Origin of the sequence: Frankia sp. QA3 (genome assembly GCF_000262465.1) — a bacterium.
GTDB lineage: Bacteria > Actinomycetota > Actinomycetes > Frankiales > Frankiaceae > Frankia.
Genome location: NZ_CM001489.1, coordinates 5,304,412 through 5,359,925, shown reverse-complemented (window position 1 = coordinate 5,359,925; position 55,514 = coordinate 5,304,412). Strand labels below are relative to the sequence as shown.

Annotated in this window: 50 protein-coding genes and 3 pseudogenes (1 of these 53 running past the window's edge); 29 read left to right on the top strand and 24 right to left on the bottom strand. The window is 71.2% G+C overall.

The features are described from left to right. Both FRAQA3DRAFT_RS21965 and FRAQA3DRAFT_RS21960 read left to right on the top strand, forming a co-directional pair. On the top strand, window positions 1-1,149 hold the 3' portion of the coding sequence (locus tag FRAQA3DRAFT_RS21965) for an acyl-CoA carboxylase subunit beta (RefSeq protein ID WP_009741251.1). It extends 426 nt beyond the left edge of the window; 1,149 of the gene's 1,575 nt are visible here — the last part of the coding sequence; the start codon falls outside the window, past its left edge; its stop codon occupies window positions 1,147-1,149. Window positions 1,150-1,198: 49 nt separating this feature from the next. Further along, on the top strand, window positions 1,199-1,417 hold the full coding sequence (locus FRAQA3DRAFT_RS21960) for an acyl-CoA carboxylase subunit epsilon (protein ID WP_035921309.1): 219 nt from the start codon (window positions 1,199-1,201) through the stop codon (window positions 1,415-1,417). A gap of 601 nt (window positions 1,418-2,018) precedes the next feature. Here the strand turns inward: FRAQA3DRAFT_RS21960 and FRAQA3DRAFT_RS21955 are convergent. After that, entirely contained in the window at window positions 2,019-2,612 is a 594-nt protein-coding gene (locus FRAQA3DRAFT_RS21955) for a TetR/AcrR family transcriptional regulator (RefSeq protein WP_009741249.1), read from the bottom strand. Between the two features lie 103 nt (window positions 2,613-2,715). On the opposite strand from FRAQA3DRAFT_RS21955, the gene FRAQA3DRAFT_RS21950 reads away from it, so the two are divergent. The 4 genes from FRAQA3DRAFT_RS21950 (at window position 2,716) to FRAQA3DRAFT_RS21935 (ending at window position 5,965) form a co-directional block, all read left to right on the top strand. Next, window positions 2,716-3,150: an ester cyclase gene (locus FRAQA3DRAFT_RS21950; RefSeq protein WP_009741248.1), complete on the top strand. Its 435-nt coding sequence runs from the start codon at window positions 2,716-2,718 to the stop codon at window positions 3,148-3,150. Continuing rightward, window positions 3,147-3,620 carry a hypothetical protein gene (locus FRAQA3DRAFT_RS21945; RefSeq protein ID WP_009741247.1) on the top strand — a complete coding sequence of 158 codons (474 nt, stop codon included), beginning with the start codon at window positions 3,147-3,149 and terminating at the stop codon, window positions 3,618-3,620. The genes FRAQA3DRAFT_RS21950 and FRAQA3DRAFT_RS21945 overlap by 4 nt, the downstream gene beginning before the upstream one ends. Then, a complete protein-coding gene (locus tag FRAQA3DRAFT_RS21940; protein ID WP_009741246.1) occupies window positions 3,617-4,654 on the top strand; it encodes an aldo/keto reductase in 1,038 nt (345 codons plus the stop codon). Before FRAQA3DRAFT_RS21945 ends, FRAQA3DRAFT_RS21940 begins: the two co-directional genes overlap by 4 nt. 147 nt (window positions 4,655-4,801) lie before the next feature. Further along, window positions 4,802-5,965, top strand: a complete 1,164-nt coding sequence (locus FRAQA3DRAFT_RS21935) for an NAD(P)/FAD-dependent oxidoreductase (protein ID WP_035921307.1) — start codon at window positions 4,802-4,804, stop codon at window positions 5,963-5,965. On the opposite strand, the gene FRAQA3DRAFT_RS38905 is transcribed toward FRAQA3DRAFT_RS21935, so the two are convergent. Next, entirely contained in the window at window positions 5,904-6,158 is a 255-nt protein-coding gene (locus FRAQA3DRAFT_RS38905; RefSeq protein ID WP_369809473.1) for a tetratricopeptide repeat protein, read from the bottom strand. The two genes, FRAQA3DRAFT_RS21935 and FRAQA3DRAFT_RS38905, sit on opposite strands and share 62 nt — an antisense overlap. Window positions 6,159-6,351: 193 nt before the next feature. Then, a pseudogene (gene tnpA / locus FRAQA3DRAFT_RS21930) lies at window positions 6,352-6,761 on the bottom strand (IS200/IS605 family transposase); the annotation flags it as partial. Window positions 6,762-6,783: 22 nt separating this feature from the next. Between tnpA and FRAQA3DRAFT_RS21925 the strand changes: the two are divergent. Together FRAQA3DRAFT_RS21925 and FRAQA3DRAFT_RS21920 are read left to right on the top strand one after the other, a co-directional pair. Beyond that, window positions 6,784-7,730 (top strand): annotated as a pseudogene (locus FRAQA3DRAFT_RS21925) (RNA-guided endonuclease InsQ/TnpB family protein). Between the two features lie 398 nt (window positions 7,731-8,128). Then, window positions 8,129-10,102 (top strand): serine/threonine protein kinase, encoded by a 1,974-nt coding sequence (locus FRAQA3DRAFT_RS21920; RefSeq protein WP_009741243.1) that lies wholly within the window; start codon window positions 8,129-8,131, stop codon window positions 10,100-10,102. 64 nt (window positions 10,103-10,166) lie between these two features. Here the strand turns inward: FRAQA3DRAFT_RS21920 and FRAQA3DRAFT_RS21915 are convergent, their stop codons facing one another. Together FRAQA3DRAFT_RS21915 and FRAQA3DRAFT_RS21910 are read right to left on the bottom strand one after the other, a co-directional pair. Continuing rightward, entirely contained in the window at window positions 10,167-12,137 is a 1,971-nt protein-coding gene (locus FRAQA3DRAFT_RS21915) for a PAS domain-containing sensor histidine kinase (protein ID WP_009741242.1), read from the bottom strand. A 131-nt stretch (window positions 12,138-12,268) separates the two neighbouring features. Further along, entirely contained in the window at window positions 12,269-13,576 is a 1,308-nt protein-coding gene (locus FRAQA3DRAFT_RS21910; RefSeq protein ID WP_009741241.1) for a carotenoid oxygenase family protein, read from the bottom strand. A 137-nt stretch (window positions 13,577-13,713) separates the two neighbouring features. On the opposite strand from FRAQA3DRAFT_RS21910, the gene FRAQA3DRAFT_RS21905 reads away from it, so the two are divergent. After that, complete coding sequence (locus FRAQA3DRAFT_RS21905; protein WP_009741240.1) at window positions 13,714-14,277, top strand: PadR family transcriptional regulator; 564 nt, start codon at window positions 13,714-13,716, stop codon at window positions 14,275-14,277. A gap of 354 nt (window positions 14,278-14,631) precedes the next feature. Then, window positions 14,632-14,820, top strand: coding sequence for a keywimysin-related RiPP (locus FRAQA3DRAFT_RS33490; RefSeq protein WP_009741239.1), 189 nt, complete (start codon window positions 14,632-14,634; stop codon window positions 14,818-14,820). Between the two features lie 161 nt (window positions 14,821-14,981). On the opposite strand, the gene FRAQA3DRAFT_RS35350 is transcribed toward FRAQA3DRAFT_RS33490, so the two are convergent. Further along, on the bottom strand, window positions 14,982-15,662 hold the full coding sequence (locus FRAQA3DRAFT_RS35350; RefSeq protein WP_157467577.1) for a hypothetical protein: 681 nt from the start codon (window positions 15,660-15,662) through the stop codon (window positions 14,982-14,984). Window positions 15,663-15,665: 3 nt separating this feature from the next. Between FRAQA3DRAFT_RS35350 and surE the strand changes: the two genes are divergently transcribed. From surE to FRAQA3DRAFT_RS21885, 3 genes are all read left to right on the top strand, one after another. Further along, window positions 15,666-16,643, top strand: coding sequence for a 5'/3'-nucleotidase SurE (gene surE / locus FRAQA3DRAFT_RS21895; RefSeq protein WP_009741238.1), 978 nt, complete (start codon window positions 15,666-15,668; stop codon window positions 16,641-16,643). Between the two features lie 123 nt (window positions 16,644-16,766). Then, on the top strand, window positions 16,767-18,185 hold the full coding sequence (locus tag FRAQA3DRAFT_RS21890) for a 3' terminal RNA ribose 2'-O-methyltransferase Hen1 (RefSeq protein WP_009741237.1): 1,419 nt from the start codon (window positions 16,767-16,769) through the stop codon (window positions 18,183-18,185). Next, a complete protein-coding gene (locus tag FRAQA3DRAFT_RS21885) occupies window positions 18,182-20,878 on the top strand; it encodes a polynucleotide kinase-phosphatase (RefSeq protein ID WP_009741236.1) in 2,697 nt (898 codons plus the stop codon). Before FRAQA3DRAFT_RS21890 ends, FRAQA3DRAFT_RS21885 begins: the two co-directional genes overlap by 4 nt. A gap of 42 nt (window positions 20,879-20,920) precedes the next feature. Here FRAQA3DRAFT_RS21885 and FRAQA3DRAFT_RS34235 read toward each other — a convergent pair whose 3' ends face one another. Beyond that, window positions 20,921-21,667 (bottom strand): DUF1772 domain-containing protein, encoded by a 747-nt coding sequence (locus FRAQA3DRAFT_RS34235; protein ID WP_009741235.1) that lies wholly within the window; start codon window positions 21,665-21,667, stop codon window positions 20,921-20,923. A 72-nt stretch (window positions 21,668-21,739) separates the two neighbouring features. Between FRAQA3DRAFT_RS34235 and FRAQA3DRAFT_RS21875 the strand changes: the two genes are divergently transcribed. Both FRAQA3DRAFT_RS21875 and FRAQA3DRAFT_RS21870 read left to right on the top strand, forming a co-directional pair. After that, complete coding sequence (locus FRAQA3DRAFT_RS21875) at window positions 21,740-22,423, top strand: TetR/AcrR family transcriptional regulator (RefSeq protein ID WP_009741234.1); 684 nt, start codon at window positions 21,740-21,742, stop codon at window positions 22,421-22,423. Between the two features lie 124 nt (window positions 22,424-22,547). Next, complete coding sequence (locus FRAQA3DRAFT_RS21870) at window positions 22,548-22,889, top strand: DUF1330 domain-containing protein (RefSeq protein ID WP_009741233.1); 342 nt, start codon at window positions 22,548-22,550, stop codon at window positions 22,887-22,889. A gap of 89 nt (window positions 22,890-22,978) precedes the next feature. Here FRAQA3DRAFT_RS21870 and FRAQA3DRAFT_RS21865 read toward each other — a convergent pair whose 3' ends face one another. Both FRAQA3DRAFT_RS21865 and thrS read right to left on the bottom strand, forming a co-directional pair. Continuing rightward, window positions 22,979-23,320 (bottom strand): VOC family protein, encoded by a 342-nt coding sequence (locus tag FRAQA3DRAFT_RS21865; RefSeq protein WP_009741232.1) that lies wholly within the window; start codon window positions 23,318-23,320, stop codon window positions 22,979-22,981. Between the two features lie 223 nt (window positions 23,321-23,543). Then, a complete protein-coding gene (gene thrS, locus FRAQA3DRAFT_RS21860) occupies window positions 23,544-25,586 on the bottom strand; it encodes a threonine--tRNA ligase (RefSeq protein WP_009741231.1) in 2,043 nt (680 codons plus the stop codon). A gap of 1,329 nt (window positions 25,587-26,915) precedes the next feature. Here thrS and FRAQA3DRAFT_RS21855 point away from each other — a divergent pair. From FRAQA3DRAFT_RS21855 to FRAQA3DRAFT_RS21840, 4 genes are read left to right on the top strand one after another with little or no spacing between them, the layout of a single operon-like run. After that, window positions 26,916-28,037 (top strand): SPASM domain-containing protein, encoded by a 1,122-nt coding sequence (locus tag FRAQA3DRAFT_RS21855; protein ID WP_232291698.1) that lies wholly within the window; start codon window positions 26,916-26,918, stop codon window positions 28,035-28,037. Then, window positions 28,034-29,200, top strand: coding sequence for an amidohydrolase family protein (locus FRAQA3DRAFT_RS21850; protein WP_009741228.1), 1,167 nt, complete (start codon window positions 28,034-28,036; stop codon window positions 29,198-29,200). Before FRAQA3DRAFT_RS21855 ends, FRAQA3DRAFT_RS21850 begins: the two co-directional genes overlap by 4 nt. Next, entirely contained in the window at window positions 29,197-30,042 is an 846-nt protein-coding gene (locus FRAQA3DRAFT_RS21845; protein WP_009741227.1) for a phytanoyl-CoA dioxygenase family protein, read from the top strand. The genes FRAQA3DRAFT_RS21850 and FRAQA3DRAFT_RS21845 overlap by 4 nt, the downstream gene beginning before the upstream one ends. Beyond that, a complete protein-coding gene (locus tag FRAQA3DRAFT_RS21840) occupies window positions 30,039-31,559 on the top strand; it encodes a radical SAM protein (RefSeq protein WP_157467575.1) in 1,521 nt (506 codons plus the stop codon). Before FRAQA3DRAFT_RS21845 ends, FRAQA3DRAFT_RS21840 begins: the two co-directional genes overlap by 4 nt. A 69-nt stretch (window positions 31,560-31,628) precedes the next feature. On the opposite strand, the gene FRAQA3DRAFT_RS21835 is transcribed toward FRAQA3DRAFT_RS21840, so the two are convergent. From FRAQA3DRAFT_RS21835 to FRAQA3DRAFT_RS21815, 5 genes and pseudogenes are all read right to left on the bottom strand, one after another. After that, a complete protein-coding gene (locus FRAQA3DRAFT_RS21835; protein ID WP_009741225.1) occupies window positions 31,629-32,948 on the bottom strand; it encodes an ATP-grasp domain-containing protein in 1,320 nt (439 codons plus the stop codon). Then, window positions 32,941-33,744, bottom strand: coding sequence for a methyltransferase domain-containing protein (locus FRAQA3DRAFT_RS21830; protein ID WP_009741224.1), 804 nt, complete (start codon window positions 33,742-33,744; stop codon window positions 32,941-32,943). Before FRAQA3DRAFT_RS21830 ends, FRAQA3DRAFT_RS21835 begins: the two co-directional genes overlap by 8 nt. 78 nt (window positions 33,745-33,822) lie before the next feature. Next, window positions 33,823-34,554, bottom strand: coding sequence for a peptidase (locus FRAQA3DRAFT_RS21825; protein WP_009741223.1), 732 nt, complete (start codon window positions 34,552-34,554; stop codon window positions 33,823-33,825). Window positions 34,555-34,708: 154 nt separating this feature from the next. Beyond that, window positions 34,709-35,222 (bottom strand): annotated as a pseudogene (locus tag FRAQA3DRAFT_RS37535) (NAD(P)/FAD-dependent oxidoreductase); the annotation flags it as partial. A gap of 67 nt (window positions 35,223-35,289) precedes the next feature. Next, entirely contained in the window at window positions 35,290-35,949 is a 660-nt protein-coding gene (locus tag FRAQA3DRAFT_RS21815) for a peroxiredoxin (RefSeq protein ID WP_009741222.1), read from the bottom strand. 333 nt (window positions 35,950-36,282) lie between these two features. On the opposite strand from FRAQA3DRAFT_RS21815, the gene FRAQA3DRAFT_RS21810 reads away from it, so the two are divergent. The 6 genes from FRAQA3DRAFT_RS21810 to FRAQA3DRAFT_RS21785 all read left to right on the top strand — a co-directional run bounded on the left by FRAQA3DRAFT_RS21810 (window position 36,283) and on the right by FRAQA3DRAFT_RS21785 (window position 43,298). Beyond that, window positions 36,283-37,203: an ABC transporter permease gene (locus FRAQA3DRAFT_RS21810; protein ID WP_009741221.1), complete on the top strand. Its 921-nt coding sequence runs from the start codon at window positions 36,283-36,285 to the stop codon at window positions 37,201-37,203. A gap of 2 nt (window positions 37,204-37,205) precedes the next feature. Further along, entirely contained in the window at window positions 37,206-37,937 is a 732-nt protein-coding gene (locus FRAQA3DRAFT_RS21805) for an ABC transporter ATP-binding protein (RefSeq protein ID WP_009741220.1), read from the top strand. Between the two features lie 38 nt (window positions 37,938-37,975). Then, window positions 37,976-39,076 (top strand): ABC transporter substrate-binding protein, encoded by a 1,101-nt coding sequence (locus FRAQA3DRAFT_RS21800; RefSeq protein WP_009741219.1) that lies wholly within the window; start codon window positions 37,976-37,978, stop codon window positions 39,074-39,076. 69 nt (window positions 39,077-39,145) lie between these two features. Further along, window positions 39,146-40,183 carry an LLM class flavin-dependent oxidoreductase gene (locus FRAQA3DRAFT_RS21795; protein WP_009741218.1) on the top strand — a complete coding sequence of 346 codons (1,038 nt, stop codon included), beginning with the start codon at window positions 39,146-39,148 and terminating at the stop codon, window positions 40,181-40,183. Between the two features lie 56 nt (window positions 40,184-40,239). After that, window positions 40,240-41,985, top strand: a complete 1,746-nt coding sequence (locus FRAQA3DRAFT_RS21790; protein ID WP_009741217.1) for a rhodanese-like domain-containing protein — start codon at window positions 40,240-40,242, stop codon at window positions 41,983-41,985. Beyond that, a complete protein-coding gene (locus tag FRAQA3DRAFT_RS21785) occupies window positions 41,982-43,298 on the top strand; it encodes an NtaA/DmoA family FMN-dependent monooxygenase (protein ID WP_009741216.1) in 1,317 nt (438 codons plus the stop codon). The genes FRAQA3DRAFT_RS21790 and FRAQA3DRAFT_RS21785 overlap by 4 nt, the downstream gene beginning before the upstream one ends. Here FRAQA3DRAFT_RS21785 and FRAQA3DRAFT_RS21780 read toward each other — a convergent pair. Beyond that, window positions 43,295-44,683, bottom strand: coding sequence for an acyl-CoA dehydrogenase family protein (locus tag FRAQA3DRAFT_RS21780; RefSeq protein WP_009741215.1), 1,389 nt, complete (start codon window positions 44,681-44,683; stop codon window positions 43,295-43,297). The two genes, FRAQA3DRAFT_RS21785 and FRAQA3DRAFT_RS21780, sit on opposite strands and share 4 nt — an antisense overlap. A gap of 139 nt (window positions 44,684-44,822) precedes the next feature. Here FRAQA3DRAFT_RS21780 and FRAQA3DRAFT_RS21775 point away from each other — a divergent pair, with 139 nt between their 5' ends. Further along, the gene (locus tag FRAQA3DRAFT_RS21775) at window positions 44,823-45,272 is read left to right on the top strand and encodes an Rrf2 family transcriptional regulator (protein WP_009741214.1); all 450 of its coding nucleotides are present in this window, start codon (window positions 44,823-44,825) and stop codon (window positions 45,270-45,272) included. Between the two features lie 72 nt (window positions 45,273-45,344). Here the strand turns inward: FRAQA3DRAFT_RS21775 and FRAQA3DRAFT_RS21770 are convergent, their stop codons facing one another. The 3 genes from FRAQA3DRAFT_RS21770 to FRAQA3DRAFT_RS21760 all read right to left on the bottom strand — a co-directional run bounded on the left by FRAQA3DRAFT_RS21770 (window position 45,345) and on the right by FRAQA3DRAFT_RS21760 (window position 48,276). After that, a complete protein-coding gene (locus FRAQA3DRAFT_RS21770; RefSeq protein WP_009741213.1) occupies window positions 45,345-46,145 on the bottom strand; it encodes a DUF1684 domain-containing protein in 801 nt (266 codons plus the stop codon). A 69-nt stretch (window positions 46,146-46,214) separates the two neighbouring features. Continuing rightward, window positions 46,215-47,027, bottom strand: coding sequence for an Fpg/Nei family DNA glycosylase (locus FRAQA3DRAFT_RS21765; RefSeq protein WP_009741212.1), 813 nt, complete (start codon window positions 47,025-47,027; stop codon window positions 46,215-46,217). Between the two features lie 136 nt (window positions 47,028-47,163). Then, window positions 47,164-48,276 carry a questin oxidase family protein gene (locus tag FRAQA3DRAFT_RS21760; RefSeq protein WP_035921299.1) on the bottom strand — a complete coding sequence of 371 codons (1,113 nt, stop codon included), beginning with the start codon at window positions 48,274-48,276 and terminating at the stop codon, window positions 47,164-47,166. A 92-nt stretch (window positions 48,277-48,368) separates the two neighbouring features. Between FRAQA3DRAFT_RS21760 and FRAQA3DRAFT_RS21755 the strand changes: the two genes are divergently transcribed. After that, complete coding sequence (locus FRAQA3DRAFT_RS21755) at window positions 48,369-48,878, top strand: MarR family winged helix-turn-helix transcriptional regulator (RefSeq protein WP_009741210.1); 510 nt, start codon at window positions 48,369-48,371, stop codon at window positions 48,876-48,878. 358 nt (window positions 48,879-49,236) lie between these two features. Here FRAQA3DRAFT_RS21755 and FRAQA3DRAFT_RS21750 read toward each other — a convergent pair whose 3' ends face one another. Further along, window positions 49,237-49,872 carry an NAD(P)-dependent oxidoreductase gene (locus FRAQA3DRAFT_RS21750; RefSeq protein ID WP_009741209.1) on the bottom strand — a complete coding sequence of 212 codons (636 nt, stop codon included), beginning with the start codon at window positions 49,870-49,872 and terminating at the stop codon, window positions 49,237-49,239. A 100-nt stretch (window positions 49,873-49,972) separates the two neighbouring features. On the opposite strand from FRAQA3DRAFT_RS21750, the gene FRAQA3DRAFT_RS21745 reads away from it, so the two are divergent. Further along, window positions 49,973-50,374, top strand: coding sequence for a helix-turn-helix domain-containing protein (locus tag FRAQA3DRAFT_RS21745; protein WP_009741208.1), 402 nt, complete (start codon window positions 49,973-49,975; stop codon window positions 50,372-50,374). Between the two features lie 20 nt (window positions 50,375-50,394). On the opposite strand, the gene FRAQA3DRAFT_RS21740 is transcribed toward FRAQA3DRAFT_RS21745, so the two are convergent. After that, a complete protein-coding gene (locus FRAQA3DRAFT_RS21740; RefSeq protein ID WP_009741207.1) occupies window positions 50,395-51,366 on the bottom strand; it encodes an alpha/beta hydrolase in 972 nt (323 codons plus the stop codon). A gap of 247 nt (window positions 51,367-51,613) precedes the next feature. Between FRAQA3DRAFT_RS21740 and FRAQA3DRAFT_RS21735 the strand changes: the two genes are divergently transcribed. Then, window positions 51,614-52,720, top strand: coding sequence for a helix-turn-helix domain-containing protein (locus FRAQA3DRAFT_RS21735; protein WP_009741206.1), 1,107 nt, complete (start codon window positions 51,614-51,616; stop codon window positions 52,718-52,720). 379 nt (window positions 52,721-53,099) lie between these two features. Here the strand turns inward: FRAQA3DRAFT_RS21735 and FRAQA3DRAFT_RS21730 are convergent, their stop codons facing one another. The 4 genes from FRAQA3DRAFT_RS21730 to FRAQA3DRAFT_RS36240 form a co-directional block, all read right to left on the bottom strand. Further along, entirely contained in the window at window positions 53,100-53,294 is a 195-nt protein-coding gene (locus tag FRAQA3DRAFT_RS21730; protein WP_035921296.1) for a ferredoxin, read from the bottom strand. Between the two features lie 185 nt (window positions 53,295-53,479). Then, a complete protein-coding gene (locus tag FRAQA3DRAFT_RS38155; protein WP_198286955.1) occupies window positions 53,480-53,866 on the bottom strand; it encodes a cytochrome P450 in 387 nt (128 codons plus the stop codon). Next, window positions 53,854-54,093 (bottom strand): hypothetical protein, encoded by a 240-nt coding sequence (locus FRAQA3DRAFT_RS38150; protein ID WP_255346968.1) that lies wholly within the window; start codon window positions 54,091-54,093, stop codon window positions 53,854-53,856. The genes FRAQA3DRAFT_RS38155 and FRAQA3DRAFT_RS38150 overlap by 13 nt, the downstream gene beginning before the upstream one ends. Before the next feature lie 102 nt (window positions 54,094-54,195). Next, window positions 54,196-54,735 carry a hypothetical protein gene (locus FRAQA3DRAFT_RS36240; RefSeq protein WP_198286954.1) on the bottom strand — a complete coding sequence of 180 codons (540 nt, stop codon included), beginning with the start codon at window positions 54,733-54,735 and terminating at the stop codon, window positions 54,196-54,198. Between the last annotated feature and the right edge of the window lie 779 nt (window positions 54,736-55,514).

Sequence of the window (55,514 nt, the reverse complement as noted above, 5' to 3'; positions counted from 1 at the left end):
ATCCAGGAGGGTGTCTGCGCGCTCGCCGGCTACGGCGGCATCTTCCGGCGCAACACCCGCGCCTCCGGCGTCATCCCGCAGATCAGCGTGATCCTCGGCCCGTGTGCCGGGGGCGCGGCCTACAGCCCGGCGTTGACGGACTTCGTGTTCATGGTCCGGGAGACCTCGCAGATGTTCATCACCGGACCCGACGTGGTGCAGGCCGTCACCCGGGAGAAGATCTCGCAGAACGGTCTGGGCGGCGCGGACGTGCACTCCGAGGTCTCCGGGGTCTCCCACTTCGCCTATGACGACGAGGAGAGCTGCCTCGACGACGTCCGGTACCTGTTGTCCATGCTGCCGCAGAACAACCGGGAGAATCCGCCGTCCACGGACTGCCACGACCCGGCGGACCGGCGCGGGGACGTCCTGCTCGACCTGGTGCCGGCCGACGGCAGCCAGATCTATGACATGCGCCGGGTCATCGAGGAGATCGTCGACGACGGCGACCTGCTGGAGATCCACGAGCGCTGGGCCACCAACATCATCGTCGGGCTGGCCCGGCTGGACGGCGAGGTGGTCGGCGTCATCGCCAACCAGCCGGCCAGCCTGGCCGGCGTCCTGGACATCGAGGCGTCGGAGAAGGGCGCCCGGTTCGTCCAGATGTGCGATGCGTTCAACATCCCACTGATCACGCTCCTGGACGTACCGGGCTTCCTGCCCGGCGTCGGCCAGGAGCACGGCGGCATCATCCGGCACGGGGCGAAACTGCTCTACGCGTACTGCAACGCCACCGTCCCCCGGGTCTCCGTCGTCCTGCGCAAGGCCTACGGCGGCGCGTACATCGTCATGGAGTCGCAGTCCATCGGCGCCGACCTCACGTACGCCTGGCCGACCAACGAGATCGCCGTGATGGGCGCCGAGGGAGCGGCCAACGTCATCTTCCGTCGGCGGATCGCCGAAGCCGACGACCCCGACGCCATGCGCGCCCGCATGGTCAAGGAGTACACGGCCGAGCTGATGCATCCCTACTACGCCGCCGAACGCGGCCTGGTGGACGACGTCATCGATCCCGCGCGGACCCGCCAGGTCCTCGTCCGCGCGCTGGCGATGCTGCGCTCGAAGCACGCCGACCTGCCCTCCCGCAAGCACGGCAACCCCCCGCAGTGACGCCACGACAACCCGACCGACGACCCCAGAGGAGGCTGACCTGACTTCCGTGACAGACCCCGCCGGAGAACCCTTGTTCCGCATCGAGAAGGGCCAGGCCGGGCCCGAGGAGCTGGCAGCCATCACCGCGGTACTGCTAGCCCGCGTCACCGCCGCCCGCACCGCCGGCGCCGGGGATGCCGGGACACCGGCTCGACCCGGTCAGGCCCGGTGGGCCCACCCGGAGCCGGGCCCGGATTTTCGCGCCGCGCACTCCTGGCGGCGCTGAGACCGTTGGCCACGCCGATCACGGCCCGAGCCCAATCCGCCGCCTGGTCATCGCGTGCGTGGCCACTGCGCACACCGACGGTCGGGGTGCTCGGCCGTGTATCGGTTCGGGACCGAGAGAGGTGAAGGTCACCGCGAGTCGCTCGCCCGCGGGCCGGTGGTGCCCCCACACCCCGGCGTTCCGGCCGTCACCTCTCGGCATCCCGGTGTCGCCGCATCTCCCGGTCTCTCGGTGTCGCCGTGTCCCTCGGTGTCGCCGTGTCCCTCGGTGTCGCCGTGTCCCTCGGTGTCGCCGTGTCCCTCGGTGTCCCCGTGTCTCCCGGTGTCGCCGCATCCCGGTGTCCCCGTGCCTCGGCCTCACGGCGCCTCGGCGCCCGGCATCACGGCGTCTCTCGGCTTACTCACGGTGCCCCGCGCCCCCGGTGCCCCGCGCCCCCGGGGTCCCCGCGCCCCGGGCCTGGACGCCGCCCGGTCACAGGTCCCGCGCAGGCGGGCGGGACCTGTGACCCGGGAATACCGAAAGCGAGAATACAGTAAGTGATCGGTTACTAGCTATTACGGGTAAAGGAAGGGACCCCGCCGGCTGCCAGGGTGACAGGACCTCAGGAACTGGCGTGGCTGGTTTCGTTCGTGATCTGTTGCACGCACAGCGCCAGGCGCTCTTGCTGGTGGGTCGGCCGCAGCCGCCCACTGTGGGTGAGTATCACCAGGCCGTGTAGGGAGGCCCAGAAAACCTCGGTCAGGGTGTCGAGATCACGCGAACCCACGACCGGGGAAAGACCCTCCCGCAGCTCGGCGAACGCGCTGATGAGCGGGCTCGGCGAATCGGGATGGCCGAAGAGCAGGTCGATGGACATCGTGAACATCGCTTCGTAGAGGCGCGGATTGGCCGCGGCGAAGTCCATGAACGCCTGGGCCAGCGCGCTCACCTTGGCTTCCGGGGCCAACGGTCTCTGTCGAACCTCGCGCAAGGCGAGCGTCAGCTCGCCGAAACCCTCCAGGGCGACAGCCTTGATGATCTCGTCCCGGCCATGAAAGTGCTGGTAGAGGACAGGCTGGCTGTACTCGATCTCGTCGGCGAGCCGGCGGGTGGTGACCGCGCTCCAACCCTCCGACTCGGCCAGTTTCCGGGTAGTGGAAATGATGATCCGCCGGCGCTGTGCCAGCTCGCGTTCTCGGCGCTGCTGTATTGACACTCCGTGAGTCTAGCAGAGACAGATATTTAGTCAACACTAGATCTCGATCCATTTTCACTGCTAGCGTTGGTAGCCCCGATCGACAAACGCTAGGAGAGGCCCGATGACCCAAGACAACATCAAACTCGCGCGCGACTTCGTGACCATGGTCAACGAGCGGGACGCCGACGCCGTGGACCGGCTGCTGACCAGCGACTACATCGATCACAACGTGATGATCGAGAATGGGCGGGAGGCCAATCGGGCCTTCTGGGTGGAATTCTTCACCGCCTTCCCCGACGTCACGGCCACCCTGGAGGACGTGGTGGCCTCGGGGGACCGGGTGGTCGGCCGCTACTCCTACACGGGCACGCACCAGGGCCCGTTCTTCGGGGTCGAGGCCACCGGCCGCCCGGTGCAGATGCGGACGATCGACATCTGGCGGGTGGAGGACGGCCGGTTCGCCGAGCACTGGGACGAGATCAACCTGTTGGACCTCCTGCAGCAGCTCGGCGTGATCCCGGCGTCCCCCGGCCCGGTCGCGGAGCCGGCGTCATGACCACCGCCGTCCAGATCCTCGCTGCCCTCGCCGTGGTGGCCAACGCCGCCGTCTTCGGCACCGACTTCTTCTCGGCCGTCGTCCTACGCCCGGCGCTGGCCCACGTGGACGACCGCACGCTGGTCCAGACGATGGGGAACGTCCACCGCTACGGCGACAAGCGCCTGGCCCTGCCCGGTACCCTCGGGCTCCTCGCGGCGATGGCCGGCACCGGCACCGCCGCCGCCGGCGGCGACACCACGGCCACCGTGGCCGGGGCCGTCGCCTGCGGCGCGCTCCTGGCCTGGCTGGTCGTCTTCAACCGGGTTCCGGCCCCGATCAACCGCCGGCTGACCGCCGCCGTCGTCGGCAACAGCGAGCTGCCCGACGCCCGATCTTTGCAGGGCCGGTCCGACGGCGTGCTCGGCGTGCTCGTCACCCTGCAGTGCCTCACCCTGATCGCGCTGTGCGTCATGGTTGCCCAGTCATGACCACGTCGACCAGCATCCCCGGGCCGGTGGGGACGCGGACGCTGCGGCCACGGCGGCTCGGCGACCAGGGGCTCGTGGTCTCCGAGCAGGGACTCGGGTGCATGGGCCTGACCTTCGCCTACGGTCGGACGGACGACGACGCGAGCCTGCGCACGCTGCACCGCGCGCTCGACCTCGGCGTGACCCTGCTGGACACCGCGGACATGTACGGCCCCCACACCAACGAACGGCTGCTCGCCCGGGCCGTCGCCGGACGCCGGGACAGCGTGGTCATCTCGTCGAAGGTCGGCGGCGAGATCGACGAGAACGGCGTGATCAACGGCCGGGTCAACGGTCGGCCCGACTACATCCGCCGGAGCATCGACGGAACCCTGCGGCGGCTGGAGAGTGACTGGCTCGATCTGTACTACCTGCACCGGGTGGACCCCGGGGTGCCGGTGGAGGAGTCGATGGGCGCGCTCGCCGAGCTCGTCGCCGCGGGCAAGGTGCGGTACCTCGGGATCTCCGAGGCGTCGGCGGGCAGCATTCGCCGCGCGCACGCCGTCCATCCGCTGAGCGCGGTGCAGACCGAGTACTCGATGTTCACCCGGGATGTCGAGACGAACGGAGTGCTCGACACCGTCCGGGAGCTGGGCATCGGATTCGTCGCCTACAGCCCGCTCGGGCGGGGTCTGCTGTCCGGGCGCATACACGGGGCGGAGAACTTCGACGAGACGGACTTCCGCCGCTTCAATCCCCGGTTCCAGGGCGAGAACCTCGACGCGAACCTCCTCGTCGTCGAGCGCCTGCGGGAGGTGGCCGACGCCAGGGGGATCACTCCGGCCCAGCTCGCGCTGGCCTGGGTGCTCGCCCAGGGCGATGACGTGGTGGCCATTCCCGGCACCAAGCGCATCGGTTACCTCGAGGAGAACATCGCCGCCTCCGCGGTCGAACTGACCACGGACGACCTGGCGTCCATAGCCGAGATCGTGGCGGACGGCGTCATCGCGGGTGAACGCTATCCCGCCGGCGCCATGACGTATCTCAACGGCTGACCCATCGGCATCAGGTGGGGGCGCCACGCCGCGAAGGCCGGTGCGCCACGAACGGCACGTGCACCACACCCGAACGGCCTCGGCGGCACGCCGTGCCGCCGAGGCCGGCTGGCAATGCCCTTCGATTTCAAGGTGAGTGAGACAAGAATGGCGAATATCACCATTGTGGGTGGTGGCCTGGCCGGTCTGACGGCGGCCATCTCCTGCGCGGAAAAAGGGGCGCGGGTCACCGTCCACGAGGCTCATTCGACGCTCGGCGGCCGGGCTCGCTCCACGCCGCCGCCCTACGTCACCAACGATGGCACGCACGTCTTCTACCGCAACGGCGAACCCTGGCGATGGCTGGTCGAGCGCGGCCTCGCCGGCTCCTACGTGCGGCTGACCTGGGGCGAGGTGATGCGGATGCGCTTTCGGCGCCGGGGTCGGCTGCGCAGCTCGCTGCCGGCCGGCTACCTGCGCATGACCCTGCTCGGCCGGCGCCGGGTCCCGCCGGACGACCGTTCCTTCCGCGACTGGGCCCTGGACCACTTCAGCGAGCAGGCGGTCAACGACTCGGTCGGCTTTCTCGGGCCGGTCCTCTACGACGCCGACCCGGCCCGGCTGTCGGCCTCCTTCGTCTTCGAGCGCCTGCTGCGGGTCGGCACGCCCCGATTCCCGCTGCCCACCGGCTACGTCCTCGGGGGCTGGGGGGCCGTCATCGACCGGATGGCGAGCCGGGCGCGGGAACTCGGAGTGACCATCGCGACCAACTCGCGGGTGACCGAGCTGCCCGAGGACGGCCCGGTGATCGTCGCCACCTCGCTGGACGCCGCGCGGGCCCTGCTCAAGGACCAGACCCTGCAGTGGGAGAGTGGCGTGTCCGCGCTGCTCGACGTGGTCCTGACGCCCTCCCAGCGGGATGGCAACGCCACATTCGACATGGACGAGGGCGGGTTCGTCGGGCACTACAGCGAACACGACCCCTCGCTGGTCCCCGAGGGCGAGACTCTCTGGCAGGGCCAGATGCCGATGCGGCCGGGCGAGTCGAAGGCGGCGGCCCTCACCCGGCTGGGCACGCTCTACGACCTGGCCGCGCCCGACTGGCGCGACCGCATCCGCTGGCAGCGTGACTACGTCTCGCGGGGGCGGACCGGAGCCCTCGACCTCCCCGGCTTCACGTGGCGGGACCGACCGGCGATCGACCGCGGCGACGGCGTCTTCCTCGTCGGGGACAGCGTCGCCGCCCCCGGCATCCTGGCCGAGGCGTCGATCAACAGCGGACGGACCGCCGCCAACCTCGCCGTCGAGCTGGTGCCCGCCGTGCGCGTCTAGGAGCCTCGCCCGGGTGCCCGCCCCGCCCCGCCGCCCACGTGTTGTGCGCCGGCCGATTCCTCGTGGATCCACCACTGGGGGGCTTCCTCGGTGCCGAGGGTGTCGGGTGGCGAGGGCCAAGGATCCGGCGGCGGCTGGCCAGGACGTCCTCGCCGAGGGCGCGGGCATCCTGGTAACGGCCGAGTCTGCCCAGATAGACGGCGAGGTCGTAGGCCGAGGTGAGGTCGAAACCTGCCGATCTACAAGCGGGAACGTGACGTTTTACCAGATGGCGTTACCAGCTCGCGTTTACGAGCTACCGATTTGCAGGCCAGTGCTCCGGCCTTCAGGCCGGGGGTGAAGGCCCGCGCGGGAAGGCCGCCTCGCGGCCTGAGTATGCTCTGAACCGGGCGTTCCTGCTGTTCGATGTGCTGGCGGAGCACTGTGAGCGGTGCGCCGCCGACGGAGCCGGCGAAGTAGGAGCCGGACCACGGCCGCTGGGCTCGCCAGCAGTGGCGGGCCAGTTCGGGGGACTCCTGCCGCATCCGCCGCGACGGCACGCCGCTGAGGCTGTCGACCAGCCGGGCGAGCGCGACCTTCGGCGGGAAGTCGACGAGCAGGTGGACGTGTTCGCCTTCGCCGTTGAACTCGACCAGTTCGACCTCGAAGTCGGCGCACACCGCCCGCATGATCTCTTCCGGCCGGGTCAGGTGCCGGTCCGTGAAGACGCAGTGCCGGTACTTGGTGACGAAAACCAGGTGGGCATGCAGGACGAAACAGAGTGCCTACCGGTGCGGATGCTCGGATCAATGGCCATAGACCAAATGCAGGATGGCCATGTGCAGCTTCGGTACAACTACCGCCTGGACCCGTCGCCGGGTCAGGTGGCGGCGTTGTCCCGGGCGTTCGGCTGCGCGCGGGTCGTGTTCAACGACGGGCTGAGGATGCGGCAGGAAGCTCGCGCGGCGGGACTGTCATACATCTCCGACGGGGAACTGTCGCGTCGGATCATCACCGAGGCGAAAAAGACGCCGGAACGGGCGTGGCTCGTCGGAGTTTCGGCCGTGCTGCTTCAGCAGGCGCTGGCGGACCTGAACACGGGGTACCGGAACTTCTTCTCGTCGGTGTCCGGGAAGCGGAAGGGCAGGCCGGTGGCGCCGCCCCGGTTCCGTTCGCGCAAGGACGACCGGCAGGCGATTCGGTTCACGAAGAACGCCCGGTTCGCCGTCACGGCGGGCCGGAAGTTGCGCCTGCAGAAGATCGGCGACGTCAAAGTGCGCTGGTCGCGGGAACTGCCCGCCGAACCGAGTTCGTTGACGGTGATCCGGGATGCGGCGGGCCGGTACTTCGCCTCGTTCGTCGTGCAGGTCGGCGACGAGCCGCTTCCCCCGGTCGAGGACGAGACGGGTATCGATCTCGGGTTGGAGTACTTCGCGGTGCTGTCCGACGGGACGAAGGTTGCGGCGCCGAAGTTCCTGCGCCGGGCGCATGCGCGGGTGGCCGACGACCGGAGGGACTGGCAGCACACGCTGTCCACGGCGATCGTCCGCGAGAACCAAGCGGTGTACGTCGAGGATCTGTGTGTGGCTGGGCCTGCCTGTCGTGCGGTGTCCACCACGACCGGGACGTCAACGCGGCCCGCAACATCCTGACCGAGGGACGAAGGGTCGCCGCCGGACAGGCGGAGACTGTAAACGCCCGTGGAGCGCGAGTCGGACCGGCACCTGTGCCGGCATCGCGCGGCGGAGCGGGAACCCGCCAGAAGCTCACGCCCACAGCGGCGTAGCAGGTTGGAATCCCCGTCCTTCAGGGTGGGGAGGAGGTCGAGAACCGGACGACTCATCGCTGACACCAGAGTGGAAATCAGCGGGGCAAGCTGCCCTCACATCATCTACGGCAACGTCAGGACGAGGTACGTCACCCCCTCTGATTCCCAGGTACAGGCCGCCTTCAGACCATTGATCAGCCCGTGATCGCAGGCAGGGCGCCGGGAGTGACCGACGCAGTGCCCGATCGCGGCGAGGTCGGCGTGCCGTTCTCGCCGCGGGGGTGGACCTCCACCACGGCCTGGTCGGATCCGACCGTGCACGTCCCTGGACGGAGTCGACCGGGTTGCATCATATGCCCGGTATGTCTGCGAGAATCGCGCCGCTGGGATGCTGGACGCAGGGAGGGCGGCGGGCGTTGGCGAGAAAGCTGGGAAGTTCCTACACCCTGGACACGGTGATCGGTCGGGGTGCGATGGGCGAGGTGTGGCGTGGCCGCGATGAAGACGGCGCGCCGCTCGCCTTCAAACTCCTGTTACCGGAGCTCATGGTGGACCCGGAGATCGTCGCCCGGTTCATGCGGGAACGCTCGGTGCTCCTCCGGGTCGACTCCCCCTTTGTCGTGCGGGTCCGGGATCTCGTCGCCGAACGCGGGGATCTGGCCATCGTCATGGACTTCATCGAGGGTTCCGACCTGCGTCGTGAACTGAGACGGCGCCGAACGGTCCCACCGGCGGAGGCGGTGGCGACGACCGTCGACATTCTGACCGGGCTCGGTGCCGCGCACGCGCTCGGCATCATTCACCGCGACCTCAAACCCGAGAACGTGCTGCTCGACCGGCATGACGGCGGATATCGCCCGAAGATCTCCGACTTCGGGATCGCCGGGCTGACGGACGCGTCGACGCGGCTGACCATGCAACCGGGCATCCTCGGTACTCCGCTCTACATGGCGCCCGAGATGATCGAGGGGGGCGTCGCCGGTCCGCCCGCGGACATCTATGCCGCGGGGCTCGTGCTGTACGAGCTGCTGTGCGGGGTCACGCCGTTCACCGGGCGAGCGCCGCTGGCGGTCCTGCGGGCGCACGTCGACCTCCTGCCCGGCCGCCCGCCGAACCTCAGCGACGAACTGTGGTCCGTCCTCGCCGCCATGCTCGCCAAGGACCCGGCCGCGCGGACCGGAGCCGATCAGTTACGGGCTCTCCTGCCGGACCTGCACGGGTTGCCCGCGAGCCCCCCGCTGGCCACCCCGCCGCCGGCCACTCCGCTGCCGGGCACTCTGCCGCCGGGCACTTCGCCGCCGGGCACTTCGCCGCCGGGCACTTCGCCGCCGGGCACTCTGCCGCCGGCCACTTCGCCGCCGGGCACTCTGCCGCCGGCCACTTCGCCGCCGGGCACCCCGCCGTCCCCGACCGCCCGGACGACCGGCAACGGCGTGCCTGCCGAGCGGGTGCCAACGCCGCCGTCGGCATCCGGATCGACCCCGCCGGGCGGCGCCGATGCGATCGGCTCCGACCCCGACCGACCTGGGGATTCCTCCGCCGAGCCGGGCGGACGTCGCCGACGTCGCCGACGTCGCCTCCTCGCCGTCGCTCTCGGCATCGTCGTCGTGATCGTGGCCACGGTTGCGGCCGTCGTGTCGACCACCGGCTCGCCGTCCGACCCGTCGAAGCGGCTCCTGATCCAGGCAGGGACCAAGGACCAGCAGGCGATGGCGGGGCACCCCGCCCCCACGGCCAGCCCGAGTCCCGGTGCTTCCGCTCGCGCCGACGGCGCCGGGTTACCGGCACCGACATCGATGCCGGCATCCGCATCGACACCGGCATCCGCATTCGCACCGGCACCGGCATCCGCCCTGGCACCGGCATCCGCACCGGTACCGGCAGCGGCGACCGCCGTGCGCGCGGCGAATCCGACGGTCCTGCCCCAGCCACGTCCGGCCGGTCCCGTCGCCGCGGCGCCGCCCGCCGCCGCGGCGCCGCCCGCCGCCGCGCCCGCGCAGGGCGGTCTCGGCAGGACCTTCACCGACATCGCGACCCATAGCTGCCTCGACAGCAATGCCCAGGGGCAGGTCTACACGCTGGGTTGCAATCAGGGCAACTACCAGCATTGGGTGTACACGGCCGGGAACGGCGGGGTGCGGCTCAGGAACGCCCAGACCAACAACTGCGTGGGCAGCAGGGCGAATCCCGCGCCGGACGGAACCAGGTACCAGGGCACGGTGTACGCCACCGGCTGCGACGGCGGGGCCGCGCAGCTCTGGACCACGTCCAGCGACAGTCTTGGAATGACCTTCCGAAACGCCGCCACCGGCGAATGCCTGGACAGCAACGCCGATGGACGCGTCTATACCCAGGGTTGCAACAACGGCGACTACCAGCGCTGGGGCTAGTGCGACTGTAGTACTGGTGCGGCTGTAGTACTGGTGCGGCTGTAGTACTGGTGCGGCTGTGGTGCTAGGCCGTGCCGGAGGTCAGCCGAGCGTCGAGGGTTTCGCGGATCTTCCGGGTGAGGGCGGCGGCGGTGAACGGTTTGTCGAGGAATGCCTTGGCGCTGTCGTGACCCTGCGCGGCGAGGATGCCGCGGGTGTGGGCGGAGGTGAACACGACGGGCAGGTCGGGCATGAGCGTGGTGAGCTGATCCGCCAGCTGCCGGCCGTTCATGCCGGGCATGATCACATCGGTGAGGAGCAGGTCGATGGTGGGGTGGCGCAGCGCCAGGGCGAGGGCTTGCCGGCCATCTGCGGCGACGAGCGTCCGGTATCCGGCGGAGTCCAGGATCCGTTCGGTCAGCTCACGTACCGCCGGGTCGTCCTCGACGAGCAGGATGGTCTCGGCGCCGTCGGCGAGTCGGTCGACGTGCGGGTCCGCCTGCTGTTGGACGGTAAGCGCCGCGACGGCCGGCAGGTAGACGCGGAATGTGCTGCCGGTGCCGGGTATCGAGTCGACCGTGATGTGGCCCTTGGCGTGTCGGATGATGCCGTAGACAGTGGACAGGCCCAGCCCGGTGCCCTTGCCCTGATCCTTGGTCGTGAAGAACGGTTCGAAGACGCGGGCCTGGACGTCGGGTGGCATGCCGCAGCCGGTGTCGGCTACGGTGAGTAGCCGGTGGCCTCCGGGTTCGAGGCCGAGCCGGCCGGCCTGGGCCGCGTCGAGGTCGACGTGCTTGACGGCGATCGTCAGGCGGCCGCCCTGCGGCATCGCGTCGCGGCTGTTGACGGCCAGGTTGACGATGACCTGCTCGAGCTGCCCCTGGTCGGCCCAGACGACGGTGGGCGCGGCGGCGACGCGGACGACCAGCTCCACGTCCTCGCGGATGAGCCGGCGCAGCATGTCCTCGACGCCGAGAACCAGTTTGTTGAGATCGATCGCCTGCGGCTGTGCCACCTGGGTGCGGGAGAACGCCAGGAGCTGGCGGGTCAGGGCGGCGGCCCGGGCCGCGGCGTCACGAATCGCGGTCAGGTCCGCCCGTGCCGGGCTGTCGACCTGGTTGAGCAGCATCGCCGCGTAGCCGTCGATGACGGTCAACAGGTTGTTGAAGTCGTGCGCGACACCACCGGCGAGCTGGCCCACCGCATCGAGGCGCTGCGCCTGCCGCAGCTGCGCCTCGGCGTTCTTCTGGTCGGTGACGTCGGCCACCATGGCCAGAGTGCCCTCGAACTCACCGGTCGGGCCGACCCTCGAGGTCAGGGCGACCTGGGCGGACACCGGCCGTTCCTGGGCGTGACACAACCCGGCCTCGAGACGCTGGGTTCCGTCGCGGCGCACGCGGTCGAGCCCGTCGCAGACCTTCGCCCGGTCCTCGCCCGCGACCATGTCGACCAGGGTCATGCCCAGCAGCTGCGGGCCGGTTCGACCGACCAGGGCGGCCAACTGCGCGTTGGCATAATCGATCCGCCCGTGGCGGTCGAGCAGTGCCACCCCTTCGCTCGTGGTCTCCACGATGCCGCGGTACCGCTCCTCGCTCTCGCGCAGCGTCTGCTCCGCTGCCTGACGCAGCTTGAGGTCCTCGAAGACGGCGGCGCCGCGCACCAGCGCCGGGAACCGTCCCCGCAACGTCCAGTACCAGACGGCGGCCGCGGCGGTGATGATGTCCCAGGAAGCGGTGTAGACGTCGTTGAACGCGATCCGCATCGCGTTGCCCGAGGGACCGCCGGAACCCGACCCTCCGTGACCGGCCATGTCGCCGTGCTCTGCCATGTCGCCGTGCTCTGCCATGAGATCCATCGCCCGGTCCGGCAGCAGCAGGTGCACCGTATGCCAACCGTGATGCAGGCCGCAGGTGAAGAAGATCGCCGTGGTGGCCAGCCCGAGAGGGTTCTTGTTCCATTGCCCGGACCGCCACAACGCCCGCCCGATCGCGACCGAGATCGCCATGTACGCCGTCATGATGACGGCGTTGGCCACGGCGCTGATCTGCCACCACATCACGTCGGCATCCCCCTGCAGGTCACACCCTGTGCGGGGATCATCGTGTCACGCCAGGTGGCGACATACGGGCGCCAGTGCGTGGCCGAGGGGAAGTCCGGCAGGCTGCCGGGCGGGTCCTGCCGTGGGCCCTACTGGTCGGCAATCCAACAGCCGTGGAAGCCAGCGGGTACCCGACGGGGCAGTGCCACGGAGGCCACGGTGTCAAGGCCGGAGGCGTCCAGGACAAGCAGCTCGGAACCGCTACCGGCCCTGTCGGTCACGATCGAGATCAACCAGCCGTCGTCCTCCGACCGGGCCCCGGGCGCGGCGACGAAGATCGCCTCACCGGGGGTGGCGCCGAGGGTGCGGACCCTGCTCGCGCCGGTCCGGCCGTCGTACTTGACGATCGCGTCCTGGCTGACGGAGTAGAGGAAGCGGTTCGACCGCCCCACCCGCCGCTCGTTGAGGGTGGGGAACTCGATCGCCCGGTCGTCGAGTGCCTGCTCCTTGACCACCCCGTTCGCCGGGTCGATCAGCCAGCGGTGCGCGAAGCCGTCGGCGATCATGTGCGTCCCGGTCGGTGTTCCGCCGAGGCGGGGCCAGGTGGCCGCGAAGCCGGCGCGGTCGTAGCGGACGGCGTCGAGCGAGACCCGTCCGGCGTCGTCGACGTGGGCGTTGCCGACATGGAAGACGTAGCAGGGGTCGATGTCGAACCACCGCGTCTCGCCGCCGTCGCGCGCCATGACGCCGAGGCGAGCGCCATAGGCGTCGTCCCACCGGTAGGGCATCCCCCGCCCGATGAGCGCGAGGTCGAAGACGACCGGCAGGTCGAGCCACACGACGTGGCTCTCGGTGATGGCGAAGTCGTGCATCATCGTCGGGCCCGGCACGTCGATCACCCGGCTCTCGACGAGCTCGCCGTCCGCCGAGAGCCGGTGGTAGGTCAGGTACGGCGGGACCATGCCGTAGCCGAAGAACAGCAGGTCACCGGTGCGTGGGTCACGCTTGGGATGCGCGGTCATGGCGGTGGTGAGTCTCCCGCCGAAGTCGCACGGCCCGGTCGTCTCCAGCTCGGACGTCAGCTCGTACGGCAGACCGGCTTCCACCAGCGCGAGGATGCGGCTGGCGTGCCGGATCACGCTGGTGTTCGCGGGAACGGCCGTCAGATCGAACCCGGCGGGCCCCACGAACGGCGCACCCGCCAGCCGGCGGGTGCGTACCCAACGGTTGCGGTACCACTCGGCGCGGCCGTCGCGCAGCCGGATGCCGTGGATCATCCCGGCTCCGGTGAACCAGTGCCCCGGGTCCTCGCCGGGCAGCGGGTTGGGGCCGTTGCGGAAGTAGCGGCCGCGCAGCGCGTCGGGCAGCGCGCCGGTGACCGGCAGGTCGACGGCATCGATCTCGTCGGCCACGGGGGCGAGCAGGTCGCTGAGGTAGGTGGGGGCGCTCGCCGTCATGATCTCTTCTCCGATCGGAGTGGGGCGGGCCGACCCGGTAGGCGCGGTCTCCATCCCCGCCAGCGATATTCCAACTTCGACATGTCGACGATAGAATATCCAACTGTGACCGGTCAAGACTGACCTAAGCTGGGAGCATGAGCCTCCGTCATGCCGTGCTCGGCCTGCTCGCCGATTGCCCCGCCAGCGGCTACGACCTGCTCAAGACATTCGCGATCTCGCTGGGCAACGTCTGGTCGGCAACCCAGAGCCAGGTGTACGCGGAACTCGCTCGCCTGGCCGACTCCGGCCAGGTGACCGTCACGGCCGAGGGGGCCAGGGGCCGTAAGGAATACGCGATCACGGAGTCCGGGCGGGCCGAGCTGCACCGCTGGCTCACCGAGGTCGAACCGAACCGGACACCACGCAACGACACGCTGCTTCGGGTGTTCTTCCTCGGCCTGCTCGAGCCCGACGAGGCCCAGGCGTTCATGCGGCGGGAAGCCGAGACCGCGGCGGCTCACCACGAGGAGCTCTCCGCGCTGACGGCGGTCGCCTCCGGCCCGGACTCCTTCTCCGTTCACGGCCGCCTCGCGCTCGAATGGGGACTTCGCGTCACAGCCGCCCAGCGCGAGTGGGCGCTGTGGGCGCAGAAGCAGATCATCGACCGCGCCGCGAGTGGCGTCGGCGACCCGGACACGCCCGTCCCGGCTCCGGGTTGAGCGACCTCACCCCGTTGCGACCGGAAGCCCGTGATGCTCGGGCATGGCGCTGGTGTACACCGGCATCGCGATCGCCGACACGCTGGTTATGGCGACCACATCATCCTCGTCTGCCCGGCCACCGCCGTGCTGGCCAGCCTGTTCCCACCGCGCTGCTGCTACGCCGCACGCCTGGTACTGAACCGTGAGTGAACCGTCGCTGGACTCCGAGGATGCAGGCTTGTAGTTGCAGGATCACAAATTGTACGGTCAATGAGTTGAGAGCCGAGGCCGGAAAGTGGGCCGCCGACGGCAGTCACCGGAGCTGGCCGAGCCGCCCGAGGGTGACTGGCTCGAAACTCGGATGGGAAAGGTATGAAGGCGACATATGAGGCGCCGGCCCTCCAGGACCAGGGATCGTTCCGGCAGGCCACCGGCTTCATCGGCTTCTTCGGAGGCTGGGGCTGGGGTGGCTGGGGCGGCCACCGGCATCACTGGGGCCGCTGGGGCCACCGGGGCCACGGCGGTTGGGGTGGTTGGGGCGGTTGGGGTGGTTGGGGCTGATAGCCCACCAGCCCACCAGCCCACCAGCCCGTTAGTTCGACATCATCAACCAGCAGGAACCGAGTGGCGACGAGCCGGCGAGCGGCCGTCGCCACTCGCCGTTTCTGGTCGCTGGGTCCGGCGGCGCCCTGGTCGATGTGGAAGCGATACCGGGCCCGCCGTCAACCGTTGACCTGCGCTTTGAGATCCCTGACCGGGAGTACCTGGGGCAGCTGCGGTGATGTCGTGTCCTGCTGGCTGACCTGGCCCGAGTCCTCGAGATAGAGCCCGGCCTTCACGCCGACGACTGCGTACTGGTTGGTGACGTCCTCGCCGTCGCGTGCGAACCTTTCCAGGAACAGGAGATAGGAGGATCCCGGCTTCAGGATGTCGTCTCCGCCGACGCCGCCGGTATCGGTCTGCCGTATTCGGATGGTGCTGGGCAACGTGCCGCGGATAACTTCCGTGACATGTACGTCGGTGATCGTGAATGGTATACCCGAGATGACCGTGGTCTGGGTCCTGTCGGTCGCCTGAACTCGGACGATCGCGTCGGAGTCCGCTTTCAGCTCGGCGATGTTGTGGTAGCTCTTGACGCGACTCGGCCCGGCAGGTGCGGTGGTGCTGCCACCCGCCGGCGAGGGGGAAGTCGAGGGTCCGGAACCCGAGCAGCCGACGATGCAGGCCAGGACAAGAAGAACGAGTGCACAGTGACGACCGGTCTGCCAGGGCCTGCAGGCTCCATCGTGCTCAGGCGAGAAAACGGCGGCTGCCAGGGTACTTCCAAACCAAAAGTTACGCTGCTCTTTGCGGAGAGTTCTTCCAAGTCGGAAAACGCGCCATCCCGACGGCTCTAGGTTCACGGCATGAAGAAGCGCAGAATCTCAGCCGTCCTCGGCGCGGCCCTCCTTTGTTCCCTGGTCGGCCTGGCGCCGAGCGCGTCGGCGGCGGGTCCCGGTGCCACCGCCCCCGCGCACGGAGTCACCCCCGCGCGTCCGTTGCACATTCTGCTCACCAACGACGACGGATGGCGGGGCACCGGAGGCTCCGACACCCCACTGATCGTCGCCCTGCGCGACGCCCTCAAGGCCGCCGGTCATGACGTCGTCGTCGTGGCACCCGGCACCGACCAGAGCGGCCAGGGCGGTCGTATCTCCGCACCCCCGCTGCAGCTTACGGTCGCCAAGCCCGAGCCGTCGGTGTGGACGGTCACCCCTGGATCACCCTCGGACAGCGTGTTCTTCGCCTTCGACCAGCTCTTCACGAACGCCAAGCCCGACCTGGTCGTCTCCGGGATCAACCCCGGCAACAACCTCGGTCAGGCGGTCAACCACTCGGGCACCGTCAACGCGGCCGCGACCGCGCTCGAGTTCGGAGTGCCCGCGATCGCAGTCAGCCTGCAGACCTCGAGCACCTGGCGGGAGGGGACGGCCGTCGCCGCGAAGAGCTCGGCCGCCTACGTGGCGGATCTCGTCGCGCGGCTGGAGGGCCGGTCGCAGCACGGCGCGCTGATGCCCCCAGGAATCGGTCTCAACGTCAACTATCCGCTCCTGGCCGGCCCTGTCGACCCCGCCACCGGCAAACCCGGTTCGGTGCTGCCCCCCAGAGGGGTCCGGCCCACCACGCTGGACACCGGCGTGGCCCTCGACCTCGGCTACACGCCGACCAGCGGGCAGGCGGGACAGCCGGGTACCTACACGATCGGGCTCACCCCGAACGACCAGGCCGCTCCCACGGGTACCGACACCCGTGCCGTCCAGGACGGATACGTCAGCCTCACCCCGCTGGAGGCGGACCGGGACGTGGACGGCTCCACCGAGAGCTGGCTCCGCCGCATTCTCTGACGGCGGGTAGTACTCCTTCCTGCCCTTCCAGAGGGTTCGACGTCCGATTCGTCCCTCTGGAAGGGCGGGGGAACGCCAAATTCAAGGGGACGTAGGGGATTTTCTACGCAAGACTGTCTCGTCGTGCTGCTGACCATCGCCACGACTCACCCGCCGGCCCGCGACCTCGGCTATCTGCTGCACAAGCATCCCGACCGGGTGCACTCGTTCACCGAGCCGATGGGCACGGCGCACGTTTTCTACCCGGAGGCGACCGGCGACACGTGCACCGTCGCCCTCCTGCTGGAGGTGGACCCGGTCGGACTCGTGCGGGGACGCAAGGGCCCGCCGGGGGAGGGGTTCGCGCTCACCCAGTACGTCAACGACCGGCCGTACGCCGCGTCGAGCATGCTCGCGATGGCGCTCAAGGACGTCTTCCGCACGGCCATGACCGGCCGGTGCAACGCGCGACCGGAGCTCGCCGCCACGGCCATCCCGCTGGAGATCCGCGTGCCGGCGGTCGCCTCCCGGGCGGGCTCGGACCTGCCGCGTCGCCTGTTCGAGCCGCTCGGCTGGCGGGTGGCGGTGACGACCAGCCCGCTCGATCCCGCCGTTCCCGAGTGGGGAGAGTCGCCCTACCTCGATGTCCGGCTGACCGGGGAGGTCCGGCTCGCCGACGCGCTCAACCACCTGTACGTCCTGCTGCCGGTCCTGGACGACGCCAAGCACTACCGGGTCGGCGGCGACGAGGTCGACAAGCTGCTGCGGGCCGGGGCCGACTGGCTGGCGAGCCATCCGGAGTCCGAGCTCATCGCCCGCCGTTACCTGTCCCATCGCCGGGAGCTGACCCGTTCGGCGTTGGCCCGCCTCGCCGAGGTGGACGACACCGAGGCCGAGCACCTGGACAACGCCCTCGGTGGCGCCGTCGACCTGGACCCGCCGGACCGTCCGCTCTCCCTGGCCGAGCAGCGCCGCGGTGCGGTGCTCGCCGTGCTGCGTTCCCACGCCGCCCGCCGGGTCGGTGACCTCGGCTGCGGCGAGGGGCTGCTGGCCCGGGATCTGCTCGCGGAGCGGACCATCGAGCACGTCCTCGCCGCGGACGTGTCCGCGCGGGCGCTGCGCATCGCGGGGGAGCGGCTGCGGGTGGAACGGATGACCGACTCCCAGCGGGCCCGCCTCACCCTGATCCAGTCTTCGTTGACCTACCGTGACGAGCGGTTGACCGGCCTGGACGCGGCGGTGCTGATGGAGGTCGTCGAGCACGTCGACCCCTCGCGGCTCGGCGCCCTGGAGGCGACCGTCTTCGGGTACGCCACCCCTGGCACAGTGATCGTCACCACCCCGAACGTGGAGTACAACGTGCGCTTCTCCACGCTGCCCGCGGGGGCGATGCGGCACCGGGACCACCGCTTCGAGTGGTCCCGGGCGCAGTTCCGAGCCTGGGCCGGCCGGGTGGCCGCCGAGCACGGCTACACCGTCCGCCACCTCCCGGTCGGTCCGGACGACCCGGAGGTCGGGCCGCCGACGCAGTTGGCCGTCTTCAGCCGGACGGAGGCCGCATGACGACCGACCGCACCGAGCCGTCGCTATCGGCCTCGTCGCTATCGGCCTCGTCGCTATCGGCCTCGTCGCCGTCGGCCTCGTCGCCGTCGCCGCGTGAGCTCGCCGTTCCCGCGCTCAGCCTGGTCGTCCTGGTCGGGGTGAGCGGCTCGGGGAAGTCCACGTTCGCGCGCACGCACTTCCGGGCCACCGAGGTGATCTCGTCCGACTTCTGCCGTGGCCTGGTCGCCGACGACGAGAACGACCAGTCCGCGACGCCGGAGGCGTTCGAGCTGCTGCGCTACATCGCCGGCAAGCGCCTGGCGGCCGGGCGGCTGACGGTGATCGACGCCACCAATGTCCAGCCGGACGCGCGCCGCCCGCTGGTCGCCCTCGCCCGCGAGCACGACGTGCTGCCGGTCGCGATCGTCCTCGACGTGCCCGAAGGGGTGTGCGCGGCGCGCAACGCGAACCGCCCGGATCGCGACTTCGGCCCGCACGTCCTGCGCCGCCAGCGCGACCAGCTCCGACGCGGGCTGCGGGGGTTGGCGCGCGAGGGGTTCCGCACCGTCCACCTGCTGCGCGGCGAACGCGAGATCGCGGACGTCGCCATCACCCGGACACCGCTGTTCAACGACCTGCGGCACGAGACCGGCCCGTTCGACGTCATCGGTGACATCCACGGCTGCCGCGCGGAGCTGGAGGCGCTGCTGGCCAGGCTCGGCTACACCGCGCGCCGCGACGAGGCGGGCCGAGCGGTCGGCGCCGCGCACCCGGACGGCCGTCGAGCGATCTTCGTGGGTGACCTCGTCGACCGCGGCCCGGACACCCCGGGAGTGCTGCGGCTGGTGATGGGGATGGTCGCCGCCGGCGAGGCCTTCTGCGTGCCGGGCAACCACGAGAACAAGCTGCTGCGGGTGCTGCGCGGTCGGGACGTGCGCATCGGCCACGGCCTGGCCGAGTCGCTCGCGCAGCTCGCGACGGAGCCGGCGCCGTTCCGGGCGGAGGTCGAGCGCTTCCTCGACGGTCTGATCTCCCACTACGTGCTCGACGGCGGCCGGCTGGTCGTCGCGCACGCCGGCCTGCCCGAGCGCTACCACGGCCGCGCCTCCGGGCGGGTCCGCGAGCTCTGCCTGTACGGGGAGACGACCGGCGAGAGCGACGAGTACGGCCTGCCGGTGCGCCACCCGTGGGCGCTGGAGTACCGGGGCCGGGCGACGGTGCTCTACGGCCACACGCCCGTGCCGACGCCGGAGTGGGTGAACAACACCCTCTGCGTCGACACCGGGTGCGTCTTCGGCGGGAGCCTGTCGGCCCTGCGCTACCCGGAGCGTGAGCTCGTCGCGGTGCCGGCGGCCGAGGTCTACTGGGCGCCGGCGCGGCCGTTCCCGGCCAACCTCGAGGCCGCGGACTCCGCCGAGCGCCCCGCGGCGGGATCGGCCGCGGTGGGATCCGTCGCGGCAGGCCGCCGGGATCCCGACGTCCTCGACCTCACCGACGTGCTGGGCACCCGGATCATCGAGACGCGTCACCAGAAGCGGATCAGCGTGCGGGAGGGGAACGCGGCCGCTGCCCTGGAGGTGATGAGCCGGTTCGCGATCGACCCGCGGTGGCTGCTCCACCTGCCGCCGACGATGAGCCCGGTGGCCACCTCCACCGTCGCGGACCTGCTCGAACACCCCGACCAGGCCTTCGAGGCCTACCGCGACGCCGGCGTCGACGCGGTGGTCTGCGAGGACAAGCACATGGGGTCGCGGGCGGTCGCGCTGGTGTGCCGGTCGCTCGACGCGGCGCGGGCCCGGTTCGGCGCGCCCGACGACCGGGCGGGTGCGGTGTGGACGCGCACCGGGCGTCCGTTCTTCCGGGGCGAGCTCACCGCGCAGCTCGTCGACCGCCTGCGTGCCGCCGCCGAGACGGCCGGGCTGTTCGACGAGCTCGACACCTCCTGGCTGCTGCTCGACGCCGAGCTGCTGCCCTGGAGCGCCAAGGCCGAGCAGCTCCTGCGCGACCAGTACGCCGCGGTCGGTGCGGCCGCCCGCGCCAGCCTGCCGGTCGTGGTGGACCTGCTCGACCAGGCGGCGCGGGGCGGTCGGGAGGTGGGCGACCTGCTGGCCCGAACCCGATCCCGGGCGGCGAACGCCGCCGCCTTCAGCGCCGCCTACCGGCGCTACCAGTGGCCGACCGACGGCCTGCGCGGGGTTCGGATCGCCCCCTTCCAGGTGCTGGCGAGCGAGGGCGCGGCTCACCACGGGCGGCCGCACGCCTGGCATCTCGACCTCGCCGACCGGCTGGTGGCCGCCGACCCCGACCTGGTTGCGCCGACCCGGCGGATCTTCGTCGACACCACCGAGCCGGAGTCGGTCGCGATGGCGACCCGGTGGTGGACCGAGCTGACGGCGGCGGGTGGCGAGGGGATGGTCGTCAAACCCGCGGCGAACCTGACCGTCGGCCGCCGCGGCATCGTCCAGCCGGGGCTGAAGGTGCGCGGCCGGGAATATCTGCGGATCATCTACGGGCCGGACTACACCGAGCCCGCCCATCTGAAACGCCTGCGTGAGCGCGGTCTCGGGCACAAGCGTTCGCTGGCGCAGCGCGAATACGCCCTCGGGCTGGAGGCGCTGGACCGCCTCGCGCTCGGCGAGCCGCTGTGGCGGGTGCACGAATGCGTCTTCGCCGTGCTCGCGCTGGAATCCGAGCCGGTCGACCCGCGTCTGTGAGGCGCCGAGCCCACGCCGGCCCGCGCGGGACCGGGCGCTCGTTCAGGCGTCGGTGCGCGGGCGGGCGGTGCGCGGGCGGGTGGTGCGGCCCATCCGGTGCAGCGCGGCCGCGGCGAGCAGGAACGCCAGTGTCGAGCACACGGTCCTGACCAGGTTCCAGGCCACCCAGGGCCCCTCGTAGTCGGCGCGGATGGCGGCCGGGTCGGCGATGGCGGCGGCCGGGCCGGCGGCGGCGAGCTCGTCGTTGAGCGGAACGCTGATGCCCATGGTGAGGACGAGGCCGCCGACGGTGTAGACGAGCAGGGCGGCGGCCAGCAGGCGCCATTCCGGACTGCGCCAGCGGCGGCCGAGCGCGGCGAGCGCCACCGCGGTGATCAGCGTCGCCCCGAAGAAACTGGGCGCGAAGCCCCAGTTCCGCACCGTGGCATTGATCGACTGCATGGTCGTGATGAAGGTCCGGTCGTCCACCTCGGCGAGACCGACCATCACCGAGCAGGCGTAGGCGTAGAAGAACCCGGCGATCAGGGCGAGCGCGAGGACGGCCAGGGCGACGAGGCCGAGCGCGGCCCGGTCGCGGCCGGTCCTTCTCGTGCCGGCCGCCCGGCCGTCGTGGCCGTCCCGGCCGGAGGCCGCCGAGTGGGAGCTGGCGCCCGAGGCCGCCGGGTCCTGGCCGGGGTCCTGGCCGGGGTCATGCTCGGCCCGCGCCTGGATGGCGGACGGCTCCGCCGAGTACGCGTGGGACGGCAAGGAACGAGGGAGGCGGCGGGAGGCCTGCGTCGCAATGTCCATGCCAGAACCGTACCGTACGGTACGGACGAGTCAAGGGATAGGGTTCGTCTCGTGAAAGAGGCGGCGCATCCGATGACGGAGTCCTCGTCCCGCTCGCCGTCGCGCGGCGACGCCCGGCGCGCGGCGATCCTCGACGCGGCGCTGGCGTTGCTCGCGGAGGAGGGCTACGACAACCTCTCCACCCGCGCGGTGTCCGCCCGGGCGAAGGCGTCGAAGGAGACGCTGTACGCGCACTTCGGCGATCGCCGCGGCCTGCTGGCGGCGCTCGTCCTCCAGGAGGCCGAGGCCACCAACACCGCGTTGCGCCAGGCCCTGACGCAGGCCGCCGACGCCGCGGCCGTCGGGCCGGTGCGGCCCGTCCTCGTCGAAGCGCTGACGGGCCTGGTCACGCTTCTCACCAGCAGCCGCTCGGTCGCCATCAACCGGGTCGCCATCGCCGCCCTGCCGGCCGACCCGGAACCCGCCGAGATCCTCGCCGCGCGGGGACGGCGCACCACCGGCCCGCTGTTCGAGGCTTTGCTCCGGCGCGGCGTGCAGAACGGCGAACTCGTCCTGGACGATCCGGCGACCGCGTTCGAAGTGCTGTACGGACTGGCCATCCGCGACAGCCAGATCGGCGCCCTGCTCGGTCGCGCACCGGCCTGGACCGACGACGACCGGCGAGCCCGCGCCGACCATGCGGTCGCATTGTTCTACCGCCTCTACGGCGCGTCCGGCACGCGTCCCAGCCGCGCGCAGGGCCACGCCGGGGGATAAGGCAGACGGAGGAGAGGAAACGCCGTCGACGTACGCGCATTACCTCCGGGGTAATCGACCCTCCTCGCCCGCTCGCGGACGATCTGACGTGTCGGAACGAGCCCACCTCGCGAAGGACAGGTCCATGGCCGCGTATGCGATCGCTCACCTGCGTAATCCCGACCCGCACCCGGATGTCATCGACTACCTCAGGCGGATCCAGGCGACGCTCGACCCTTACCTGGGTCGTTTTCTCGTGCACGGCGGTGCTGTCGAGGTACGCGAGGGCACGCTGCCCGGCGACGTCGTCGTCATCGAGTTCCCCGGCATCGAGCAGGCCCGCGCCTGGTACGAGTCGGCCGCCTACCAGGAGATCCTGCCGCTGCGCACCGACCACATCGAGTCGACGGCGGTCCTGGTGGAAGGAGTCGGACCCGACCACAGCGCCGCCCGCCTCGGCGAGACGCTCGGCGAGGTGGCCGAGTGACCGGCTAGCTTCCACACCCCGCAGTGCCGGGGTTGGGGGCGCGATCATCGCGGGGGCAGTCTGGTGCCCAGGGTTCGGCGCGGCTCGAGTCAGGGGCCGACGTACTCGAAGACCCCGCCGTCGGGATGACGCAGCAGGGCGCGGTGCCCGTTCGGGGTGGGAGTGGCCGGGAGGACCACCGTGGCGCCGGCGGCTACGGCCCGCCCCACGGCCGTGTCCAGCTCCGTCACGGTCAGGGTCGCGGTGACCGCGGCGAAGCGACGCACCGCCTCGTCGGTGCCGGCGAACAGCAGGAACGGTCCGACGCTGGCCAGCGACACCCCGGCGTGGCTGAATCGGGCGGCGCGCAGACCGGTCAGCTGCTCGTAGAAGGGCACGGCCGCGTCGAGGTCGGCGACCCGCTGGCGCGCTATCACCGTCTGGATGGTCATGGCCGCCAGCATTCCAGGAGTCGGACCCGCGGACCCGAGACTCTCCTGGAACGCCGTAGGACGCCTCATCCACACAATCGCGCCCCGGAAACGGCCGTTGCCGCGAGCGGCCGTCCGACCACCAGTCGAAGAGCAGCTAGAAGAGCGGCTGCTGCTTGGTGCCCTGGCCGTCGCGCCGGGCGCCGTCCACCTCACCCTGGCCCATTGACCCCGCGGCGGCCCGTCAGTCGCTCGTGTCGACCTCGGTCGCGCCTGACCCCGCGCGGAGGTGCCCGGCGCCTTCGAGACTTCTGGTGTCGATCAGGTCGCGTACCCGACGGAGGAAGTCGGCCAGCGGCATCGACGTCTCCTGGCCGGACCGGTCCCGCACGGAGACGGTGCCCTCCTCGACCTCCCGCCGGCCGACGACGACGATCAGCGGGATCTTGCGGGTGACCGCCGCGCGCACCCGGGCCGGGAGCCGGCCGTCGCTGGCATCGACGTCGACGCGCACGTCCGCGTCGAGCAGCGCCTGGCTCACCGTCTCGGCATACCCGTCGAGCTCCGGCATGATCGGGATCACCCGGACCTGCTCCGGGGCCAGCCAGACCGGGAAGGCGCCGCCGAAGTGCTCGGTGAGGAACGCGACGAACCGCTCGTGCGAGCCCAGCGGTGCCCGGTGGATGACGACGACCTGCTTGTCGGTTCCGTCGGCGTCGTGGTACTTCAGGTCGAAGCGCTGCGGCGTGTAGAGGTCGACCTGGTTCGTCGAGGCGGCGAACTCCTTGCCGGTCACCGAGCGGATGATGAAGTCGACCTTCGGGCCGTAGTGCGCCGCGCCGCCGAGTTCCTCGATGTAGGGAATGCCGGACTCGTCCATCGCCTCGCGGGTGATCCGCTCGGCGTCCTCCCACATCTGCGCGTCGTCGTGGTACTTCGTCGTGTTCGCCGGGTCCCGCAGCGCGAGGACCATGTAGAAGTCGGTGATCCCGAGCGCCCGGTAGTACTCGTCGTGCATCCGCATGACCTCGAGGAACTGCTCCTTGGCCTGCTCGCGGGTGCAGTAGATGTGGGCGTCGTTCTGGGTGAAGCCGCGGGCCCGCATCAGGCCGTGCAACTGGCCGCTGCGCTCGAACCGGTAGACGGTACCGTATTCGGCGATCTTGTAGGGGAGCTCGCGGTAGCTCTTCGGCCGGGCCTTGTACACCATGTGGTGGTGCGGGCAGTTCATCGGCTTGAGGTAGTAGTTCTCGCCCTCGATCTGGATCGGGGCGTAAAGGTCCTCGCTGTAGTACGGCAGATGCCCGGACAGGTAGTAGAGATCCTCCTGGGTGATGTGCGGCGTGACGACCCGGCGGTAGCCGAGGCGCCGCTCGGTCTGGCGGGCCCAGCCCTCCAGCTCGTCGCGGATGATCGTCCCGTTGGGCAGCCACAGGGGCAGTCCCTTGCCGATCTCCGGACTGAACGCGAAGAGGTCGAGGTCCTCACCGATCCTGCGGTGGTCTCGCCTGGCGGCCTCCGCCAACGCGGCCAGATACTCCTTGAGCTGCGGCCGGGTGGGCCACGCGGTTCCGTAGATCCGCTGCAGCTGGGGGTTCTTCTCGTCGCCGCGCCAGTAGGCGGCCGAGTTGCGCAGCAGCGCGAACGCGGGGATCAGATGGGTCGACGGCAGGTGCGGGCCGCGGCACAGGTCGGTCCAGACGACCTCCCCGCTGCGCGGGTCGACGTTGTCGTACATCGTCAGCTCGCCGCCACCGACCTCGGTGGCGGCGGCGCCCGACGCCTCGCCCTTGATGTCGACGAGCTCCAGCTTGAAGGGCTCGGCGGACAGCTCGTCGCGCGCCGCCTCCCGCGAGGTCAGCGCGCGGCGGCGGAAGCGCTGGCCCTGCTTGACGATCTCCCGCATCCGGGCCTGGATGCGTTCGAGGTCCTCGGCCTGGAACGGCTTGGGCACGTCGAAGTCGTAGTAGAAGCCGTTGTCGATCGGCGGCCCGATGCCGAGCCGGGCCTCGTCGAAGAGGTCCTGCACCGCCTGGGCCATCACGTGTGCCGTCGAGTGCCGCAGCACCGCGAGGCCGTCCGGGCTCGACATCGGCACCGCCGTCACCTCGGTGTCGACATCCGGGACCGCGGTGAGGTCGCGCAGCGTGCCGTCGGCGTCGCGGACGACCACGACCGCGTTCGGACCCGACATCGTCAGGCCGGCGGCCTTCACCGCCTCCGCAAAGCTGCTACCGGCTGGAGCGGACACGCGCTCCTCGGGCACCGCGGGCATACGTGCCGACATGGCCGCCTCTCAAGGTCCTTGATGCTCTGCCTTCCTCCGATTGATCGTAGTCGCCCGCGCCGGGCGCGCCGACGCACCCGCCCGGGCGCCGGACGTTCCTTCGGGGGGCCTCGTTCGGGGCGCTCTTCACCGAATTGCCCGCCCTGTGGTCCGAAGCCGGTAGCCCGCCCCTCCGGGTGGCGGCGCGTGATTCCGATCGGCGCGCATCGGCACCGCCCGGCGTACCGGTGGAGTAATGACCGGTCGGGGCCGGCGTCCCGCAATGCAGCGATATTCTCGCTTCGGGGCGGAGCCGCCGGAAATCCTCTCGGGAGGATCCGGGTATCGACCGCGGAATCAGCCGTGGACTGAAGATCTAATCCGTCGCAATCCCGAACGGGTCGTCCACCCGGCCGTGACACCGGCCCGGGAATGCGGCCCGTCGGGGCGCCTTCGCCGTGCGGGCTGCGCCGGGACCGGGTGCCGGCCGGACTCCGGGGCGGGCGGCCCACCGCCATGGAAGGCCGACGAGATCGATCGGACCCAAATCGGCACGAACCGGATCGGCACGAACCGGATCGGCACGGGCCCCGGTTCGGCACGGGCCCCGGTTCGGCACGGGCCCCGGTTCGGTGCGGGCCCGGTTCGGCGCGGCCCCGGTTCGGCGCGGGCTTCGGATCGGCCGGGCCCTGGATCGGCGCGGGGCTCGGCGGGCCGTACCCGTCCGGGCGCCGACACCCGGGCCGCGCCGGGTCCCGGCGACGGGCCGCCGCTGACCATGGCATCCGCGTGCCGTCGCCCGCCTGCCCACGCGCCGGGCGCCGCGGCGGCGAATGTGCTCGCATTGGTCCGTGGTCACGAAGTGCTACGTACGGCGATCTCAAATCTTTGTCGCGGCGCAGGTCACCGCTTTTCCTTTAGTCGCCGACATGGCTGTGTCGCTGCGCTGCGTAAACTTTTGCCGGGCGTCGTAGATGCGCCGGGATGGCCGTCCGGGGCGGCGGTGATCCGGCGGAACACCCGGCTGGATGCGAGGACTACACGTTCAGGTCAGAAGCCCTTGTCCGGTTCGACTCCGTGATTTACCCTCGATGGGCGGCTGCTTTTGCACAGCCTATGCTTGGAGGGCTCATGGCTGAACTCCGCCCGCTTCCTCTCTTCGCCGGCCCATTCACCACGCTCGACGGCCGGTACTCCGCTTTCGCGGACGGAAAGGTCCTACGAGTGGGCCTGAAGATGAACACCCCGCCGACCTGTAACTGGAAATGCCCCTATTGTTACGCGGGTGATCCGGAACTCGACGGACGCCCCCGTCAACCCACGGTCATGACGACGAGCGAGGCGGGATCGGTGCCATTGCACCGCGACCCGACCTGGGAACGGCGGATGGCGGGCTGGCTCGAGCAGGCGATCGCGCTCGGGCTGCAGGCGGTGACGGTGAACGGCACGTTCGAGCCCGTCGCCGCGCCGCACTGGCAGGACACGATCTCCTTTCTGCAACAACGGGGCATCGCGGTCACGCTCGTCACCAACGGGGGGCTGCTGACGCCGGAGGCGATCGACTGGATCGTCGCCAGCGGCGTCAACCTGCTGACGAAGCTGAACGTGCCGGTCGTGGCGCCCGGCGATCCGCGCCGCGCTCGGCTGGCCGAGGTGCAGAAGTACCTGTCCGGTCTGCCGCGCGACGCCGAGACCGTCTACGCCGAGCAGGTAGCGTTGATCGAGCGTCTCGTCGCCGCCGGCCTGACGACGACGGACGAGCCCGGCCGCACCAGGCTCGGCGTCGAGTCGGTCATCGCCCGCGACAACCTGGAGTTCCTCCCGGAGCTGGTCGCCCAGTTGCGCGAACGGAACATCTACTCGCACATCGAGCTCAGCAAGCTGCAGGGCTTCGCCCGGACCAACCCCCATCTGGTGATCCGCCGAGCCGAGATCGAGGAGCTGTTCGAGACCGTCCGCCGTCAGGACGCCGCGATGGGCTACGAGCCGTACCAGGCCAAGCCGCCATGCCTGGCAGGCGCCTGTTACGAGAACCTGTACCGCCTCGACCTGCATGCGGACGGTGCCGTCAGGCCGTGCCCGGGGATCGAGACGACGATCGGTGACCTCAACCGGCAGCCGCTGGCCGAGGTGCTCGCCAGTCCCGCGCTCGCCATCATCCGCAACCTCGACGACCACATCCAGGGCGACTGCCGCGACTGCGACCTGCTCGCCACCCGGCAGTGCTATGGCGGCTGTCGAGGCACCGCCTACCAGGCGATGGCGAACTCGGGGCGCGGCGAGTACGAACGCTGGACCGCATCCGATCCGTCCTGCTGGCGGGTACACCGGGTGCTCGACGACGGCACGCTCGCGCAGGACGTCCTCGACCGCCCGCTGACCACCGAAGAGATCGCGCGGCTGCGGCTGCCCGATCTGGTCGAGACCGGCGCGGCCGGCGCGACCGGCGCGGTCGGCGAGGGGGCCCGGTGAACCGGCCGCTGATCTCCGCCGACTCGCACCTCTGCGAGCCGCCCGAGCTGTGGACATCCCGGCTGCCGCGGCGCTACCAGGAGCGAGCGCCCCGGGTGGTGAACCTCGACGGGCGGCCGGGCGAGTACTTCGTCTGCGAGGACATCCAACCGCGCAGCGTGTATGCGGCCAGCGCCGCCGGCGTGCCGTCCGAGGAGCTTCCCCGCCGGGCGGCCCAGGGTTTCGCCGCCGCCCCACCTTCGGTGTGGGATCCACGGGCGCGGCTCGCCGAGCAGGACGTCGACGGCGTCGCCGCGGAGGTGCTGTTCCCCACCTTCGCGGACCTGCTCTTCGGCTGCCGCGACGCCGAGTTCCGCCGCGCCTGCCTGCGCGCCTACAACGACTTCGTCGCCGAGTACTGCGCCGCCGACCCGAACCGGCTCGTCGGCACCGCCCTGGTGGACGACGCCGACCCCGAGCTCGCGGCGGCGGAGGTCACCCGGGCGGCGGGCCTCGGCCTGCGCGGCGTCGTGTTACGGGCCGACCCGGACCGGTCCTACGGCGACGCCTCCTTCGACCCGGTGTGGGAGACCGCCGTCGGCCTCGACCTGCCGGTGGTCATCCACCGGGGCGCCGTCCGGCGTGACATCACGATCGACGTCCACGGCGCGCTGCTCGACTACGTCATGATCCCGGCCCAGGCCCAGCGCGCGCTCACCGCGCTCGTCTTCGGCGGCGTCTGGGAGCGGTATCCGGGCCTGCGACTGATCCTCTGCGAGTTCGACCTGCTGTGGATACCGCATTTCCTGCAGCGGCTGGAGCACGCCGACCACCGGTTCGGACGCTCCTTCGGCGTCGATCTGTCCCGGCCGGCCCTCGACCAGGTGACCGACGGCGTCTGGGTCACGTTCCAGCACGAGACCGACGAGGTCACCCGGATCCTGCCGAGCTGGTCGCGGGAGCGGCTGATGTGGGCCTCGGACTACCCGCACGCGGACTCCACCTGGCCGCATTCGGTGGCCAAGGTCGCCGAGCTGCGCGCGGCGGTCGGGCCCGACACCACGACGCTGTTCACGCACGACACGGTGTCGCGGCTTTTCGGGCTGCGCCTGCCGGCGGTCGCCCCGCCAACCCCGATCACCCCGATCACCCCGACCACTTCGCTCGAGGCGGTGCGCCCATGAGCGAGCGGACCGCCGTCGCCCGGCTCGACGTCGAACGCTACCGCGCCGAGGGCCTCGTCATCGCCCCCGAGCCGGTGCCGGCCGAGGTCCTCGACGAGGTGCGGTCGGACCTCGGCGACTATCTCCGGGACGACCCGAGCGATGTGCCGGACTTCGTGCCCGACCTGATGGCGAGCGGCTTCGGCCTGCGCTACGGCAGCCACCCGGTGCTGCTGGACGCGGTGTCGGCCGTGCTCGGCGACGACGTCCTGCTCTGGGCCTGCGGGATGTTCGGCAAGCCGGCGCGGGTCGGCAAACCGACGCCGTGGCACCAGGACGGTCACTACTGGCCCATCCGGCCGCTGGCCACCTGCACGGTGTGGCTGGCGCTGGACCGGTCCGGCCCGCACAACGGCGGACTGCGCTACGTCGCGGGTTCGCACCGGGCTCGGGCGCTGCTCGGGCACCAGCGCTCGGACGGGCGTGACACCACCCTGAACCAGCGGCTGGAGCTCGACGAGCCGCAGCGCGCCGCCGTCCGCGTCGCCGAGCTGGAGCCGGGTCACTTCTCGCTGCACGACGTCCATCTCGTGCACGGATCGTCCGCCAACGTCTCCGGGGCGCGCCGCGCCGGGATCACCTTCCGGTACATGCCCGCCACCTCCTACTACGACCGTGACCTGGCCCGCCGCCAGCACCGGGAGCTCGGCGTGCCGGACATCTCCGGGCGGGTGCTCTACCGGGTCCGCGGCGTGGACCGCACCGGCCGCAACGACACGGTGGACGCGACGGCCGGGCCGTGGACCGACACGGCCGCCGCAGCGGCCACGCCCGCGCCGCCCGCGTCAGGGAGACAGACTTGAGAGTCGCCTTCATGAACGTCAACGCCAAGCAGGACGCCATCCTCGGTCGTGAACTGACGTTCTACGAGAACAAGTGCAGCATCGAGCTGGGCACGCTCTACCTCGAGGCCAACGTCGCGTGGCGGCCGGAGGACCGCACGCTGCAGGTGAACCTGCTGCATCTGCTCAGCCGGGGCGAGGACTGGCGCTCGGCGCTCGGCCGGTTCGCGCCCGACGTCGTGGCGCTCAGCGCGCTGACCTACTATGCGCCGGAGCTGGCGTTCGTGGCCGGCTGGGTCAAGGCGGAGCTCGGCAGCGTCGTGATCGTCGGCGGCCCGCACGCGACGGCGATCGGCCGGGGCGTGCTCGACGACGGCAACATCGACTACGCCCTGGTGGGCGAGGGCGAAGCCGGCTTCGGTGACCTGCTCGATCTGGTCCGCGGGGGCGGGACGCGGCGCGCGGATGTCGGCGGGCTCGTCTACCGCGAGCCCGACGGGACCGTCCGGGCGAACCCGCGCGGCGTGGTGCCCGACCTCGATGCGCTCGCGACGCCCACGCTCGCGCACCTGGACCCGGACCCCTTCGCCGGTTACACCTCGCTGCTCAACCTCAAGGTGCGGTACATGCCGATCGTCACCACGCGGGGCTGCCCGTACCAGTGCGTGTACTGCCACGACATCATGGGGAAGTCCGTGCGGTACCGGTCGGCGGCCGCGGTGGTGGCGGAGGTCGACTACTGGCACGAGGCCGCCGGCGTCGACACGTTTCTCGTCTACGACGACATCTTCAACATTCACCGCGGTCGGGTGCGGGAGATCTTCGCCGAGTTCGCCCGGCGGCCCGGACTGCGCTTCGCCTTCCCCAACGGCCTGCGCGCGGACCTGTTGAGCGAGGACATCGTCGACCTGCTGCTCGATGGCGGCACGTTCTATGCGATGGTCGCGGTGGAATCAGGCGACCAGCGGGTGCAACAGGTGATCAAGAAGCGGCTGAACCTCGACCGCACCCGTCGGATGATCGAGTACATGGGCAACGCCGGCGTGATACTCGGCTCGTTCAACATCTTCGGTTTCCCGTCCGAGACCGAGGCGGACATCGAGCGGACGATCGAGTTCAACGCGTCGACCACGGGGTTGAGCAAGGCGAACTTCTTCGTGCTGTCCCCGCACGAGGGCACCGAGGTCTGGGACATGGCGCTCGGCCAGGGCTATGAGCCGCCCCGCGGCGGCGCCGGCCAGGGCTATTTCAGCGCGCCCGAGAGCTCGCCGACGGCGGAGGTGTCCTGGGACCGCCTGGAGGAGCTGCGTCGGGAGGCGTACAGCCGCTTCTACCTGACGCCGGCACGGGTGCGAAAGGTCCTCACCGACACCGCGCGGAACATGACTCCGCAGGAGAAGCACACCTTCCACAGCGTCGACTACTCGTTCGTGCTCAGGCAGTTCCTCGACGTCGACTCGCTCGACGCGCTGCCGGGCGGTGAAACCACCGACCTCCTGCACGACCTCCTGCCGGCCGGCGTGCTGTCCGGCTACTGAGCGGCTACTGAGCGGCTACTACAGCGGCCACCGGATGGGCGATCGCCGGGCCGTGCTGGACCGGGTGCGTCATTCGGTGATGAATCGGATGCGCTGCTGCGCCCAGCGGCCGAGGTCCTCCGCGGTGGCGAAGTCGGCCGCCGCGACCATGACGTGGACCGTGCAGTGGTCCGAACGTGGTGCGCGGCGGATGTACGTGCCCGGGTGCTCGTAGACGCAGACCTCCACGACGTCCGGGTGCGCCCGCACCTCGTCCAGCCCCTCGATCGCGCGCAACGTCCCCTCGTCGGCGAACAGGCCGAACGTCATCACCGCGGGGGCGGGCTGGTCCGGGTCCGGCGCCGTGCGCCCGCTCGCCACCGGCGTGCCGGTGGCGATCCGGACCATCGTCTCGACGAGGTCGACGCCGTGGGCGAGCCGAGCCGAGCGGAAGATCGGGCCGCCGCCCATCCGCGCGGCGACCTCCAGCAGCACCGGCCCGGTGTCCGTCGTCCGCATCTCGGCGTGGAACATGCAGTCCCGCAGGCCGAGCGCGTGGACGGCGCCGCCCGCTACCTCGTCCACCAGGGCCAGCAGGTCCGCCGGGAGCCGGGACGGCGAGGACCACAGCACCTCCTCGAAGAAGGGGCCGTCGGCCGGCAGCGGCTTGTCGTGGCGGGCCAGCACGTGCACCTCGCCACCGACCACGCAGCCCTCGACGCTCACCTCGCCGACCGGCAGGTCGAGGGAGCTGGCGAACCGCCGCCGCCCGCGGATGAGCTGCTCGACGAGCAGGCGGGGGGCCGCGCCGCCGCGGAAGGTGGCGTGCACCAGCGGGTCGCCCGCGACGACCTCGGCGCCGCCGCGAAGCACGTCGTCGAACGCGGCGGCCAGGTCGGTCGGGTTGTTCACGGTCCAGACGAACAGGCTGCCGCCGGCGAACAACGGCTTGAGCACCACCGGATAGCCGATGTCCGCGGCGATCGCCAGCGCCTCGTCGAGCCGTTCGGCGGTACCGAATCGCACCGTCGGCAGGTCGTGATCGGCGAATGCCGCCCGCATCCGGGACTTGTCCCTGGCCCTTTCCAGCACATCCGGCGGCGTGAACGGCAGGCCCAACTCCCCGGCCAGGGCGGAACAGAACGCCAGACCCGTCTCCGACAGCGAGACGATGCCGTCCGCGGCGCCGCCGCGGCGGGCCAGCAGGTCCCGCGTGGTGCGGATCGCGGCGGGCACATCGAGCCGGTCGATCCGCGCCACGTCGGCCAGTAGTTCGTCGGCCCAGGGCGGGACGTCGGTGTCGTCCTCGGCGAGCAGGACGACACGCGGGTGGAGTTCGGCGAGGCGGGTGAGCGCCGGCCGGCGTGGCTCGTTGAGGGGGCTGTAGAGGAGGAGCGAGCCCTCAACCATCCCGGCGCGCGGTGCAGGCATAGAAGTTGCGGGTGAAGACGAACTCGTCGCGCTCGGCTCCCGCGGCCAGCTCGGCCAGCCACCGGTCGGCCTCCGGGGCAGCGAAGCCGGCCGTGACCACCCAGTCCCGGATCCGGGTGAAGAACGCCCGGTCGAAGGTGCGATCAATACGGACTGTGGAGTGGAACCCGGTGACCGTGAAACCGGCGTCGCGCATCATCGAGGGAAGCTTTCGGCCGATCCAGCCGTCCTGCCAGAAGTCGGTCGCCGCATCGAGGATCCGGCGGCTGAGGTCCCGGTCGCCCGGGTAGATCACGGCGCTGCCGAAATCCTGGTCGAGGACCGCCGCCGTCCCGCCGCGACGGGTGAGCCGATGCATCTCCGCGAGGATGCCCGCCGGGTCGGCGGCGTGTACCAGCACGGTTGCGGTCGTCGCGAGATCGAACTGCTCGTCGGGCAGCGGTACCTGCGTTCCGTCGGCAGCGAAGATCTCGAACCCGCCGAAGCGTTCGGCCGCCCGCCTGGCGAGATAGGCGCTGCGATCGATGCCGACGGCCCGCTCCACGCGGTCGGCGCCCAGGTGGCCGACCAGCCGATCCAGAACCTGCCCGGTGCCGCAGCCGACCTCGAGGACCGCCGTTGCCTCCCGCGGCAGCAGATCGAAGAACCAGTCGAGGACGGCGGGGTAGTAGTGCCCGTCCATCCGCTCAAGAAGAATGTTCTCCTCGAAAGCGGGATCGGACCCCGAATCAATGGTATCGAACGGGTCGACGTTGCGTTCGATCGAGACTGTCACTACTGCGCTCCCGGGGTCCGAAGGGCACTCAGCGAACTGTATTCGGTGGATCCGCGTGCTGCCAAGGGCTGTTCTTCGTCACGTCGCCGGCGAGGCCGTCACGTCGCCGGTTTCCAGACCTTCATCCGTGCTTATATCACCGGGGAAGATGCCGGAACCGTCGAATCGTCGATCCGCCTCGGCCCGTAGCGGTCCGAGCCAACCTTCATCGCTTTCCGGCCGCAGTTCCACGGCCACCCGGCCGAGCAGCTCGACCAGCGCGAGATAGTCGTCGCGATGGACGGCCTCCGCCGTCAGTCCCGGTCCGCCGCCGTCATCGGCCACCTGGTTGTGGTAATTGAGAATCGGCAGCGTGAGCGACGTCGCGGGATGACGACCGGCCGCCTGGACGACGGCCGCCTCGCACCAGCCGGACTCGGACAGCCGGCGTTGCCAGGGTGCGGCGCCCGTGGCGGCCACCCGGGAGACCGCGTGGGTGAGCGCGGGGTCGTAGGTGTAGCGGCTGTCGCCGACCCGGAGCACGACGCCGGCGCCGAGGCGCACGTCGTTCACCGGCCGGGTGCAGTCGAGGGCGATCAGGGGCGTCCCGTCGGGGACCGTGCCGTGATCGAGCGCGCGCAGCATGCCGAGGCAACGCAGCTCCTCGGCCCTGGTGAACAGGCCCCAGAAGCGCACGCCGTCGGGACGGCCCTCGTCGAGCCGGTCAAGGCAGGCCAGCAGCGCCGCCGCGACGGACAGCGCGGCGGCGTACGCGACCGCCGAGGCGTCGTCGGCCGCGCGCTGGGCGAGCACCTCGTCGACGCCGTCCACTCGGCCACGATTTCCGGGCCGCGCGGCACGCGTCAAGGCACCTGGTCGGAACCGACAGATCGGATGCGCTTTCCAGCCGTTTCGGGTTTATTGCGAAGATTGTCATGCGATGTCGATGAGGGCTGCCCGGAGTCAGTGGCCCGTCCACTCGCGGCCGGACCAGCCGCTCCGGGGGCCAGACGATGCCGCGCTCGGCGAACGCCGCGAGCAGCGCCGCCGACGCGGCGGGCGACGGCGGGCTGGGCGCGCCCAGCGGCATGACCAGCGGAGATCTCGCTCGCCTCGCGCAGCCCCCGGCGGACGAGGAGATCGTGGACGAGCAGCGCCGTCTCGCTCGGGGCGGGCGGGCACGTGAACGGGGTCGAGGTGACCCCGATGACGACCCGCCCGCCGCCGAACCGATCCAGCACGTCGCGCGTCGCGAACGCCCCGGCCACCGTGTAGAACTCGTGCCCGGCCTCGACCAGGTCATGATGGGGATGGCGCACCGCCTGCGCGGTGGTGCGCCCGAACATCACATCGAGTTTCGAGAAGCCGAACACGAAGCCGTCGGCCTGATCTGTCGGCCTGATCTATAGGACGACGTCGACGGCGTCGCCGAGCTCCTCGGACAGTCGGGTGGTCAGTTCCAGGCCGCCGAATCCAGCCCCCAGTACCAGTACTCGCACCGTGCCCCCGACCTCGGACTCCGACTGCTGTGATGGAACGTCGCGACCGTGACGGTCGGCGCTGCGATCAGGCAGACGGCTGCGGGACGATGCGGATGTAGGGCTTCGGCTCGTTCCAGCTGCCGAAGATCTCCTTGGCCTGGTCGTTGGAGACCGAGCCGGCGATGACGACGTCGTCGCCCTGCTTCCAGTTCACCGGGGTGGCGACCTTGTGCTTCGCGGTGAGCTGCAGCGAGTCGATGACCCGCAGGACCTCGTCGAAGTTGCGGCCGGTCGTCATCGGGTAGACCAGCACCAGCTTGATCTTCTTGTCCGGGCCGACGACGAACACGTTGCGCACGGTCTGGTTGTCCGCGGCCGTGCGGTCCGACGGGTCGCCGCTGACGTCGGCGCCGAGCATGCCGTACGCCTTGGAGATCGAGAAGTCGGCGTCACCGATCAGCGGGTAGTTGGGCGCGGTGCCCTGGGTCTCCTCGATGTCCTTGGCCCAGGCGTCGTGCAGCTCGACCGGGTCCACCGAAAGGCCGATGATCTTGACGTTGCGGCGGTCGAACTCGGGCTTGATCGACGCGACATAGCCGAGCTCGGTGGTGCAGATCGGGGTGAAGTTCTTCGGGTGCGAGAAGAGCACCGCCCACGAGTCGCCGATCCACTCGTGGAACTTGATCGGGCCCTCCGTGGTCGCCGCCTCGAAGTCGGGGGCGGTGTCACCGATCGTCAGGGACATTACTCACTCCGTTCACAGAGAAGGCCCGGCGCAGGCGCCGAGCTCGTGCGTCGTGAAGAACTCTACGGACACGGCGTTCCCTGAACGATCCCTCGGTCCACGGGGCGTCTGCCGCCGCCGTCTGCCACCGCCGTCGACGAGCCCGGCGCCACTCGGGCGCGAGTGCGATCCACGTCACCAGGGAGGTAAACACCACTAAACCGATCGGCTTTGCCCGTATATGCTGCCAGGCGGTCCAACCGGGCAACGCCCGCCCGTCCCGAGCCAGGAGTACGTCATGCAGCGCACTGTCACGTGTCGAGTCTCAGCCGAGACCGCGGGGATCCGCGCATCATGACGGTGCAGGACTCCCGGCGTGCGCCGGGCGAGCTCGCGCGCGACCTGCCGGCGAGCGACGACCCGGCGGCCGCGGAGCGGGCGACCCTCGCCGCGCCCCTCGACCTCACCGATCTGAGCCGTCGTCGCAACGCCCCCGGACGTCGCGCCGGGCTGCGCCGGGCCCGCTGGCTGCTGCGCGGGCTGCTGCCGGTCGGCCTCGTGATCGCCTGGCAGTGGAGCACCTCCTCCGGCCTCGTCCCACCGACGACGCTGGCGAGCCCGAAGAGCGTCCTCGAGGCCGCGCGCGACCTCATCGCCGACGGTGAGCTGCAGACGGCCCTGCGGGTGTCGGCCGGGCGGGCCCTGACCGGGCTCGTCATCGGTGCCGGCATCGGCGTCGCGGCCGGCCTCGTCGCCGGGCTGTGGAAACTGGGCGAGGAGCTCGTGGACTCGACGTTGCAGATGCTCCGCACAGTCCCGTTCATCGCACTGATCCCGCTGTTCGTCGTCTGGTTCGGCATCGGCGACACGCCGAAGATCGTGCTGATCGCGGTCGCCTGCGTCTTCCCGGTCTACCTCAACACCTTCGCCGGGGTGCGCGGAGTGGACCGCCGCCTGATCGAGGTCGGCCAGGTCTTCGGCCTGAGCAGAACCAGGATGATCACACGCCTCGTGCTGCCGAACGCGCTCCCGTCGGTGCTGGTCGGCATCAGGTACGCCATGGGGATCTCGCTGCTCGCGCTGGTGGCGGCGGAGCAGATCAACGCATCCTCCGGGCTGGGCGCGCTGGTCATGAACGCGTCCAACCAGATCCGGACGGACATCGTGATCGTCGGCGTCGTCGTGTACGCGCTGCTCGGTCTGCTCGTCGACCTCGTCGTCCGGCTCCTCGAGCGGCTGCTGCTGCCGTGGCGACCGACGATCGTGAAGTCCTGACCATGACGACCCCCCCGCCGGCGCAGCCGGCCGTCATCATGCGCGACGTCGTGAAGGCGTTCGCGGCCCGGCGGATTCTCGACGACTTCGCCCTCACGATCGCCAGGGGCGAGTTCGTCGCGCTGCTCGGCCGGTCCGGCAGCGGCAAGACGACCCTGCTACGGATCCTCGCCGAGCTCGACACGGTCGACGAGGGAACGGTCCTGGCGCCGCGCAACCGCTCGGTCGTCTTCCAGGAGCCCCGGCTGATCCCGTCGGAGCGGGTCTGGCGCAACGTGCTGCTCGGGCTTTCCCGCCGGGAGTCGACCCTCGCCAGGGCGCAGGAGGCCCTCGCCGAGGTGAACCTCGCCGACCACGCCCGAGCCTGGCCGCACACGCTCTCGGGCGGCGAGGCGCAGCGGGTCGCGTTGGCGCGCGCCCTGGTGCACCGTCCGGACCTGCTCCTGCTCGACGAGCCGTTCGCCGCGCTCGACGCGCTGACCCGCCTGCGCACGCAGGCGCTGGTGCACGAGCTGTGGCACCGGCACCGACCAGCCGTCCTGCTGGTCACCCACGACGTCGACGAGGCGCTGCGGCTGGCCGACCGCGTCGTCGTCCTCACCGACGGAAAGGTCGGTCTGGACCTGCGCGTCGACCTTCCTCGACCGCGCGAGGGCGCCGGGTCGCGATTCGACGACCTGCGTACGCAGCTACTCGCCGAGCTGGGCGTCGCCCGCCCATCATCCCCGGCCTGAGCCCACCGGCTCGGCCACAACACCTCGGGAACGCATCCATGAAGAACAGAAGAATCGGTCGGCTTCGCCTGGCCGCCCCGCTGCTCGCGCTGGCCGTCGTCGCCGCCGCCTGCGGATCGGACGGCGACGACAGCGGCAGCGGCGCGGCAGCGCCCGACGACCTCAGCGGCGTGACCCTGACCTTCGCGACCCAGTCGCCCTACGTGAAGGCGGCGTTCGAGAAGTCCGGGGTGCTCCAGGGCGCCCCGTACAAGGTCCAGTTCGCGCAGTTCAACGCCGCGACGGTCACGACCGCGCTGACGACCGGGAAGGTCGACATCGGTCAGCTCAGCGACTTCGCCCTCATCCTGGCCCAGGCGAACGCCCAGCCCGCGTGGCCGGCGAACGACCCGCCGATCCAGGGGGTCCTGGCGACCCAGCCGGCCGACGACACCAACTACCCGCCGATCGTGACCCTGCGTGGCAGGAACTCAGGGGTCGAGCGCCTCGCCGACATCCGGGGCAAGAAGTTCGCCTACTCCCCGGGCGCCACCTCCGAGCTGCAGTACCTGCTGACCCTGAAGCAGGCCGGGCTCACCCCCGCCGACGTCAAGCCGGTCCAGCTCGACTCGACGGTGGGCGCCACCGCGCTGGCCCAGGGTGACGTCGACGTGTGGGCCGGGTCGCCGGCCCGCGCCGGCGCCGCGCTCGACGCGGGCGCACAGGTCCTGACCACCACCAAGCAGACCGGCGCCCTCGGGCTGGGCGTGCTCGTCGCGTCGCGGGGCGCCCTGAAGGACCAGCGGAAGAACGCGGCGATCAAGGACTTCGTGGGCCGGTCCGTGGGCTACGAGCTGTGGAACATCACCCAACCGGACCAGTCCGCGCAGGTCTGGGTCGACGCGGCGAAGCTCACCCCGGCCAAGGCCAAGGCCACCGCCATCGCCAACCGGCAGGTCCCGCACGTCCTCGACGACGCGCTGCTCGACCGGATCCAGCACAACACCGCCGACGTCGCCTACTCCGGCGGGTTGATCAAGCGGGCGGTCGCCGTCCGCGACCACTACTACACCGGCTTCAACGACATCGTCGCGCAGAAGATCAAGGAACTCGACGTCGCGACGAAGGTCGACGCGGCCGTCGCGGCCGCCCGTCCCTGACGGCCCGCCACCGCCGCTGGAACCCAACCCCGGGTGCTCCCTCGCCCCGGATGACGAACGAAGAGGGCAATGACCGACACGAGCGCCTTCAGGCTGGGCTTCTTCACCCGCGCGGCGATCCGCACCGACGCGCGCCAGGCCTACGCCGACGCCCACGAACTGTTCGTCGCCGCCGACGAGCTGGGCTTCGACTCGGGCTGGGTCGCGCAGCACCACCTGCCGACGTCGACCCATCCACTGGGTGGCCTGCCTTCGCCGTGGACGTTCCTCGCGAACGTGGCGGCCTCGACCCGGCACATCCGGCTCGGGACGGCGGTCAACGTGCTGCCGCTGGAGGACCCGGTGCGACTGGCCGAGGACGTCGCCGTCGTGGACCTCCTGTCCGGCGGGCGGGTCGAGCTCGGCCTGGGCAGCGGCTCGGACCAGCGGGCCTACCGGGCCTTCGGGCGGGACTTCAGCCGCAAGCGGGAGATCCACACGCAGCATCGCGAGATCCTGCGCCGGGCGCTGGGCGGCCGGCCCCTGACCGAGGACGGCGCGGTGCTGACGCCGTGCGCGCCCGAGGTGGCCGAGGGCCGGATCTGGCAGGGGGCGCACAGCGGCGACACCGCCGAGCAGGTGGGCCGAGAGGGCCTGAACCTCCTGCTCGACCAGACCGCCATCGGCTTCCCGGACCGGCCCGGCACGGTGCACCGGGCCTGGGCCGACCGGTACCGCGACGTGCTGCCCGCGGGCCTCGGGCGGCGGGTCGCCGTGTGTCGGGCGGTCTTCCCCGCGGCGGACCGGGACACCGCGCTGAGGCACCTGTCGGACGGGCTGTTCCCGGCCTTCGCCAACCTGAAGGCCTCCGGCGCGTTCCCGGACCTCGGCGAGGACACGCTCGACAACGTCCTGTCGACCCTGCACATCTTCTGCGGGCATCCGGAGGAGGTGATCGAGCGGCTGGCGGTGGAGCCGGTGCTGCCGGTCGCGACGGATCTGCTGGTGCAGTTCGAACCCGGCCGGCCGTCGCTGGACGCCGCTTTGGAGGCGCTGCGGCTGATCGCGACGCAGGTGGCGCCCGCGCTGGGCTGGCGGCCCCGCCGCCCCGCCGCCGTGAGCCGTTGACAGGCCCGGCGGCAGGCCCGGCGACAGGCCCGGCGGCAGGCCCGGCGACAGGCCCGGTGGCAGGCCCGGCGGTCGGGGTCGTCGCCCCGCGCGAGCTCCATGCCCGGCTCCGCGCCGGCCGTGACCTTGTGGTGGTGGACGTGGGTACCCGCGACGAGTTCGCCGCGGGTCACCTCTCGGTCGCCACGCACGTTCCCGTCGACCACCTCGAACCCCGGCTGCCCCTGCTGGCGCCCCGACCGACGGTGCCCCTGGTGGTCGTGGGAGCGCGCGAGGAGACGGTCGCCCGCGCCGTGCCCCGGGTGGCCGCCCTGGGATACACCGACGTCAGCGTGCTGGACGGCGGCCTCGCCGGCTGGCGGGCGGCGGGCGGCGAGCTGTTCACCGGCTTCAACACGGTCAGCCGGGCCCTGGGCGAGGTCGCGCTGCGCCGGCTCGGCACGCCGGGCGTCTGCGCGGCCGAGCTTCGGGCGGCCCTCGACGCGGGGGAGGACGTCGTCGTGCTCGACACCCGCACCGCCGAGGAGTTCGCGTACACGGCCATCCCGACCGCCGTCAACGCGCCGGGGGTCGAGCTGGCGCGCCGGGCGTACGCGGCGGTCCGCTCACCGCGCACGCGCGTCGTCGTGACCTGCGCCGGCCGGACCCGCGGGATCGTCGGCGCGCAGACCCTGATCGACGCCGGGTTCCCCAACCCGGTCGCCGTCCTGGACGGCGGCCTGTCCGCGTGGAGCCTCGCCGGCTACCCGCCGGCGACCGGGGCGACGGCCCGGCTGGCCCCGCCCGAGCCGGCGCAGGAGGCGCGGGCCGGCGCGGCAGCGCGCGCGCTCGCCGTCCGCGCCGGCGTGGCGGAGATCTCCGCCGCCGAGCTCGGCGGGTTCGTCGCGGCGGCGGCTGACACGACCCTGTACCTGTTCGACGTCCGCACGCGGGAGGAGTTCGTCGGCGGACATCTGCCGGGCAGCCGATGGGCGCCGGGCGGCCAGCTCCTCCAGGCGACGGACGAGTACCTGGCCAGCCGTGGCGCCCGGGTGGTCCTCGTCGACGACGGCTGCGGCACGCGGGGATTCACGACCGGGGTATGGCTGGCGAGGATGGGACTGTCCAAGGTCGCGGTGTACCTCCTCCGCCCCGGCCTTCCCGGCGTTCCCGGCTTTCCCGGCGTTCCCGGCGTTCCCGGCGTTCCCGGCGTTCCCGGCGTTCCCGGCGTTCCCGGCGTTCCCGGATCCGGCGTCCTCGTGCGCGGTCCCGAGACCGTCCCGCTGCCCGAGGTCCCGACGGTGAGCGTCCCGGCGCTGCGGGATCTGCTCGTCGACGGCGCCGCGGTCGTCGTCGACGTGGAGCCGCCCTCGGCGGCCGGGTGGCTGGTCGCGCGGCCCTACATCCCGGGATCGCTGGTGACGACGCGCTCGGCGCTGGCGGCGCGGCCTGCCCTCGCCCCGGTGGACGGGGCACTCGTCGTGGTCACCTCCGGCGACGGCACGCTGGCCCGCTGGGCCACCGCCGATCTGCGCGCCGCGGGCTGGGGGAGGGCCGCGGCGCTCGACGGCGGCACCCGGGCGTGGCGCGAGGCGGGGCAGCCGACCGCCACCGACTCGGCCCAGCAGTCCCTCGATCCGCGACAGGCGCTCGCGCTCCCGCCCACCCGCCAGCAGCGTGCCCGCCTGCACGACGACTACGTCGCCTGGTGCGCCGCCCTGGAGGAGCAGCTCCACCGCGACGGCATCGTGTCGTTCCCCGTCGGGCCCCTGGCGCAGGCCGACGCCGGGGCCCGCAAACCCGGAAAGGAGGTGGCGCGATGACCGACGCACCGCGCCAGCTTCACCTCAACCTCGTGCTGCTCGCGGACGGGGCGCACGTCGCCGGCTGGCGGCACAACAGAAGCCCCGACTCGTTCACCGACATCGACCACTTCGTCGAACTGGCGCGGATCGCCGAGCGCGGCACGTTCGACGCGCTGTTCCGCGGGGACAACCACGGCGCCATCCACAGCGAGCACGGCCGGCGCAACTGGCACGCGCTCGAACCGGTCTCGCTGCTCGCCGCGATCAGCCAGCGCACCGAGCGCATCGGGCTGATCGGCACCCGCTCGGCGATCTTCGGTACGCCGTTCGAGGTCGCCCGCCAGTTCGCCTCCCTCGACCACATCACCGCCGGCCGGGCGGGCTGGAACATCGTCACCAGTTGGGCGCCCGAGACCGCCACGGCCTTCGGGGTGGGCGCGGAACCCCCGCAGGAGGAGCGCTACCGCTGGGCGGGCGAGTTCGTCGAGGCGGTCCTGCGCCTGTGGGAGAGCCTCGACCCGGACGCTGTGGTCGCCGACGTGTCGACCGGCCGGTTCCTGGACGAGACGAAGGTCCACGAAGTCGACGTCCGCGGCCGGTACTTCTCCGTGCGAGCCACCCTGGGCTCGCCCCGCACGCCCCAGGGCAGGCCCGTGCTCTTTCAGGCCGGAGCCTCCCCGCGGCACCGGCAGTACGCCGCGCGCTGGGCGGACGGGCTGTTCACGGTCCAGCGCACGCTCGCCGGCGCGCGCGGCTTCTACGCCGACGTGAAGGCTCTCGCCGCCGGCCACGGCCGCCGTCCCGAGGACGTGCTGGTGCTGCCCGGGCTCGAGGTGACCGTGGGCTCGACCGAACAGGAGGCCCGCGCCCGCCGGAACGGGCTCAACGAGCTGTACGGCATGGAGCACCTGGTGGAGAAGATCGCCGAGCGGCTGTTCGTCCCGCCGGACCTGCTGAAGCTGGACGCCCCGCTGCCGTACGAGCAGGTCGAGGCGTTCACCCCGCCGTCGCGGGCCAGGCCGTTTCGCGACCAGGTCCTCGCGCACGCCCGCGAGCGGAACCTGACGGTGCGGGAGCTGATCGCGGACAACCCCGGCGGTCACCTCTCGATCGTGGGCAGCCCGGAGCAGATTGCGGATCATCTCCAGACGTGGTTCGTCGAGCGGGGCGCCGACGGCTTCAACATCTTCGTCGACACCGCGCCCGAGGGCCTGGAACTGTTCGTCGACCACGTCGTGCCGATCCTGCGCCGGCGCGGGATCTTCCGCCACGAGTATCCGGGGCGGACCCTGCGCGACATCCTCGGTGTCGGCGGGCCGGGCCCGGCCTAGAAGAAGGCGCCCGGGGGCGGCAGCGTGCCGTTGAGTTCGTGGTCGCCGATCAGGCGCAGTTTGTAGGAACGGGGATTGTGCGAGGCGAGGGTGCGGATGTTGCGCCAGTGCCGGTCGAGCTGCAGCCCGCGGCGCACGCTGGAGGCGCTGCCGGCGTCGAACACCAGCGACGCGGTGTCCGTGCCGATCCGGTCGACGACCGTCTTCGCCTTCGCCGCCGCGAACATTGCCCGTGCCCGGGTGTCGTCCTCGTGGCCGTGACCGTGACCGTGACCGTGACCGTGGTCGTGGTCGTGACCGTGGTCGTGGTCGTGACCGTGGCCGAGCGCCGCGTGCGCGGCCGCGAGCTCGACGGCGGCGGCGGCCACGATCGAGGTCGCGGCGAAGCTGTTCGCCGCGATCTCCCCGACCGTCTCCTGCACCGTCGGCTCGTGCCGGGGTTCCTCGGCCAGGCCGTGGCGGAAGTTGCGGGAGCGCCGCGAGACGAGCTCGAGGACGTCGAGCCGGACGTTCTCGACGATCCCCGCGACGATGGTCGTCAGGTAGAGCTGGGAGAAGGTCGGGCTCAGCGCCCGTCCCGGGTCGGTCGCGTCGCCGAACGGGAGGAGCTCGGTCTCGTGGACGCGGACATCGTGGAACTCCGTGGTGCCCGAACCGGTGAAACGCTGGCCCAGGCCATCCCAGTCGTCGAGGTGCACGACACCCTCGCGGCGGGCGGGAACGATCGCGCTGACCAGGGTGTCGTCCTCGGCCGCGGCGATCACCACGATCCGGTCCGCGTACATGTTGCCCGTGCTGTAGTACTTGCTTCCCGTCAGCAGGTAGCCGTCGCCGGCCCGGACCAGCTTCGTCGAGGTGCCGATGACGCCCGCCCGGGGGGTGGACAACTCGCTTGCCGCCGACCCGAACAGCTCACCGGCGACGACCCGGTCGAGCCAGCCGTCGCGCGCCCCGCCGGGCGGCTGGCGCAGCAGCGACTCCACGAACCCGAAATGGTTGCGCAGTGACTGGGCCAGGTTGGGGTCGGCCGTGCCGAGCCTGCGCACGACGTCGAAGAAGGCGGCCAGACCGAGCCCCCGTCCACCGGAGGCGACCGGCACCCGCAGCGTGCCGACTCCCCACCGGCGCAGCCGGTCCATCTCCGCGAAGGGCGGCCGGTCATGGGCCTCCCTCGCGGCGGCCCCGGCGGCGATCTCGGCCAGCAGGTCGTCGAGACCCGCAAGCGGCGCACTCTCGGACGGCGCACTCTCGGACGGCGCACTCTCGGACGGCGCACTCTCGGACGGCGCACTCTCGATCGGCGCACCCGCCGTCGGCGCACCCGCGATTGCCGATGTCTCGATCGTCGCTGCCGTCGCTGCCGTCGCTGCCGGACCAGGACTCATCGCCTGCCTCCCGTCTCTCTGGTGCAAATCCTACTATGCCGGTCAGGTTTAGCGATTATCGCCGGTGACATGTTGATCTCCTAGAATGTCGGCGACGGGCCACAGGTGCGTCGCATGACCCCGACCCGATGCAGGCGGCATGAAGATTTCGGCACGAACCGATTACGCACTGCGAGCCGTCATCGAGCTCGCGGCCGCCCACCCGCAACGCCGCTCGGCGCCGGAGATCGCCGAGCAGCAGCAGATCCCCCGCCAGTTCCTCGACAGCGTCCTCGGCGACCTGCGTCGAGCCGGCCTGGTGGCGAGCCAGCGCGGAGTGGGGGGCGGGTTCTGGCTGTGCCGACCCGGGGACGAAATCACCCTGGCCGACGTCATCCAGGCCGCGGACGGGCCGGTGACCACCGTGCGTGGCGAGCTCCCGCAGGATCTTGCCTACGAGGGGACGGCAGTGCCGTTGCAGAAAGTCTGGATCGCCATGCGCGCCGGCCTCACGAGGCTCCTGGAATCGGTGACGGTCGCGGACGTGGCGCGGGACCGGCTTCCCGCCGAGGTGCTCGACACCGCCGCGAGCCGGTCGGCCTGGCGGTAGCGTGCCGGGAGCCGAGGTCGGCGCACATGCCCCCCGGCCGGCCGGACGCCGTGCCGGCGCTGCCCGCGCCCGCTAGCCGCCGAGATATGCCAGGATGTCGGACACGTCGGGTTGTGGATGGCTCTCGCCCGCGGTCACGTGGACCTTCAGGACGTTTCCCGGCGGCGGCGCGGGAGCCGGAATGCGGTCGTTGAACGCGGCCAGCGGCAGCACGGCGCGATTGAAGTCGAGCACCGTCGTGTTGTCGTCGTCGGGCGCGGGAATGCGCAGAAACCGGAAAGGGAAACGGCTCCGCCGCGACAGGTCGACGAAGACGGCGTGCAGCTCGCCCTGCAGCAGCGGGCTCACCGCGAGCCACGTCGTGCTGCCGTGCAGGCTGAACTCGACCCGGCCGACCAGGGTGAGCGTTATCGTGCCGGACTTGGTGCTGGGGACCTCGACCGGGACGCTGTCCCCGTCGGGCCACGGCCGGAAGACGGCGGGAACAACCCAGTCCGGATGCGGCTCGAAGACCTCCATCGCACCGTGCGAGACCCGGATCTCGCCCTCCTCGACCTGGCTCAGGCCCTGGCCGTACATGCCCTCCTGGCCCAGCAGCGTCTTCTGCTGGTCGGTGAGACCGGCGTAGGAACCCAGGCCCCGCAGCGGGGTGTCGAGAACCACCCGGCGCAGGGCCCCCGGCGCGGGCCGGGTCGCGGCGGCGGCCCCGCTCAGCTCGTCGAGCGGGTTGGCCCAGGAAAGACCGGCCACATCGGACGAGGTGGCCGAACGGTACGCCCGGCCGCGACACAGGCTGGAAAGCGGGCCGAACGGGGCGGTAAGCGCCTCCACCCGCCGGGCGTGCCAGCGTTCCCACTCTTCGGTGAATCCCATGACCGGTCTCGCCCTCGTCGCATCGGTACAGCTCAGCCTATGTGAGCCGGCCGTCTCGTACCGGCCCCGTCACCGCGGTGGCTGGCAGCCGGGGCACCAGAACAGGTTGCGGCCGGCCAGGCGGGTGGTCAGCACCGTGGTGGCGCAGATCAGGCAGGGCTGGTCGGTGCGGCGGTAGACGTAGACCTCGCCGCCGTGGTCGTCGATGCGTGGCGGGCGGCCCATCGCCTCGGGGGTGTGCTCCGGGCGCACGGTGTCGATCCGGCCCGTCCGCACCCCGTCGGCCATCAGCGTGACCAGGTCGGCCCAGATGGTCGCCCACTGCCGCCGGGTCAGGTCACGTCCTGGCACCAGCGGGTCGATGCCGGCCCGGAACAGCACCTCGGCCCGGTAGATGTTGCCCGGACCGGCCACCACCGTCTGGTCGAGCAGGAGGACGGCGATCGGGGTGCGGCTGCGTTCGATCCGTCGCCAGGCCAGGTCCGGGTCGGCGTCGGCGCGCAGTGGATCGGGGCCGAGCCGGTCGCGCAGCGTCTTGACCCCGCCGGGTTCCAGCAGCTCGCAGGCGTTGGGGCCGCGCAGGTCGGCGTATCCGGTGTCCGCTGTGAGCCGTAGTCGGACGGCGCCGGTCGGCGCGGGGGCCGGGAGGGGGCCGAAGGTGTAGGTGCCGTAGATGCCGAGGTGCACGTGCAGGACCTGGTCGTGGGCGAACCGCAGGAGCAGATGCTTGCCGTAGGCCTCGGCGTCGGTGAGCAGCCGCCCGTCCAGCCGGCGCGACCCGTCGGCGAAACGGCCCTGGGGGCTGGCCACGGCCACCGGCCGGCCGGCGAACATCCGCTGGTGAACCGCGGCCAACCTGTGCACAGTGTGACCTTCGGGCATAGTCGGGCGAGCATACTGCCGCGGCTCGGCGCTCGGGCCGCACCGGGCAGCACCGGGCAGGACGCCACGGAGGGCCCGCCCGCAATCCCTCGTGCCGCGGTGACCCCCACCCGGCGGCGGGGCTCGTCCCCCCGCGTCAGGGGGCAGGCCGTGGTGATTGGGCTGGGATGCGGTCGGGGATGGCCTGGGCGGCGGCGAGGTAGCGGGGATCGGGGCGCAGCGCGTGTTCGCGCAGGCAGGCCTCGGTGAACTTGAGGACGTGTTCGTCGCCGTGCTCGACGGCTCGGGAGATCAGTTCGTCGACGCTGCGGACGTTCGTGTCGGCCGCGCTGGCGCGGGCGGTCTGCTCGTCCCGGTTGGTGCCGGTGAAAACCAGCAGCATCGCCGCGTGGATCTGCCACATGGCGGCGACGGACGGTGCGTGCAGCTCGGTGGGCAGATAGGGCAGGACCAGGCGGATGGCGGCGGGCGCGGTGACAGCGTGGATCAGTGGTATCGGCGAGTAGTCGGTGTGGACGAGGCACAGGCCCGCGAACTGGGCGGTCATGTCGCTGAGCAGCGACTGCGCCTGGTCGGCGCGCAGCGCGGCGAGGGCGTCGTGGTAGGCGGGCTGCTCGTGGAGCCGGCTGAGGCGATCGTGCAACAGGGCTGTCGGCTCCGCGGTCGGCTCGAAGGGCGTCCGGGGGAGGGCGGCGACGGCGGTGGCCACGTCGTGCCGGCCCTCGAGCCGGGGGGTGCCGGGCAGCGAGGTGAACCGGGCGGCCCAGTAGGCGAGCCCGCGGGCCAGCTCGGTCAGCTGCTGGGGGCTGGGCGCGCCACCGGCGGCGGCGACGCTGCGCACGGCGTGCGCGGTGCGGATCGTGCCGTGCGTCAGCCGGGACATCAGGCCGGGCAGCAGCCGGGGCCACCACCGGACCAGCACGTCGCGCCAGGGCGCTTCCGCCAGCTCGCGGCGGAACAGGTGCTCCCAGTCCCCGACCCGGTCGATGGCGCCGAGCGCCGGGCGCCAGGCGGACTCGTCCGTCGGGTCCAGGTCGAACCCGCGGGAGGGCCGGTCATGGTTCGGCATGGCGGCGCGGTAGCCCGCCACCCACGCGGGGATCGCGTCGCCGTGGCCGAGCACGGCCAGGGCCTCGGCTCCCATCGGGCCGTGGTTGGCGAGGTCGGCCTGGCCGGCCCGCTCGTAGCCGAGATCGTCGAGGCGGTCGAGGGCGTCCGTCACCGCGTCGCCGTAGCTGATCGAGGTCATTCGACTCACGTTCTCTCGCATCGGTCTGTAGGCGAAGCCGTACATGTGGATATCCGAACACTTTGCATATCTCAACTGTCTAGGATCGTAGCGTGCAACGTGACCCGATGGCGGACGACGACTCCGGGAGCCCAGGCACGTCGGTGCCGGGGCGGCCGACGGCGCAGGAGCTCGACGTGCTCAAACACGTACCGTTACTGGCTGCCTACTTCCAGCGGGCCCGCACGGAGATGCCACCGGAGCTACGAGGGATCTTCGACGCGCACGGGCTGACCGCCCGGCACGGCGCCGTACTCACCCAGCTACTGACCGGGAAGCCAGCCAGCGTCACCGAGCTGGCCGCCCGCCTGGGCGTGTCGCTGTCGACCGCGAGCCAGCTCGTCGGCAACCTCAGCGACGCCGGCGTGGTCGAACGTCGGGAGGACCCGAGCAACCGGCGCCGCACGCTGGTGTCGCTGCGGGAGCAGCACCGGCCGGCGGTCGAGTCGTTCGTCGCCACCCGCTCGGCGCCGTTGCTGCGCGCCATGGCCGGCCTGTCCGCCCGCGATCGGGCGGGATTCGTCGCGGGCCTTGCCGCGTGGATCGGAGAGGTTCAGCCGTAACCGACGACCGCGCACACGTTCGCGAACGCCGTGTCGAGTGTGCGCGGGTCGACCGGGATCCAGCCGCCGACGCACCCGCCCGCCGTCGAACCACGACGGCGACGGCATCGGCCTGTGGAACACCGATAGTTCTGATTGGCGCTACGTGGGCGGCAACTGGTATGAGCCTCAAGAAGGCAGGCTTGTGGGCTGGTGGTATCCGGGTAACCGCGAGGATGTAGCGGTCACCCTTAGTTCTGATTGGCGCTACGTGGGCGGCAACTGGTATGAGCCTCAAGAAGGCAGGCTTGTGCGCTGGTGGTATCCGGGTAACCGCGAGGATGCAGCGGTCACCATCTCGTGCATGGATCAGCGCATATCAGCCCGCCTCGACACCCAGGTGCGCCCGGTGATGTCTGGGGGTGTCGATCTCGTCGAGCAGCGAGATCGCGAAGTCGGCATAGGAGACGCGGCTGGCCGCCTCGGCCGCGGCCGTCCGGTACCGGCCGGTGCGCGCGCCGTCGTGGTCGAAGTCGCCGGCCGGGCTGACGACCAGCCAGTCAAGCCCGGTGGCCGCGGCACGCAGCACTGCCACCCCGGTCGCATGTCCCAGGTAGAACGAGCGGTACTCCTGCGGGTAGCCGGGCGTGTCCATCAGCGGCACTCCGGACGCTGTCGTCAGCACCGACGCCAGGCCGACCACGATGAGCCGGCCTACGCCTGCCCTGGTCAGCCCGTCGAGCAGGGCGCTGGCGGCGCCGGTGAAGAAGGCGTCAGGCTGCGCGCCGGCATCGTAGACGGCGCTGATCGCGGCATGATGCCGCGCCGCAACGCGGGCAACATCGTCCGCATCGAGGACGTCACCGGCCACCAGGTGCACGCCGTCGGTTGCCAGGTCGCCGTGCTTGGCTGGATCACGCACGACTGCGGTGACCTGATGACCGCGCCGGCGCGCCTCCCTGACGGCCGATCGCCCGGCCCTGCCACCCGCGCCGAAGACCGCAATCTTGCTCATCCGAACACCTCGCCTCCGGGCCGGGCCCTATCGCCGGCCGTCGCCCGGGACGGTATCCGGGCACGTGGTTACCGATCGGATACCAGCTACCGTTGGGACCGTGAGCGCGCCACTGGATCCGGACATGTTCGACCCGCTCTGCCCGTCCGACCTCATGCCGATCCGCATCGGCGACAAATGGGCGGGCATGATCATCCGCTGCCTGGAGCGCGGGCCACGGCGGTTCTCGGAGCTTCGAATTCCCCTGCGCGGCATCACCGCGAAGGCGCTCACCACATCGCTGCGGGCACTCGAACGGGACGGTCTGATTATTCGCCCGGCCTACGCCGAGCCGGTACGGCGCGTCGAGTACGAACTGAGCCAGCTCGGCCGCAGCCTGCTCCAACCGATGGCCGTGATGTGCACCTGGGCACAGGAGCACTGGGACGAACTCCTCGATGCACGCGAAGCGTCCTCCCCGCTTGGCCGTACCGAGCAAGCCGGCCAAGCACGGGGTCAGTGAAGCCGCGCGGAAAAGCCGCGTCAGCGGCTCGGGGGGAGGCGGGGCTCGAGGCCGAGGCGGCGGACGACTGCGCGATCCTCGTCGGCGATCATCTGCCGGGTGATCTGGGCGCCGTGGATGAGCCGGGAGCCGTGGAAGGTGCCCGGGTAGAGGTGCAGCTCGGTGGGCACCCCGGCCTGGACGAGCCGTTGCGCGTAGGCGAGGCCCTCGTCGCGCAGCGGGTCGAACTCGCAGACCGAGACGAACGCGGGCGGCAGGCCCGACAGGTCCTGCGCGCGGGCCGGCGCCGCGTAGGCCGGCACGTGCGCGTCGGGCCCGCCGGCGCGGTCGCCGAGGTAGTAGCGCCAGGTGAGCGCGACCTTCCCGCTGTCCCACATCGGGGTGTCCGTGAACGTGCGCACGGAGACGGTGCCCAGGCGGTCGTCGAGTTTGGGGACACTGAGTAGCTGGAAGCAGAGGGCCGGGCCCCCGCGGTCGCGGCTGAGCAGGGTCAGGGCGGCGGCGAGGCACGCACCCGCGCTGCCGCCGGCGACGGCGATGCGCGCCGGATCCACGCCCAGGCTCGGCCGGGCCTCGCGGGCCAGCCAGATGAGCGCGGCGTAGGCGTCGTCGACCGCGGCCGGGTAGGGGTGCTCGGGCGCGAGCCGGTAGTCGACGCTGACCACCACACAACCCAGCTCCGCGAACCGGAGCGCCTCGGGGTGCGCCATGTCGAGATCGCCGAGGATGAAACCGCCGCCGTGCAGGAAGAGCACCGCCGGACAGTCGGCCGGCGCCGCGACGGGACGGTAGATCCGCACCCGGACGTCCGGTGCGCCCGCCGGTCCCGGGATCGCCCGGTCGCTGATCGAGACCGTACCGCCGGAATCGGGCTGCGGGGCGGCCGCGGTGAGCTCCCGCACGCGGGCGCGGGCCTGCGCGACGTCGGCGATCGGCACGTCGACCAGAAGCGCGACCCAGGGCGCGATTTCCGGGTCGATGGCGTAGCGCACCGAAGATCCTCTCATCAGTGAGCTTGCACCCGGGGCGGCTGGGCGGTCCGGCCATCGTCGATCGCGGGACCGCGTCGTGTCCACCGGGGGGCGAAGTGCCTCTGGGCGGGGCAACCGGCGGGCGGGGCAACCGGCGGGCGGGGCAACCGGCGGGCGGGGCAACCGGCGGGCGGGGCAACCGGTGCGGTCGGCCGCCCCGCGCGCCTCGCCGGTACCGCGGGCCTGTCCACGGTCGTACTCTCCTGGCATGGAGGGGCTGATCCTGCGGTTGGCGGACCTGGATGAGGGTGCGCTGGGCGCGGTGCGGATCATCGCCTTCTTCGACGGCTTCATCGAGCACCGGGCCAGCCTGGAGGCCGTGCTGTCGGCGACCGCCCAGTTCGCGGAGTGCGAGGTGGGCCTCTCCGGCGGCTCGGCGCCGCCGCTGGCGGTCCCACCCGGCGGGGGAGTCCCGTTCGCCGGCGACCCGCCCGAGGGCGCGGTCCGGGCGCCGGTCGGCGACGACCGGTGGGTGTGGCTGGCGCGGCCGGGTCCGCCGCTCCCGCAGGACCGGATGCTCCTGGACCGGCTGGGGCACGCGGTCCGGGCGCTGTCCCCCCGGCCGCGGCTCGACCATCCTGGGACCGGCGACCCGGCCCTGCTGGAACTGGTGCTCGGCGCGGGCGCGGACGACGCCGGCCGGGCGCGCGCCCTGCGGCTGCTCGGCATCGAACCGGCCTGCCCGGTCACGGTCTACGCCGTCCGCTCGCCCGATCCCGCGGCCGGCGCCGAGTTCCTGGCCGACCTGCATCCGTGGGTGCGTTCCGTGCGGATCGGCGACGTGCGCGCGGTGGTCGGGCGGGAGGCGCCGGCCGGCGAACCGACGGTGGCGGTCGGTGTGCGGGTGGGCCGGTCCGCGCCGGTGCCGGCCTCGGCGGCGCAGCGGGCGTGGCGCGGCGCCCGCACGGCGCTGCGGTTCACCGGGTCGGGGCTGCCGGCCGGGCTGGCCACGCTCGCCGGGGGGTCGGCGCTGGTCACCGAGGAGAGCCTCGGCGTCTGGCGGGACATCGCCGAGCAGGTGCCCCCCGAACGGCTCGCCGCCTCGCCCGACGTCGCGGCGCTGCGTCGGCTCGACGCTGAGGCGCAGGGCCCGCAGACGCTGGCCATGCTCGTCGCCGTGGGCGCCACCGCCTCGCTGCGGCAGGCCGCGGCCGTGCTGTACGTGCACCACAGCACGCTGATCGCGCGCCTGACCAAGGCCGAGCGCGTCCTGGGCTTCCCCATCGACACCCCGCAGGGCCGGACCCGGCTGACCGCCGCGCTGATCGTCCGACGCCTCTGCGTGGACCTCGACGACCTGACTCTGACGACCTGACCCGACCTGGCCCTCTGACGACCTGGCCCTGACGACCGGGCCCTGACGACCGGGCCCTGACGGCCGGGCCCTGACGACCTGACGGCCGGGCCCTGACGACCTGACCCGACCGGGCCCTGACGGCCGGGCCCTGACGACCTGACCCGACCGGGCCCTGACGGCCGGGCCCTGACGACTCCGTCCTACCCGAACGGGCCCTCCGGTTGCAGTGCGCTGAGCTCGGTCTGCGGCGGCTGGATCGTTACGGAGCGTGGAAACGGTCGTGTCGTCGTCGTTCCTGACCACCCGCACACCCTGATCTTCTGCCATGACCTCGGTAACTACCGTCTCTTGTGGCGCTCACTCCGGTTCGGCATGTCCCTGCTCGCGCAGACAACCCCTACTCGACCGGCGCGAGCACCCGCTCCGGGCAGGCCGCGGCACCGAGCCGAGCGGCCTCCTCCAGACCCGGTGGCACGTCCAGTCGTGCCACCGCGCCGATGAAACCCTCGTCGTCGAGCTCATAGACTTCCGGGGCCTTCGCGTGACATTGCGCGTGGCCCTGGCAGAACTCGTTGCTGACCGACACCTTCACCTGAGCTCCTCTCAGCTCGATAGTCATCGCGCGGCGCGCTATGAGAAAGCCGGACATGGTGGTGGGAAGCTGTCTCTGGCCGCGCATCTCATTCCGGTGTGACCGCCAACCAGATTCGGAACGGGTCCTAGATCTTGAGGAACGCCCCGGCGTCGAGGAAGGCGCCACCGGCCGCGGCCGCGGGCTCAGTCACTGTGGGCGGGCATACCCACGCCTTCGCGCGGCCTGGGAGCGAAGCGAACCGGGAGGTGCTTGACGGCGTAGACGTCGCCCGCGTCCGCGAGGCGCTCGATGGGTGCCGCGACATGCACGTCCGGCAGCCGACGCAACAGCTCGGTGATCATCACGCGGAACATGGCCCGCGCGAAGTTCGAGCCCAGGCAGCGATGGACGCCGAGGGCGAAGGCCCGGTGCCGGTTCGCACTGCGATCAAGATCGATGTCGTGCGGGCATTCGAAGGCGCTGGGATCGCGGTTGGCCGCCGCGAACATCAGCATGACCCGGTCGCCCTTCTTGAGCTGGCGGCCGTGGAACTCCGCGTCCCGGGTGACGACTCGGGCTAGCCCCTGCACCGGGTGTCGTGGCGCAGGAACTCCTCCGTCGCGCTCTCCGGAACGTCCGGGTCCTCGATGAGCCGGCGGCGCAGCGCGGGATCGGCGTCGATGCGCAGGAAGGCATTGCCGGTGAGGCCCGCCGTGGTGTCCATGCCACCGAGCAGGAGCAGCACGATGATGCCGGCAAGCTCCTCGTCGGAGAGCTTCTCCCCGTCGATCTCCGCCTCCATGAGATCGCTGAGCACGCCCTTGCCGCGCTGGAGCCGTCGCTGGGCGATCTCCTGGGCGATCTCCTGGGCGATCGTCCCGTAGATGTTGGCCGCGGACCGGGCGGACCGCTCCGGGGCCTAGGCACGGTCATGGATGAGGAAGTGCAGCCAGTCGATCCAGTCCGGCCAGCGGCTCTCGTCGAAGTCGAGGAGCTGCAGAGTCCACCGGGCCGGCAGCGGGGGGAAAAGCTGCTCGGCGAGGTCGCCTTCGCGGCTCTCGACGAAGGCGTCGATCAGCTCGTTGGCCGTGCGGCGCAGGGCCGGCTCCCGCTGCTCCGCCGCCTTGGGCGAGAGGTGGGGAAGAAGTAACTTCCAGTATTTCTGCGGCATTGGCGGGTCGATGTCGATCGGAACAAAGGACACCTCGACCGGCAGGGCCGGAATGGCCTTGCTCATGTGGTTGCTGAAAAGATCCGAGTCTCGACAGGAGTCGAACACGGCCTCATACGAGGTGAAGAGCCAGTAGCCGCCCCAGGCCGAGGGCTTGGCTACCGGGCAACGGCTCTGGAGATCCGTCATAATTTCGTAGTTGTGTTCCCTGAACTTCGAGCTGTGATGGTCCAGATCGGTGTCGCTTAATCCTGCCTCGTCGACGGTCGTCGCGGGTCTGCCTCCCATTTCGCGATGATGATATGACGATCGAAGGTACCGTTCTACCGCATCTCCGTCACTGTTTCCTCGCGCCGGTGACCGGTAGCAAAGGCAAGCCGGTCGACCTGTTCCTCAGGCCTGCTTTGGGACGCAGTCAAGAATCGTGATGAACGCAATAATAATGATGAAAAAACCGCTGGCGGTGGCCGGTCCGGATCTCTGTGGCCGCAGTTGCCGAGCACCGTCCGACGTTCGGCGGATCCGACTTCTCCGTAGAGCACGTACATGAGTACGGTGCGCCGCACCGTGCTGGTTTCGACCAGACTCAGGAGACGGCTTCCAGGCTTTTCGGGGGGATGGAGAGGTCGGCGAAAAACTTCTGGTCAGGCGCCGCGTCGCGTGAGACAAGGGACGTGTGGCGACCATATCCACGGGACGGTTCACGCTGACGGTCGCGACCAGACGACCGTCGGGAGCGAACCAGCTGGCGGACCGGCCCGGGGGCCGTCGGGCATCGGCTGCGGGCGCCTGTCCTCGACGCGACCGGACAGCACTCCCTGGATCACGGCGGACGATCGTAGGGTGGATGTCTTGCGGCGCCAAGCAGTGTCACCGTGCCTGTGAATCCCTGGCTGCGCAGCTCGACCGCCGTGGCCTGGCCGCCGGGGAGGCCCGCCCCGACCCTCACCACGCTGTCCACATGCATGCGTACTCCGGAAGATGCGGCAAGTCTCCGCTGTGCCGCTAGTGAGGATGCGATGCGCCTGAACGATCGGGGCGACGCACGATCATGATCTGGTCAGGGC

What these genes read in the sequence shown, in the direction of transcription:
- FRAQA3DRAFT_RS21750 (WP_009741209.1), bottom strand. Translation starts at nt 49,872, where the DNA reads ATGAGCAAGATTGCGGTCTTCGGCGCGGGTGGCAGGGCCGGGCGATCG.
- surE (WP_009741238.1), top strand. Translation starts at nt 15,666, where the DNA reads ATGAAGAAGCGCAGAATCTCAGCCGTCCTCGGCGCGGCCCTCCTTTGT.
- FRAQA3DRAFT_RS21875 (WP_009741234.1), top strand. Translation starts at nt 21,740, where the DNA reads ATGACGGAGTCCTCGTCCCGCTCGCCGTCGCGCGGCGACGCCCGGCGC.
- FRAQA3DRAFT_RS21905 (WP_009741240.1), top strand. Translation starts at nt 13,714, where the DNA reads ATGAGCCTCCGTCATGCCGTGCTCGGCCTGCTCGCCGATTGCCCCGCC.
- FRAQA3DRAFT_RS21800 (WP_009741219.1), top strand. Translation starts at nt 37,976, where the DNA reads ATGAAGAACAGAAGAATCGGTCGGCTTCGCCTGGCCGCCCCGCTGCTC.
- FRAQA3DRAFT_RS33490 (WP_009741239.1), top strand. Translation starts at nt 14,632, where the DNA reads ATGAAGGCGACATATGAGGCGCCGGCCCTCCAGGACCAGGGATCGTTC.
- FRAQA3DRAFT_RS21805 (WP_009741220.1), top strand. Translation starts at nt 37,206, where the DNA reads ATGACGACCCCCCCGCCGGCGCAGCCGGCCGTCATCATGCGCGACGTC.
- FRAQA3DRAFT_RS21940 (WP_009741246.1), top strand. Translation starts at nt 3,617, where the DNA reads ATGACCACGTCGACCAGCATCCCCGGGCCGGTGGGGACGCGGACGCTG.
- FRAQA3DRAFT_RS21945 (WP_009741247.1), top strand. Translation starts at nt 3,147, where the DNA reads ATGACCACCGCCGTCCAGATCCTCGCTGCCCTCGCCGTGGTGGCCAAC.
- FRAQA3DRAFT_RS21915 (WP_009741242.1), bottom strand. Translation starts at nt 12,137, where the DNA reads ATGTGGTGGCAGATCAGCGCCGTGGCCAACGCCGTCATCATGACGGCG.
- FRAQA3DRAFT_RS21780 (WP_009741215.1), bottom strand. Translation starts at nt 44,683, where the DNA reads ATGAGTCCTGGTCCGGCAGCGACGGCAGCGACGGCAGCGACGATCGAG.
- FRAQA3DRAFT_RS21795 (WP_009741218.1), top strand. Translation starts at nt 39,146, where the DNA reads ATGACCGACACGAGCGCCTTCAGGCTGGGCTTCTTCACCCGCGCGGCG.
- FRAQA3DRAFT_RS21775 (WP_009741214.1), top strand. Translation starts at nt 44,823, where the DNA reads ATGAAGATTTCGGCACGAACCGATTACGCACTGCGAGCCGTCATCGAG.
- FRAQA3DRAFT_RS21950 (WP_009741248.1), top strand. Translation starts at nt 2,716, where the DNA reads ATGACCCAAGACAACATCAAACTCGCGCGCGACTTCGTGACCATGGTC.
- thrS (WP_009741231.1), bottom strand. Translation starts at nt 25,586, where the DNA reads ATGTCGGCACGTATGCCCGCGGTGCCCGAGGAGCGCGTGTCCGCTCCA.
- FRAQA3DRAFT_RS21865 (WP_009741232.1), bottom strand. Translation starts at nt 23,320, where the DNA reads ATGACCATCCAGACGGTGATAGCGCGCCAGCGGGTCGCCGACCTCGAC.
- FRAQA3DRAFT_RS21765 (WP_009741212.1), bottom strand. Translation starts at nt 47,027, where the DNA reads ATGCCCGAAGGTCACACTGTGCACAGGTTGGCCGCGGTTCACCAGCGG.
- FRAQA3DRAFT_RS21760 (WP_035921299.1), bottom strand. Translation starts at nt 48,276, where the DNA reads ATGACCTCGATCAGCTACGGCGACGCGGTGACGGACGCCCTCGACCGC.
- FRAQA3DRAFT_RS34235 (WP_009741235.1), bottom strand. Translation starts at nt 21,667, where the DNA reads ATGGACATTGCGACGCAGGCCTCCCGCCGCCTCCCTCGTTCCTTGCCG.
- FRAQA3DRAFT_RS21835 (WP_009741225.1), bottom strand. Translation starts at nt 32,948, where the DNA reads ATGGTTGAGGGCTCGCTCCTCCTCTACAGCCCCCTCAACGAGCCACGC.
- FRAQA3DRAFT_RS21735 (WP_009741206.1), top strand. Translation starts at nt 51,614, where the DNA reads ATGGAGGGGCTGATCCTGCGGTTGGCGGACCTGGATGAGGGTGCGCTG.
- FRAQA3DRAFT_RS21885 (WP_009741236.1), top strand. Translation starts at nt 18,182, where the DNA reads ATGACGACCGACCGCACCGAGCCGTCGCTATCGGCCTCGTCGCTATCG.
- FRAQA3DRAFT_RS21935 (WP_035921307.1), top strand. Translation starts at nt 4,802, where the DNA reads ATGGCGAATATCACCATTGTGGGTGGTGGCCTGGCCGGTCTGACGGCG.
- FRAQA3DRAFT_RS21910 (WP_009741241.1), bottom strand. Translation starts at nt 13,576, where the DNA reads ATGACGGCGAGCGCCCCCACCTACCTCAGCGACCTGCTCGCCCCCGTG.
- FRAQA3DRAFT_RS21785 (WP_009741216.1), top strand. Translation starts at nt 41,982, where the DNA reads ATGACCGACGCACCGCGCCAGCTTCACCTCAACCTCGTGCTGCTCGCG.
- FRAQA3DRAFT_RS36240 (WP_198286954.1), bottom strand. Translation starts at nt 54,735, where the DNA reads ATGGGAGGCAGACCCGCGACGACCGTCGACGAGGCAGGATTAAGCGAC.
- FRAQA3DRAFT_RS21770 (WP_009741213.1), bottom strand. Translation starts at nt 46,145, where the DNA reads ATGGGATTCACCGAAGAGTGGGAACGCTGGCACGCCCGGCGGGTGGAG.
- FRAQA3DRAFT_RS21845 (WP_009741227.1), top strand. Translation starts at nt 29,197, where the DNA reads ATGAGCGAGCGGACCGCCGTCGCCCGGCTCGACGTCGAACGCTACCGC.
- FRAQA3DRAFT_RS21810 (WP_009741221.1), top strand. Translation starts at nt 36,283, where the DNA reads ATGACGGTGCAGGACTCCCGGCGTGCGCCGGGCGAGCTCGCGCGCGAC.
- FRAQA3DRAFT_RS21870 (WP_009741233.1), top strand. Translation starts at nt 22,548, where the DNA reads ATGGCCGCGTATGCGATCGCTCACCTGCGTAATCCCGACCCGCACCCG.
- FRAQA3DRAFT_RS21815 (WP_009741222.1), bottom strand. Translation starts at nt 35,949, where the DNA reads ATGTCCCTGACGATCGGTGACACCGCCCCCGACTTCGAGGCGGCGACC.